Here is a 57,671-nt window from a genome sequence, read left to right on the forward strand (position 1 = left end):
GTTTCATCGGGGCTCAACCGTTCTGTTCGTGTGAGGTGCGTATTTCACCAGATCGGGAAGTCTTTTTCAGAGTTTCCTTAGGGGTGAGTAAAAACATAACGAATTACTTGGGCAAAGACATGCCCATCATGCGAAAATTTCCGGCTCATAGAAGTTACGATGTACTTCGCTGATCGTCATGGCCTTTAGCGGGGGATTAATCGGGTGTGTCAACGGTTGACAGCAGGCTCCCGCCCAAGGCCATATGAGGTCCGACAATTCAATTCAATAGATGCGTTGCACACACTTTATGAAACCATCCGTTTTTATTTTGATTCCTGACCTTACTTGGTTCAATTCGACCATTTTGGAAAGCTTTGTATTTTTAACTTTAAAATACGCAGTGAACTCTTAAAAAGAAAGAGACCCGTGGCTCCCATTAAAGTCCACGCCAAAATTATTGCTACCTTATGATCTTCCCCGAATATTGACATCGCCGCTGAAATCAGCAGACAGGCAAACGTAGTACCGTACAACTTTAACCGTGGTATTTTGCGCCATACAAGACAGGAAAATTCTGTACGACAAACAAAAAATATCCAGAATGAAAACGCTGTTGAAACTGCTGCACCTGCTGCACCATATGTAGGAGTTAGCAGGTAGTTTCCAGTGAAATTTACTGAGGCACCAATCAGGGCTGCCGTCATGGCGTAGCCACTTCTTCGAGTTATGCCAAGACCAACCACAGTTGTTTCGGACAAAGTATAGAATAATGGATAGGACATACAAGCAACTAGAATATATTGAACGCCCCCATATGTAACTGGAAGCAGATAAGTTACGAGCCAAGAGAACAGTCCTGCAAGAACAAATATAAATATAACTGCCGCTAAGATGTGCTCGGTGACCTGATCAATTTTTTTAACGTTGATACCTTCAGCTGCCCATTTGTACACAGTCGGAGCCCAGACGGTTGAAAAAACACTTTGGAAAATGGTAGCCGCCGCTGCGAAACTAGATGCTATTGAATAGATTCCGAGCTGTTCGAAAGTAGACATATTACGCAAGAAAATTTTATCCATTGCAGTCAAGCCCCAGAAAGCAGCTCCGCCCATGATCAATGGCGTGCCGAAGCGCAGCATAGCTCTAAGCTTGGGTAAATTTGCTCTATGTTTGAACGCAGCCAACCACACCTTTCGTGTATTCCAAGCGTAAACCAATGTTACAGCTACGATCGATAGGGTATGGGCTATTATCAGGTGGACAATATCAAAACCGAACGAAAAAATAACATAGGTACAGATGACGGCGAGAAACAGGAGCTTGGGTAAAACTTGGCTCATGGAAAAAGCCAATCCGTTTTCCTGCATACGCAAAATCAACGAGAGGAAGCGGGAAATAAACGCGAACAGAATGCATATGGCTACTAGCAAGCTTATCAATACACTGTCTATGGAAAACAGCACTTTAGAAATAAAGTCAGGCACCACGAAGCAGAGAAGTAAACCCGCAGCAAGTAGTAATAAGCCGGGGAGCAAGGCAATTTTAAGTAACGCAGGCTTGTTATCTGCTTCATGGTATTCACGTACATAAGCCTGGTCCAAGCCCAGGCAGAATAGCAGAATACAAAAACTGGATATAACTTGGAGCATGGCTATTCTGCCGATGTCTTCGGCAGAATAGAACCAGGTGATGATCGGTAGCGTGATGAAGCCTAATGCCGCACCACCAATGGGGCCCACGGCAAAAGCAGCTATTTTTTTTGCGTTCAAGCGTAGAACTCGATTACAGATTGAATGACGTGGTTCGCTTCAGATTTCTCCATGCCATACCAGACCGGAAGTCTTATCAGACGCTCACTCTCTTGTGTAGTAAATCGATCTTCTCCGTGAAAACGACTAAACTGAAGCCCTGCTACAGCTGAGTGAAGTGGGACATAATGAAAAACAGCTAATATACCCTTATCCTTCAAATACCCTAAGATTGCAGTTCGCTCTTCAAGATCGCGAACTTTGATGTATAACATGTGCGCGTTGTGTACGCACCCTTTAGGTAATGTGGGTAATATTATTTTTTCCGCGGTGACCAACGGTTGAAGTGACTCATGGTAAAACGACCAAGTCTGTAGCCGATTTTGATTGATCTCTTCGGCTTTCTCCAATTGCCCCCAGAGAAATGCAGCTTGGATATCGCAGGGCAGATAGCTGCTACCCACATCAACCCAACTGTATTTGTCGACCATTCCACGGAAGAATTGACTGCGATTGGTCCCTTTTTCCCGAATGATTTCAGCGCGATTGATAAAGCGAGCATCGTTGATTATCAGTAGGCCACCTTCACCGCCACTAGTGTAGTTCTTGGTTTCATGAAAGCTGTAAGCTGCCATGTGACCAATACTTCCTAAGGGACGTTCTTTGTAGGTGGACATCATTCCTTGCGCGGCATCTTCAATGACGAATAATCGATGGCGATTTGCGATATCCATGATGGTGTCCATTTCGCAGGCGATGCCTGCATAATGGACGGGTACGATGGCTTTGGTTTTCGGGGTAATGGCTGCTTCGATCAGACGCTCATCGATATTCATGGTATCAGGGCGAACATCTACGAAGACGATCTTGGCACCGCGCAAGACAAATGCATTGGCTGTGCTGACAAAGGTGTAGCTAGGCATGATGATTTCATCGCCTGGCTGGACGTCAATCAGCAGTGCTGCCATCTCCAATGCCTGTGTACATGAAGGGGTCAGCAAGGCTTTAGGGCAGGAAAGTTTTTCTTCGAACCAAACTTGGCAACGCTTGCTGAAGTCACCATCCCCAGAAATTTTTTGGCTACGCATGGCAGCTAAAACGTATTGATCTTCATTACCAGTGTACGGCGGCTTATTAAATGGGATCATGACCTGTCTCTTCCAAAAATTGCTTTTCCAGCGTAAGGAGATCTTTTTTCCTCTCCTTGACTCTGCGAGCGGGATTCCCTACATAAATCCCCCATGGCAGCGTGCTTTTGCTAACCAGAGTCATTGCACCGACAGAGCATCCTTCTGCCAATGTGACACCGGGAAATACAATGGATCCCGCCCCGATAATTACATGCCTACCAAGATGGACTTTCTTCTTAATTTCTGATTTGTATTTCGCCGGAACTGTTGGGTTGGTAAGCGTTTTTCCAGTGTAGTCGTCGGACTGGGTGAAAACCTGCACTTTGTATGCTAGTCCTGAAAAGTCATCCATAAAAATACCTTGTTCTCCTCCAGCCACAAGGCAAAATGGAGCTATATGAACAAACTTACCTATGGTTACCTTACCGGATATCACGCAAAAATCATCGATTCTAGAGTTGTCGCCAACTTCAACTTCATCAATATTGTAAATGCTGGCTTTGTCGCTAATCTTGACGTTTTTTCCAAGCTTTTTGAAACCCATCAAAAACAGCTGATCTTCTCTATAGTAAGACAATTTTTACTCCTCGAAGATTTGTTTTAACTGACTGAGCAGTTTTCTTTCCGAAAAAATTTTCTTGATAGCAGATTTGTTTCGCTCTCTTATTGCCGAATCTATCGGTGTCAGCGATATATTCGCGACATCATATGCAGAGACGCCATTCTTCTCAAGCATTGCCCATGGCGTTACGTCGCTACGCAGATAAACTTTTTTACCTAAACCGAGCAACGTAATTGTATTTCCCATCGCTTGTTGGCGTTTGTGATTGAAAATAGCTATATCGATTTTTCCAAGAAACGCGAGATACTCATCGAAGGGCATAAAATCAATCATTGGTTTGAATTTTTGGCCAAACATCTTCGTACCCGCTTCAATTATTTCCTTAGCGTATTCTTGATCCCCATAAGACAGCGGGACGAAAAGCGTGATTTCTCGATCGCGAAATAGAAGTAGTTGCTCAAATATTTCGAGATGATTATTACTCGGGTCGGCTGAATTCCCGACTTGAATATTGACGCTGCTATGCGCTTCCTGGGGAACGGAGTATTCGCGATAAACATTGCTTAGATACATAATGCATTCGTGGTATTGCCCTCTTGCCCCATACCATTTTCGAGCAAACTCAACATCACCCTCTATATAAGTCACCAAGTGACCAATATGTTTGATAACAGGGCGACGAAAGAATTCTTTAACTCTCCAACGCCAAGTACGCACCGCCAATTGATAGCTGTAAAGATCAGCACCCCAAATAACCCAGTAACACTTTTTTAGCAGCCATGGCTGAGTGAAAAGCACTGCTATAATTTTTGTATCCGATAACCCATGCAGGATGATCTTGTCTGCGGAACAACATTTCTTTAAAAGATCAATGCAGGCGATCAGTTTACTTGGGTAGCTTCTTGCCAAGGTGATGTTATGACTATGCTCTAAAGCATGCTTCTTCTCATCTCCCGTAAGAAAAAAAGTATGTCTGTCACCGTCCACTTGCTGTGCGACAAATTTAATGAAAGGCGGAATGAATTTTTCCAATCCAGCGACATGAAGTATTTTTGAATTTGTCAATTCAGGAGTTTTTGCAGGCATTAGTGATATCCATTTTACTGAGCCCGTCATTTTTGGAAGGCAGTTCTTTACAGATGCGCCACTTTTAGGCCTTGGCGTTTTACGATTATTTCGACTAAATTGCTGGCACCTCGCGGAATTTCGCAGGTGCTTGGATCCAGCAAGAATTTTACCTTGATGCTTCCAAGTGAAGCAATAAGCCTTAAGAAAAAAGACTCGGAAAGGTCTGGAGTACCAACCGATTTTCGATGCCCAATTCGGTCGAGTTCCGAAAAACGTTGCCGTGGTCACATCTGAACTTTCCGGATCTCAACTCATCTCGTCATCCTGAACGACACCTTTCAAGACCGCCCCCCGCATTTCGCCCCCCCACCCGAGTATCGGCCATTTTCACATCATCACAGTTTCGAAAGGGCAAATGGCGTGCCTATGGAGCAGTGCTTTTCACCAGTCGATGATGAGCGCATTTTCGCAATTCGCGTTAGGAATGAGCCGCCAGCCAGATAGATCCGTAGATACGGCATTGCCGCATAATGCGTGAAGCCAAGGAAACTGAATTTTCCCGATTTCTTTCGCCACGTTTTTTGCGATTCTTCGACCGCATGTCCAAGCGCAGCAACCATGTTTTCTCTGGGGATAAAGCCACGTCGAACTGGAGGAGTCGAGCTCCCATGCCTCGGCAAAAACTCCATGCGTCTTCATGCCATTCAAATCCAAGCATACCGGCCCCTACCTACAGGCAATCATTCCACCTAGTGCGGTGTGCCCACCCCATTAGTTGCCCCACGACTCCATCATACAGTGCAGGTAGGTACTGGGTAGCAAAAGAGATACCGGTAAGGATTTGTGGTGCACCATGCTTCACCAACATAATTTCAGGACCTGCCGTCTCACTTAAATTAAGGGTCGCGATATGCCAGCCGCCTGTTTCTGCAGCACCTCTGCTGTTAGCGCCCGCTAAGGCGCACGAGTCACCGGGGAAGTTTTTGGGATAACGCGCCGTCGGAGCGCGTATTTTGGCTTGAGAACCTAATCGATACCGACCACGGACTACATAACGACCTAGAAACCCAAAGGGACATAAGCCACGCCACTTTTGATGAATCAGAACAACCCGATTCGGCCCATCAATTTAACCGCGGGCGGGTGCCAGCTCAGACTTAGAAAAAATTCAACTTGATTTCCGGTATTAGTTGATCACTACACCTTGCATCTTCCCGTGCCCGACCAATTCAATCCTGACGGCTACAGGCCCAAGCTGACCAGAGAACTGACTGTGCCTTTTATCGACCCTGGCCAATTTCGTGTTCGGAGCTAAATTCGAAGCTTGATTAAGCGGTGTGACCATCGTGCCACCCGGCCTGGCAGCAGCCAGAGCTGAATGAACTGCTATCTTAAAAAGGCCTGCACTAGCAGCTGAAGCTTGCAATACAGGCACTTACTGCAATACCCTCATCCCTAACACCCCCTCAGGGACAATCCTTTCAAGGAGTATGAACATGAAAAAGCTACTGGTCTTGGCCCTCTTCACCTCCATCAGCCTGCCTTTGATGGCTGCTGAAACTGCTCCTACGGCCACCGCTAAGGTGCCTGGAGCCACCTCCGACCTCAGCTTGTCAACTCCAATCGCCGGCGGCGTAACGGTCGGCACAGGTCTGGCCATCGGCGCCGGTGTTATCGCCGTAGGTGTCGCCGCGTCCAACAGCGGCGGCGGTGGTGGCAACGACGGAACTCCGGGGACAACCGGTGGTGGCACCTCGGGTACTACTGGTACTACTGGCACCGCTCGGTAACAGCTCCCAAGCTTCTTAAAGTTCGATACGCGAACCTCCCAGCCTGCTGGGAGGTTTTGTTTTGCCTATTCCCTTCGAGCAATTTCGACAATGAATCGCGCTCTTCCCCTAGCCATGCTGGCTGGCCTGACCCTGCAAGGCTGCATTTTTTCCCCTGGCCAGCACATGGACACAGGCAATTTGGTACGTGAAGGTTCACCCGAAAGCAGTCGGATCGAGCTGGTGCCAATTACACCGAAATTGGTGGCCGTCGAGGCAGCCGCTGACCAGTCGAATTCTGTCGCACCTGAGCTGCTTAGCTATCAGCCAGTAGAATATCGCATTGGTGCTGGTGATCTGATCTACGTCACAGTCTGGGACCACCCAGAGTTAACCGCTCCGTCAGGAGGGCAGCAACCGATTGAAGCTAACGGGCGCATGGTTCGTCCCGACGGCAGCCTCTTCTACCCATATGTCGGAACAATCGAAGCTTCGGGAAAAACCATCGAAGATTTACGTTCGACCATTGCTTCGCGTCTGGCCAAGGTGATCGCCGAGCCCCAGGTGGATCTCAGCATTGTGCGCTTCGCCAGCCAAAAAATTATTCTCTCCGGCGCTTTCCTCAAGACCGGCCAGCTTCCTATCACCAATACACCCTTAAGGTTATTAGACGCCGTTGGCCAGGGTTCGGTACTGCCCGAATCTGCTGATATTTCCGGTTTGGTGCTCAAGCGCGACGGTCGTGAGTACCACATTGATCTCGATGCTCTCAATCGCAAGAACTCGAACCTGCACAATATTTACTTGAAGGATGGCGACCAACTGCACCTGCCCTACAACGACCAGAAAAAGGTCTATGTGCTGGGTGAGGTTACCGCATCGCGGGCAATTAACTTCAAGGGCAGCAATATGAACCTCACCGATGCCTTGGGCACTGTTGGCGGTCTGCGCCAGGAAACCTCCAGTGGCAAAGAGGTGTACGTAATACGCGGGGTTGAGAATCTGACCGACGAACCGGTAAAGGTCTTTCAAATTGACCTCAAATCTCCCTCGGCGTTTGCCCTTTCACAGCATTTCAAACTACAGCCGCAGGATGTGGTCTATGTCGGCCCGGCCGATGTAACTCGCTGGAACCGCTTTATTAGTCAGGTATTCCCGTCGGCCAATCTGCTTCGTACAGGTGTGGGCATTCAGGATGACTTGGGCAACAATTAAGAATTGGAATTCTTGTGAAATTTCTGCGACTGGCCACCCTATCGATGGCCTCCTTGCTGGTGAGCGCCTGCAACCCGTTGATGTCCGCGTCCATGGATACACTCAAAGCCGCTTTTGAAGGTCCTGAGCCCCTGGAACTCACCCGCCAACAGGTGGAGGCAACTCCGTACTACCAAATCACCATCGCGGCACCTACGGGTGAAGCCGTTATGGCGTTGGTGCGTCAGCAGGATGGTGTTGGCTTTTGGATGGCCTCGACTCGCCAGATCCTGATGCTCGAAGACGGTCTTGCCATTCGCAGCGTTGGTTTCAACAACAACCTCGATGGTACCCACTTTGAGGGTGAATCGCCTTTCAAAGCCGGCTTGCATCGCGTTGCCGACGGCCTGCAGACCCGCCGCCAAGTCGACTTGGTAGGTGGTTATCGCATGGGTGTCACGCTAACCAGCCGCTTTCAGAAAAAAGGGCTGGAAACCGTGCACATCCTCGACCGCGAAGTGGCGCTATTGCGCGTTGACGAGGAGATCACCATGGAAGGTCTGGACTTCACCGCGCGGAACCAATACTGGGTCGACCCTGCCGACGGCTTCATCATGGCCAGCGTGCAACACCTGACTCCCGAATTGCCCCTACGCATTGTTCAAGTGCGCCCGAATAAGCCGGTAGTTCAATGATCCCTCGCTCCTCCTGGCTGCTTTGTTGCAGCCTGCTCATGACGTTTGCCGTAAATGCTGACTCGCTGGTCACCGTGCAGGGCGATGCCGCCAAACCTGGACGCTATTCATTCCAGGAAGGGACTCGCTTGCATGATGTTTTGTTGCCGGCCCAAGTTAATCCAAAAGCGTATCTGCTTGGTGCGGCGTGGTTGCATACGCCGTTACGCAATGCACAGAAGCGATTGAAGCTGGGCGTGCTCTTCGATCTCTCGACTGTTAAGAGCAACGCACTGCAGGATGATGAAACCCAGTTGGCGGCACTCGCTGAGCGTTTGATCGACAAGGTGCAAGCAATGCCGATTACTGGCCGTCGAGTAGCTCAACTTGATCCGATTCGGGTTGAACTGAACCGCGGGGACAATCCCTACCTGAGCAATGGCGATGTGCTGCTCTACCCTCCCCGTCCGAACACTGTGAGGGTAGTGGGCGCAGTAACTGGTGAATGCGAGCTGGCGCACCAGCCTTTGCAGCCGGCAATAAGCTATCTGAAAAACTGCCTGCGTGATCCTGGTGCGGACAGAGACTTGCTGTTTGTCATCCAGCCAGATGGTCGCGTTTTCCAAGAAGGTATAGCACTTTGGAACCAAACCAAGTCTGTACCGCCGGCGCCAGGGGCAAGAATTTACGTGCCCATACACAGCACCGCAAAGGGTGATCCGACACCAGATCTGAATACTGAAATGGCCGCTTTTATCGCCACCCAGCCACTGCTGGAGGTGAAGCCATGAAGTACCGCTTCATACCTTGTTTGCTGCTCGGATGTAGTGCGTCGGCGGTTGCGGAACCGCGCTATACGCAAAGTGACTTTGGTGGTGTGGGTTTGTTGCAGACACCGACCGCGCGCATGGCGCCGGCTGGTGAGCTGTCTTTCACCGCCAACCGTACCGATCCTTATAGCCGCTACAGCGTGTCCTTCCAGCCCTTTGATTGGTTGGAAGGATCATTCAGATATACGACAATCACCAACCGCACTTATGGTTCAGAATCCCTAAGTGGCGACCAAAGTGCTAAAGACAAGGGCATCGATATTAAGGTGCGGCTCCTTGAAGAAAGCCACTGGCTACCGCAAATCGCACTCGGCACGCGAGATGTTGGTGGTACAGGCTTGTTTTCTAGTGAGTACTTCGTAGGTAGCAAACGTTTCGGAAATTTAGACCTTTCCCTTGGGTTAGCTTGGGGATACCTAGGTAATCGCGGAGATATCGATAATCCTTTTGGCTTACTCGACAGCAAATTCGACGATAGGCCTGCGCCAGACGCCAACGTTTCGAATGCGGGTAGTCTTAACGGCAATACTTACTTCCGTGGCTCTCCCTCGTTCTTTGGTGGCCTTACTTACCAGACACCTTGGGACCCGCTGTCCCTAAAAGTTGAATACGAAGGTAACGACTACAAGAACGAGCCACTGAGTAACAACCAGGTCCAAGACTCCCCTATAAACCTTGGCTTCGTCTTCAAAGCCACCGATTCGGTAGACCTCCACGCAGCCTGGGAACGCGGCAATACCGCCATGTTCGGCATCACCCTGCACACCAACTTCGCCACCCGCAAAGCACCAACGAAGAGCTTCGATCCAAAACCCGAACCCGTGCCGGACGTCAAACCGACTACCGCGCCAACGGACGTTCAGTGGGCCGGCGTCGCCAAGCGTCTGCAGAACAACGCCGGCTACACCGTTTCGAAAATCACCCAGCGTGACTCAGAACTGATCGTCTACGGCGAACAAGGCCGCTACTTCCATACCCCGAAAGCCGTGGGCCGTGCTTCGCGCATCCTCGACAACAGCGTTAACGATCAGATCGACTGGTTCACCATGGTCGACACCCGTTACAGCTTGCCGGTCCAGGAAGTCAGCCTGCCCCGGGACACTTTCCGCGAAGTGGTCCAGGAAGATCGTCCGCTGGAAGACCTGCGCCGGGTAACCGAGCAGAACGTTCCGGTGCCGCATCAGGAGAAAACCCTGTACGCGAAAACGCCGGACAAGTTCACCTACGGCCTGGGCCTCGGGTACAAACAGAACGTCGGCGGTCCTGACGGATTCCTGCTGTACCAATTCAGTGCCGATTTGAGTGCCGAGTACCGGTTCCAGCCTGATCTGTGGTGGAGCGGCCTGTTGAGCGCGAACCTGATCAACAACTTCGACAAGTTCAAGTACGACGCACCCAGCGGCCTACCGCGAGTGCGTACCGACTTGCGTCAGTACATGACCACTTCGGAAGTGACGATGCCGACCTTCCAGTTGAACAAGGTCAAGCAGCTGGACGAAGACCTCTACGGCATGGTGTACGGCGGTTATCTGGAATCGATGTTCGCCGGCGTCGGCGGTGAAGCACTGTACCGTCCGATGGGCGAGCGCTGGGCAGTTGGTGTGGACATGAACTGGGTCAAGCAGCGTGATTTCGATCAGGGCTTGGGGCTGCGTGATTACAGCACCATCACCGGTAACGCTACGCTTTACTATCGGAGCTCGTTCCAGGACATTCTGGGCGCACTCAGCGTCGGGCGTTATTTGGCCAAAGACTACGGCGCTACTTTGGACTTGTCCCGCGAGTTCTCCAACGGCGTACGGTTCGGTGGTTGGGTAACGATCACCAACGCCACGAAAGAGGAATACGGTGAGGGTAGTTTCGGCAAGGGTATCTATTTCTCGATACCATTCGACGAATTGATGGCCAGCTCGACCACTCGCCGAGCTAACCTTGCGTGGACTCCACTGACTCGAGACGGTGGCGCTTCCCTGGGTCGCAGTTACTCGCTGTACTCCCTGACAGAGCGTCGCAACATCGATCTGTTCCACAACAACTTCTACAAGGTCACCGAATGAAGCAGCGGATTCTGCGTGTCCTGCCCAAACTGGCGTTCTTCGTGATCCTGCTGGTGCTGTGTTTCGCCGGCATGCGCGGCGAGCCGGTGCCGGAGATGTTCGAGAATCAGGACAAGCTGCATCACTGGGCCGGCTTCGCCTGCTTGACGGTGAGCGCCTACCTGGCGTTCCCCGGTACGAGGCTCGGCTGGCTGCTATTTTGGCCGTTGGTGGGTTCGATGTTGATCGAACTGGAGCAGAGCTTGATGCCGCTACGTACAGCGTCCTGGGGAGATATGGTGGCTAACGCTACTGGGGTTCTGTGCGGGATGGTGGTTGTTCTGGTTCTGCGGGGATATTTGAGTTCGCGACTCAAAAAACTTGAATCGGATCCTGCGGCATAGCGTCTATCGGCTTTATCGTCACATGTTTGGACAGTGTGGCCACGCTTGATCAACGTGGCCAGACTGTTATTCCCACCTGATCAGCAAGCATCTTTACCCAGCAATTTCGCCAGACCAACACTCATAGGTGTTGTCTCAGCCAACTTGAATTTTTTCAGCAGGCGATCATTGTTCGCACGTGAATGGCGAATATCTCCCGCACGTGCCGGGCTGTGGCTAACGGGTGGAATCTCACCTAAAACCTCTGCCAAAACTCCGAGCATCTGCGTCAACGAGGTGGCTTGGTTCATACCAACGTTGATTGCTCCATCCTCAACGTGTGGTGCTTCCAATGCCTGCACCAACAATCCCACCAAATCCTCTACATAGAAAAAATCACGGGTCTGTTCGCCGTCACCGAAAATAGTGATTGGCAAGCCTTTCTGTGCGCGCTCACTAAAGATACTGATCACGCCGGAGTACGGCGATGACGGATCCTGGCGGGGGCCGAAGATATTGAAGAACCTGAATATGACCGGCTCCAGTGCATGCTGGCGGCGGTAGAAGTCGAAGTAGTACTCGCTTGCCAGCTTGTCTGAGGCATAGGGCGTCAACGGCGCTTTAGGCGTGTCTTCGTCGATAGCAAAGCCTTCACCATTATTGCCGTACACGGCAGCGCTGGAGGCAAAAACCACCCGCTTCACGTTGGCCTGGCGCATGGCCTCACAAACGTTAAGCGTACCGACGAAATTACTCTGATGCGTGCGTACCGGATCGTCGACGGAAGCCTGCACCGAAGCCACAGCTGCAAGGTGGGCGACTGACTGACAATTGACCATCGCGCGCGCAACTACGTCGGCATCGGCAACGTCGCCTACGATCAACTCAACCTGTGGGTTGTCCAGCGGGAGGTTGCTGCGTTTACCAGTCGAGAGGTCGTCGAGAATTCTGACCGAGTAACCCTTGGCGAGTAAGACGTCAGTGAGATGGGAGCCGATGAAGCCAGCGCCGCCGGTGATCAGAATAGGTCCATTAGACATCTTTAAAATCCATTGAAAAGTTCGGGAGGAATGGTTACCTCGGCTCGAAGATTTGCCTTGCTGGTTTGCCATTGCTTAGGAATGGGCACAAGGCATGTGAGCGGTGGATATTGCGGTTTGGCAATGGGTGATTATCCCACAAGTAGGGGATCGCTTTCGAGGCGAGTTGGCGTCTAGTTTCTCCAACCGGTAACTAGTCCATTTCTGATTTCTTTCCTGACTCGCCTCTCTCACAGTCGCCAACGTCTTCGTGCGGTGATTCGGAATTTTCGTACAAAGATTCCGGAAATTTCCTTCAAGCTGTGTCGACCGGCATGAACTGGTGCGAATTGGGCTGATTGGATATCCTTTCGTTGCCACTGTGGATGCAGTGGTAGGGCGTAGGAACCCTTACATGCTCATGACGCATTAGCGCTGTCGTTTGATTGCGGCACTTAAATAGTGTCCGTAAGATCGTTCGCGGCGGCTGTGCGTGGGACACGCTTCGGCGTGACCGAGGTTTCATGAGCACTCGGTTTCCTACATCCTGCGCACGGCTGCCACCCTAGCCCGTAGGAAGGCTGTTGGCAGTTCATATTCATGCTCATGAGATTGAACAAATGAAAAAACTGACTCCGGATCCACCCTACAAAAAACCACCCCCCTATCCCGAAAACCGCTTCAAGCCGCTCACCAACAACTGCGACGACATGCCTACATTGTTCGTCGACACCCAAGCCCCACTAGATGTATTGATCGGCGCTGCCAAGTACCGAATCGAGGCCGTCACCCAGGTGCTCGAAAACCTGGCCCTGCGCGGCACGATCGAATGCCAGTCGTTCATCCTCAGTGACTTCGCCCTGCTCTGCGCTATTTCGTTGCGCGATGGCTGTGATGTGCTGGAGGTGGTTGAGCGTCGATTGCGCCCGCAACCTCAGGCTGTTTTGGTGGCTTGATTAACCTTGGTAGTTGAGGCGTCTCAAGAGGCGCCTTCGCGGGCAAGCCTCACTCCTGCCGACACCTATGAAGGGTTGGGGTGCATCGGGTCGCCCGCGAACTTTACCGTACGCCAAGCGCGATCATGACCCGCATGATTGATCAGTCCGAGCCGCTATCCGGGACTTACTGAATACTCATTGTTGTACCGTCGCTGTTCAGCGAATCCTCGAAGTGGACACTAGTCCTTTTCTGATTTCTTTCCTGACTCACCTCTCTCACAGTCGCGAACGCTTTCGTGCGGCGATTCGGAATTTTCGTACAAAAACTTCGGAAATTTCCTTCGAGCTGTGTCGACGTGCATGAACTGGTGCGCATTGGGCTGCTCGGATATTCTTTCGCTGCCACTGTGGATGCAGTGGCAGGGCGTAGGAACCCTTGGAGATTCACCGCGCGTCAGTCGTTTGATTGCGGCACATAACCTGTGTCCGTAAAATCGTTCGCGGCGGCTGTGCGCGGGACACGCTTCGGCGTGGCTGAGTTTGGTGAATCCTCAGTTTCCTACTCCCGCGTACGGCTGCCACCCAAGCCCGTAGGAAAGGCCGGTGGTAGTTCAAATGAATTCACCAAGGGCAAGAAAATGAGAGCACTTCACCCCGACCCACCGTACAAAAAACCACCCCCCTACCCCGAAAACCGCTTCAAGCCGCTCACCAGCAACTGCGACGACATGCCTACATTGTTCGTCGACACCCAAGCCCCACTCGATGTATTGATCGGCGCGGCCAAGTACCGAATCGAGGCCGTCACCCAGGTGCTAGAAAACCTGGCCATGCGCGGCACGATCGAGTGTGAGTCGTTCATCCTCAGTGACTTCGCCCTGCTCTGCGCCATTTCGTTGCGCGATGGCTGTGATGTGCTGGAGGTGGTTGAGCGTCGATTGCGACCGCAACCTCAGGCTGTTTTGGTGGCGTGATTAACCCGGGTAGTTGAGGCGTCTCGACTGACGCCTTCGCGGGCAAGCCTAATTCCAGCAGACACATGTGGGCTCGGGATGCATGGACTTGTCCGCGAACTCTCGTCGCGGGTCGCGCCCTGACCTTTGCCAGGAATTCAGACAACCTTTTCAGCCAGCCTGATACCAGAGCTGGTTCACGATGCTTAGCCAGGACGGCTTCGCAAGCAGCCTGCGCTACAGCAACTGACGCTGCACCGCTTCTTCCAGCGTGCTGCGGGCAAGCGTTTGCACCACTTCACGAGTGTCTTGCTGGAAAGGCAGGGCAACGATCAACACCAACTGCATCCAGGTACGCACCGACTCGCTTTTGCGAATGCGCCCAAGTTCTTTACCGTCCTTGTCCTTGAACACCGTTTCCAGGGTAAACGTGTTCTTCGCCGTACTGGGAATGATGAACATGGTCAAACCGGTCACAACGGCGGAGGCAACGCTGAACTGTTCATTGTTGTACAGAGTGGCTTCGGCGTAGATGTCAGAGTCAACCTTGTCGGTAGTCACCCGCGAAAAGCGCCCCGACTCTCGGAACGCATCAACAATTGCCGATTCCCACAGAGCAGCTGGTGCGCCGGCAACCGTCCGCCCCTCCCCGCCGTTGGCCTGATAAAACGCGGTGGTGCGCACGAACGTCGTCGGCTTTTGCTGTGCAGCATCTGCTGTGAGTGGCCAGGCCTGTAAGGGCGGCAGTTCATGCATCGAGTACGATGCGCAACCTGACATCAGAATGACTGACAGGATGAAGGCGTGTTTGATGTATCCAACCATGTGGTTCTCCTTTTAGTTACTGTTTTGCCAAGCGCGCAGTCGCGGTATCAAGCAGCTTTGAGATCAGTTCGCTCAACTGTTTGGCACCCATGGTAGGTGCCCAGTATTCCCGTCCGTAAATGCCGACATTGCGCTCGAATTTGATCTGCTTCTTGGAAGTCGCCAGCGTTTTTCCGTCCCGGTCAACGATCTGCAGATCACCCGCCAAGTCGAAGCTGTCTACGTCGATGGGCCCATTGACCCAGATCCACAGCGTCAGTGTCAGCAAGGCGCCGGGGAAATAGGCGGGATGCGGAGCTCGACGACCTTTGAGCGAAGTCATATTGAAGTTGAGCACCACATCGTTCTCACCTAAACGGGTGGGGTATTCGGTGATTTGCTTGAAGTAGCCGCCTTTATCCACATACTGCTTGATCTGCGTCGTTAGCGAACGGCTGATGGAGGTACGTGTAGCAGCGTCCATGTCCGGGACCGAGACCGTTACGTCGGCGAGTTGTGCAGTACGCGGGCTGGTAATGTTGGCGGGTTGTGTGGGCTCCCCGATTGGGCCGGTGACATTGTAAGAGACACAACCGCTCATTGTTAGAATGGTGATTATGGCTGTGAGTTTTGAGATACTTCTAAACATGGGTACTCCTACAACTTTACGAAATTTTCGCTAAACGATTTTATTCTTAATTAAAATAAGCCGAAGATAATTATCGATGGATTACGGACGCAACCGTAACTACAGCAACCTCAAGAGATATGAGTTTGGGGAACTGGGCAGCGCCGCCGAATTCTAGTTGGGTCAACCCTTCAGACCATCCAGGTGTTTTTTGACACCTGGATTAAAGTCCATCATTTCAGGAGTATTGCTGCACCTTTTTCACCGATTCAAACGGTTATTTACTCTCTTTTGCTATAGTACCAAGCGCAGCATCCTTCACCAGATAACGACCTTCAACATCGTTCAATACTTTCAGGCTGTTCCGTGCCATCACCACACCCACCTCCACTTCCTGCTTCAGATAAATGACTTCACCAGCCTTGGCAGTTACCGTAACTTCCGCCCAATTTTCAGCTTTGGAGCTGATCACGTGCGTTCCGGGCGTTACATAAAAGTAAATGTACTGGTTGCCTCGGTTGTAACCCATTTCCGAATCTGCTTCCTGGTCGTCAAGGAAGACATTGAAGCGTACCATCATCCCGGCATTGCTCGGCCGGACTACATAGACCAAGCCCTTGTCCGCAACAGGTGCTTTAGGTAAAGAGTACTGGGCTACTTCCGCTTGCATCGCCTCCATTGATGGGGCAGAAGCACAGCCGTAGAGCAGTGCGATCGATACAACAGCTGTAGTTTTTTAGATTAACTTGATCATGTGAATCGTCCTTTTTAGTTAAACATTAAATGAAAGGCTCATCTGAGCAATTCAGGTATTTTTTACAAACAACTTCATTTCGACCAACGGAGGATACGCCCCCACGTGCCGGAATACCGCGAGTATTTAAACCATGCAAATCATAATTACAACCGCAGACGGAGAGCTGAACGAGCGCCATTAAGGGGCACATTTACCCCGGCACAATCTTTAATCCTTTAGCAAAAAGTCAAAATCACTCTTTTCGACGATAAACAACCCTGTCAGCTTCCGACAATCTAGGTAGAGCTTCGTGGCCGACCAAAATTTCTGATTTGCACTTTAAATCCGAATCCTGATATGCAGTATATTGACATATGATGTCTTCAATCTCACAAATATCGTCTTCTATATTTTTCTCAAGATAAAACCTTATTACCCAAATATCACCTTCACGAGACAACACCACCATCCTGAAGTTTGGAGTAACGGCCCCAAGCATCGCTTGAACAAGCATTAATACTTGGAAATTCCAAGCTTTCAATTTGGCTGCCATATTCATTTCTGAGTCCAATTAGGGTTAGCAGGTACAATACTTGGGCTTTTCGTACCTTTGATTATGAAAACATTGGTTGGCTGACCGGTTATACCAACGCCAGCGTTAACGTTAGTTCCGGTTACACCTTCGAACTTTACCACTGGAAACCCTTGAGCATTCTTACCTAAAATCTTAACCTGCCCTACGCGGTAAGCATCTAGTACTTTTTGAGCATCATCAATACTATTCAAGAAGCCTCCGCCTCCTCGAGCTTCAAGCTCAGGCCTTCCAGCAATATGCCGAAGCTGTTTCTGACTAATTTTGCCAGCTACCTCTGGAAAGTCTTTAGGTGTAAGACTGCCTTTTGCACCACCAATACCACCAGGCCTCATCCCCCCAAGCACGGTACCCAGCATTGCTCCAGCAAAAGCAGTAGAAAATCTGGAATCGTCACCATCTCTAGCGGCTGCGAGTTCGGTAGCGATTTCAGAACCAGCAGCAATATTACTGTTGGTGATGAGTACGCCTACGATGGCGGCCTGATTGTATTCGCCACGGGCTTTCAGATCGTTTGCCAGGGCCCTGAGCTTTGGATCATCCTTCAAAAGTTGCGTCGACAACGCGTCACAACCCGTCGGATCGCTTTGACAGAGCGAGGCCAACTCTTTGTTTCTGTTCTCATCAAGCTCGGCGTAATGCTCCCGAACCCTGTTCTTACCCTCTTCAGTCGACTGACCGTCGACCTCTCGCAGCATTTCTACGACTTCTTTGTGATTCAGGTAGTTGTACTGCGTAGAGTTCTGCGCCACCCACGCACCGGTTTGCAGGCTGTCGCCATCCGCGTCACGCTGCGTGGCCGCCGCCAGCACACCCACCAGTTGCGAGGTCATGCTCAGCAGGTTTTCGTTTCCACCTACCAAGCTATCGAGCTGCACGACCAAGGCTTCGTTGGCGCCTGCCGCGAGTGCGCCGGTCTTGAAGTCGCCGCCGCTGACTTGCGCCAACAGGCCACCGACCATCGCGTGGATCATGACCTTTTGCGGACTGCCGTCAGGAAAGAGGCCGTGTGTGGCATCTCCTGCCGCATTAAAGCTCGCAGCCGCCAAGGTGTTGAACAGCGTGCTCTGCAAAGCGCTGCCCAGATCTCCGCCCTGCCCCATGATCTTGTTCAGAGCCAGCGAGGTGCCGTTTTGCAGGCCCTGATTGGCGGCGAATCGGCCGACGTCTCCCCATGTCCCGAGATCGGTTGTGATCTTGCCGGTGACCGGATTCGTGGTGGTACCGGTCCATTCGCTGAAGTAGCCCGTGGTCATGCCGGCAGTGAGGCCGGCAATGGCGTAGCCCTTGAGGGCGTCGCTGGAGGTGACGTCTTTGAACACGGCGCCCAGGTTGCCGCCATTGTTGATGAAGCTGACGGTGGCGTTGGTTGCTGCGCTTGTGGCGATGGCTGCCCCACCTGCGGCCACTGCGCCAGTACCGCCCAGCGCCGACATGGCAGCAGGGCCGACAAAGGCAGCCATCAGGATGGCGATCGCCAGTTGTGCGCCAACGCCCAGTCCCGAGTTGCTGTACTGATAGGCGTCGTGGATTTCCTGGACCAAACGCCAATCCACATCCCCACGCTGCTCCGCATCCTTGAGCCAGGCCAGGTTCGGATCGGCCTGCACCATGGCATCAATGGTCTCGCCTACCGACTTCTGGTCGATGGCCTTGAGGTCGATGTTCAACCCGTTCGCGGCATTGATCGCCATCTGCCCTTGTGCGACCAATTGGCTCTGGCGCAGGGTTTCATCGGTGTTGCCTTTGCCTGAGGCGGAGTTCCAGGCCAGGTCGCCTTTGCTCTTTTCGTGGCTCTCCTGGTGCATGTCCTTGACGGCTTCGAAGGTGATGTTGCCGCCACTTTGCAGGGTCAGGTCGTTTCCGCTATCGAGCTTGGCGCCCTGGTACAACTGATCCCCGCCGCTGACCAGCGTGAGGTCGCCACCGGTGTTGATTTGGCTGCCGATGTTCTTGATGTCGGTGACTTCGTCACGCTGGGTTTCCTTGCTGCCCCAACCGCCCTTCTTTTCCTTGTCGTACAGCGAATAGTCGCTGTCTTGGGCGGCCAGCAGTTGCAGGTTGCCGCCGGCGACCAGGTAGGCTTCCTGGCCCGCGGTGACGGTGCTGGCGATGAGCGTGAGGTCCTGGCCGGCGCCGAGGGTGACGTTGCCGCCGGCGTTGAGGCTGGTACCGACCTGGCTGACGTGGTCTTCCTGGGCTTCGACTTTGTGGGTTTTGCTGTAGCTGTGGTCTTCGTTGGCGGCCGAAGCCAGGGTGAGGTTATTGCCGGCGTTCAGGGCGAGGTCGCGTTGGGCGTCCAGTTGGCTGGCGACGATGGCGAGGTCTTGGCCGGCGTTGATGGACAGGTCGCGGCCTGCTTCGAGGCTGGCGCTGTGTTGGGTGATGGCGAGGTCGCGGTTTTTGCTGCCGTGTTCGTTGCTGTTGAGTTGTGTGGCCGAGCCGAGGGTGACGTCGCGGCCGGCGCTGATGCTGGTATCGCGGCCGCTTTGCAGGACGCCGCCGAGGTTGTTGAAGTCGCGGCCTGCGGTGATGGTCAGGTCGTTGGCGGCTTCGATGCGTGCGGCGTTGTCGACGAAGTCGCGGTGCTGGGTGTTGAAGCCGTTGCTGCTGTCGTGGCCGGTGACGGTGCGTTCGTTGCTGATGTCGCCGGTGAGGCTGGTCAGGCTGACGTCGCGGCCCTTGATGATGCCGCCGGCCTGGTTGGTGAGGTCGTTGCCGGCGAGCAGGTCGAGGCGATTGCCGGCCTGCACCAGGCCGCTGTTGACCAGGTGGTTGCCGGCCATGGCGGCGAGGTTGCCGGTGGCCTTGAGGGTGCCGGCGTTGCTGAGGTTGTGCCCGGCGATCAGGCTGACGTCCTGGCCCTGGACCAGCGCGCCGTTGGCGGCCAGGCGGTTGTCGGACTGGGCCAGGTACAGCACCGGGACCATGACTTGCTGGCCGTCGACGATTGCGTTTTCCAGCCAGACGATGTCGTGGGTCAGGGCCGCCACTTGCTCGGCGGTGAGGCTGACGCCCAGCGACAGCATCAGCGAGTCCTTGCTGGCGATGGCGTTGTCCATCAGGTAGCGGAACATGTCTTCGTCGGAGGTCAAGCCGTCGAGATAGCGCTGGCCGGTGTGGGCGACCACGGCTTGCTGGATCAGCTGCTGCTCGTAGAAGCCGTCGCCCAGGCGCCTGGCGCTGTCGTCGGGGTTGTAGCCGAGTTGGCTGAGCAGGTAGTCCGAGCTCATGAATTGCTTGAGGTCGGTGAGTGCCGGGTTGGTTTCGATCAGGTACTTATGGGGCTGGGATTGCCCGGTGTTGCCGGGCAGGCCCTGGACCTTGGCCACATTGACCGCGCCGGCCATGCCCTGGTTGCCGGACGGGTCGGCGCTGATGTCGCGCCCCTGGGTGCCCGGTATGGCTTGTTGCCGCTCGGCCGCGCCGACGCTGGCCTCGCCGAGGTTCCAGCTGTGCGGGCCGGTGTCGCCCTGGGCACTGCCCTGGCCACTGAGGCGGAACAGGCCGTTCTGCCCGGTGGGCAATTCAAACCCTGGCAGCGCCAGGGGATTGATTTGCTGTTGTGCCAGGTCTGGGGGCAGTTGCTGGTTGAGGGTCACGCGGGTGGAAAATGCGTTGCCCGGGGCGCTGGTGTTGGTGCTCGGGCCACTGCCGACGTACTCGAAGCCGGCCCGCACCACGCTGTTGTCGAAGTCGTTCTGGGTGGTGATGTTGACGTTGCCGCCGGCCTGGATGATCGCGGCGTAGCGTTGGTCACCGGCGCTCAGTTGGATCACGCGACCAAACTCCGGCAGTTCGGCTTCGGTGGTGCCGATGAACTGGCTCATGGCCGCCGCCAGGCCGCCGAGGTTGCCGGCGTCGTAGCCGTTGCCGTGCAGCCAGTAACGGTCGGTGAACGCCTGGGCCATGTTGACCCAGCCGCTGCCATTGCTGGCGCGTTGGGTACGAAACACGCGCACGGTTTCGGTATCGGAGGTCTGCACGCCGGTGTTGGTCAGGTTGTTCAGCGTGGCGCTCAGGTTGCCGCTGGTGGCCAGGGTGCTGCTGTGGTTGAGCAGGTCGCCGCCGTTAAGAATCAGGTCGCCACCGGCGGTGATGCTCGACGCGGCACTGGCGGCGGTGACTTGTAGTTTTTCGCGCTGCACGATTTCCCAGACGCGGTTTTGCTTGCCGCCGCAGTCGCCGGCGTTGACGCCTTCGATGCAGGGGATTTGTTCGATTTTGGCGGTGTATATGCCGTCGTCAGAGACCGTCAGCAGCGCACGGATGTTTTTGATGGTGCTGGCGGCCAGGCTCATGCGGCCGTCGCTCTGCATCAGGCCGGAGCTGTTGACGATGCTGGAGGCCCAACCACCGTCGCCGTCACGGTCGATGTCCAGGTCGCCCAGGCTGTAGAGGCTGGCGTAGCTGTTGGTCAGCGACGCGACGCGCAGGCCCATGTCCCAGCCACTGAAGATCAGGCCGTGATCATTGAGCAACGCTGCCGTGGTGAGGGTGAGGTCCTGGCCGCTGCCCAGGGTGCCGTAGTTGTTCACGGCGCCTGCGTGCAGCATCAGGTCGGCGCTGGAGGTCAGGCGACCGTAGTTGTTCAGCACGCCGGCGACGCTGATCAGGCTGTCGCCGCCGCTGGCGATGCTCGCCACGTCAGGCAGGTTCAATTGCCCGGTGCCCAGGGTCAAGTCACCCCGGCTGCTCAGGCGACCCTTGCCGGTGTAGAGGCCGCTCAGGCCCAGGTCCAGGCTGCCATCGCTGGCGATCAGGCCGTCGTTGCGCCAGTTCACGCCGGTGCCGATCAGGCTGTTGGCGGCGAGCAACTGGCCGCTGGCGCTCTGGGTGAAGTCGTTGACGTTGACGCTCAGGCGCCCGGCCTGGATGACGCTGCTGTTGGTCCACTGGTCGGCCGTGAGGGTCAGGCCGCCCCGGGTGATGAGGTCGCCGCCGGCATTGATGACGTTGGCGGTGGCGATGTCGAAGGTGCCGTTGCCGACGTGCAGCACGGTGCCGCCGGTGTTGAGGAAACCGCCCAGGCCCAGGCTCAGGTCGGTGTTGGCGCTTTCCAGGGTGCCGTGGCGGTTGTCCAGCAGGCCCGCGATTTGGAAACGGCTGGCGCCTTGGGTGCCGAGGGCGCGCAGTTGACCGCCCTGGTTGTCCAGGTGGGCGGCGGCGATGTTGAGGGTGCTGTCGCTCTCGAGGATGCCTTGGGCATTACTCAGGGCACCGGCCAGGCTGAAGTCGATCTGTTGAGCGGCGATCTGCCCTGCGCGGTTGTCCAGGTCGGCGCCGTTGACGCTGATGCGGTGTGCGGCGTAAAGGCCGCCACTGCGGTTATCGAAGTGGCCCGTGTTGAGGAGCACATCGCCCGATTGAGCGGCAAGGCGCCCGCCCTGGTTGTCGATACTGGCCGTCGTCAGGTTCAGGCGCTCGGCCTGGGTGGTGCCGCCCTGGCCGCTGATCAGGTGGATGCCGTTTTGCAGCCAACCGCTGAGGGTGGCGGTCAGTGTGGCGTGCAGGCTGGCCAGGACGCCGCCGCGGTTATCGAGGTTGCCGGCGTTGAGGTTGAGGTCACCGTCCTGGGCGAGGATACGACCTTGCTGGTTGTCGATATCACCGGCAACGTCCAGGGTCAGCACGCCCTGGCTTTGCAGGGTGCCTTGGCCGTTGCTCAGGCGTGCGGCTTGCAGCTGCACATCGCCGTGCTGGCTGTAGATCAGGCCGTCGGCGTCGTTTTGCACCCCGCCCGTGGCGGTCAGCGTCAGCAGGTCGTTGGCGGCGACTGTGCCACGCTGGCGGTTGTCCAGGCCGCCCGTCAGGAGGGTGAACAGCCCTTGGCTGGCGAGTTGGCCGCCCTGGTTGTCTACCTGTGTGGCGCTCAGGCGTAAAGGCCCGGCGCTGGCGAGTTTGCCCTGGGTATTGGTCAGGGCGCCGAGCAGGTTGAGGGTGACGGCGTTGTTGCCGATCAGGCTGGCGCTGCTGTTATCCAGCGCGTCGGCGGTGATGCCCAGGGCCTGCGTGGCACTGATGACTCCACTGCGGTTGTTGAGGGTCGAAGCCTGGACGGTCAGGGCAGCACCGCTGTCGATCTGGCCGCCCTGGCTGTTGTTCAACTCAGCGTCGACGGTCAGTGCCTGAGCGGCGGCGCTGGAGAGGATTCCGCCGTTGCGGTTGTCGAGGCTGCCGGCTTTGACGGTCAGGTTGTGCTGACTGACCAAGGCGCCGGCATCGCTGTTGAGCAAGGCGTTTTTGACGGCTACGTCGAGGTTACCGTTGCGGCTGGAGAGTGTGCCGTGGTTGCGGTTGTCCAGGCTGCTGGCGTTGACGGCCAGCCCTTCCCAGCCGGAAATAAGGCCGTTCTGGTTGGTCACGCCAAGGCCGTCGAGCGTCAGGTACTGGCTGCTGATGAGCTTGCCGTCGTGGTTATCGAGGTGGCGGCCGACGAGTGCAAAGCTTTGCTCGCTGGAGATCTCGCCGCCTTGGTTGTTCAGGTCGCGCAGCTGGTGGATGCCCAGCGCACCGGCGGTGGTGATCAGGCCACCGGCGTTGTTCAGGTCGCCGCCCGCCGCGCCGAAATCCAGGGCGATGGCGCTGCCCAGCAGCGATCCGCCGTTCTGGTTGTTCAGCGCGGCGGTCTGGATATTGAGGCGCCGGGTGGCGTTGATCAGGCCGTGAGCCTGGTTGTCCAGCAGGCCGTCGACGCTCAGGTCGAGGGTGTCACGGCTGGTCAGGGTGCCGCCCTGGTTGTTGACGCTGGCGGCGCGCACGTCGAGGGCCGACGCGGCGATCAGGCCTTTGAGGTTACCCAGCGCCTGCTCCACGCGCACGGTCAGTGCCTGGTTGCTCACCAGTTTGCCGTCGCGGTTGTCCAGGCTGTTGGCGGCGAAGGTAAAGGCTTGGGCACTGGAGATTTCCCCGCCCTGGTTGTTCACTTCGTTGAGGTGGCCGAGCATCAGCAGCGGTGCGCTGATCAGGCCGTTCTGGTTGTTCAACTGGCCGTGATTGAGGTTCAGGTTCAGCGCGCTATTACTGAACAACAGGCCGCCTTGTTGGTCCAGGCCGGTGACGTTGACGTTCAACGCCTGGTCGCTGGCGATGCGGCCGGTGTCCTGGTTGGTCACCTGGGTGGCCGTCAGTTCAAGGGTGTCGCTGCTGCTCAGGCGCCCGCCGTGGCTGTTATCGAACGCGCCCGTGTCGAGGCGCACAGGGCCCTTGCCACTGATGTTGCCGCGCTGTCGGTTATCCAGGCTGGCGCTGTGCAGGCTGAGGCTGGCGTCGGCGACCAGCTGACCGCCCTGGTTGTCGACCACCCCGTGGCTGGTCAGGCTGAGTGGACCGGCACTGGACAGGCTGCCCTGGCGATTGTTCAGGCTGGCGGCGCTGACCGTCAGTGCGCCTTCGCTGTTGATCGAACCGCCGAGGTTGGTCAGGGCACCGTCGAGGCGGATATCCACTGCCGACAAGGCACTGACCGCCCCTCCGTCGTTGTCCAGGGTCTGGCCGGCCAATGAGACACGGCCCTTGGCCTGCAGCAAGCCCTGGTTCTGGTTGAGCAATTGCGCGACGCCAAGGCTCAGGTCGGTGCCGCCCAGCACCTTGCCGCCGTCACTGTTGTTCAGTTGCTGGCCACTCAGGTTCAGCGCTTCCGAGCTGGAAAGCTCCCCGCCTCGGTTGTCCACAGTGTCGACCTGGACGGTCAGCACGTTGGCCGCGCCGAGCAAGCCGTTGTGGCGGTTATCGAGCGTGGTGCCGCTCAGGTTCAGGTTACCCTGGGCGATCAGTTCACCGCCCTGGTTGTCCAGGTGCGTAACGCTGAGGTCAAGATCGCGGGTAGTGCTGACCCGTCCGTTCTGGCGGTTATCCAGGGTGCTACCGGAGAGGCTCAACGCCTGGTTTGCACCCAATTGACCGTTACGGTTATTGATCGCGCCGCTGGCGCTCAGGCGAAGGTCCTGCCCGGCCATGATCAGGCCGGCGACGTTGTCGAGGGATGCCAAATTAAGGACGGCCGCTGCAGCGCTGGAGAATTCACCCGCGCTGTTATCCAGGTGGCCCACCTGCGCCTGGAGCGGGCCGCGACTGTTGATCAGGCCTTGTTGGTTGAGCACTTGGTCCGCATGCAGGGCAAGGCTGTTGTGGCTGAGCACCCGCCCTTGCTCACGGTTGTCCAGCGCAGCGGCACTGACCTGCACGCCGTTTTGCGCAGTCAGCGTGCCGCCGCGGTTATCCAGGGTTTGGCTGACGCCTGCGTCGAGGTTGCGACTGGCCGTCACGCTACCGCTGTTGCGCAGGTGCTGCGTACGGAGTCTGATATCGCCGACGCTGTTGCGGCTGTTGTCGGCGTTGACGCCGGCCTCGATGATGCCGCTGTTGGTCAGCTGGCCACCGGCGCTCAGGCTGATGCGATCACGGGCAGCCAGGCTTTGCCGGTTGCTTGAGGCGCCGCTGGTTTTAACCTCCAGAGAGGTGCCGGCGTAGACCGGACCTTGCGCCTCCAGGCTCGCCGCCTTGACGCTGATGCCGTGGCTGGACGCCGCCTGGGCCAGGGTCAAATGACCATTGGCATCGATCTGGATATCGCCAGCGCTGGCGGCCAGGTTGCCGGCCAACCGCACCCCGACACCGGCTTCGGTGCCCACCAGTTTGATGGCGCCGGCGTACATGCCACCCAGCGCGGTGGAGTCAATGGCCAGCTGTGGCTTGACGCTGCCGTCGTCGGCACGCGCCGTGGCATTGAGGGTCTGTGCGTCAACGTCGTTGCGGCCCGCGATCAGGGTCAGGTTGCGGGCGTTGATCTGCGCATTGAGCCTGGCAGTGCGGGTGATGATCTCGAAGCTGTCGACGTTGCCGGCATTCAGCCCCGCACCCTCGATGCTCACGCTGCCGCCATCGACCTGAAAGTGATCGAGGCGTCCGTTGTTCAGGATCGGGGTGCCGGTGGTAAGGGTGGCACGTGGGGTGTTGATGAAGCCGCAGCCGTTGCAACTGATGCCATAAGGGTTGGCGACGATGACGCGCGCCGATGGCCCCGCGACTTCGGTGTACCCGCGCAGGTGGCTCGGGTTACCGCCGTTGACTTCATTAAGAATGGTGCTGGCCGCCGAGCCCTGCAGGTTCGGGTTGCCGAGAATGATCCCGCCCAGTTGCGTGGCCTGGGTGCGCGTCGTGGCGTTGTTGAGGATTACCCCGTTGGCGCCGACGTTGTAGTCGTTGAACTGATTGTGCGACAGGCCACTGGCATTGGGCGCGGCGATGTTGACGATGGGCACGCCATTGCCGGCCTGGCCCAGTGAGGTGCCGGGGCCGCTGACCACAATGCCATCGGCCTGCACCAGCAGCGGCTGCCAGAACAGCGCATTGGCCAGGATCAGCGCCAGGCCGCGCTTGGGCAGGCCGCAGAAGCGTTCAGGGCTTGCTGGGGCGGCAGATGGCTGGTGGTCACGGTGGGCAAAGGGGCGGGTCGGCATATCAATCTCGATGCAACAGGGCGTTGTCGGCAGTGGGGTTACAGGAAGAAGTCCAGGCGAAAGTAGATCGGCGCTTCACGCTCCGTCATCGCGGCCGGGCGTTTCAGGGAATGGGCGAAGGTCACGCCGGCAGACAGGTGCTGGCCGCGGGCAAACAGCTCCAGCGAATGGCTGGAGAGCCGCCCGTGCTGATCACCGTTGTAGCGCTCGTGGGTAATTACGCCCTGGTCGTAGCCCAGGCTGGCGCCGTATTCGGCCAAGGCCGGGCGCAACCAGGCAACGGTCAGCGGGCGTGCCCAGCGCAGGTCGTTGCGCCAGTAGGCACCGCTGTCACCGCTCAGCTGCTGGTCCTTGAAACCGCGCAGCGAGGACGCGCCACCGAGGCTGATGCGTTGCGCGCTGAACAACACATCGTCGGTGTGCTGGCCGGTGACCAGGCTGGTGAAACTCAGGGACTCGCCCGCCAGGGTGAAAGGCTGCAGGTAACTGGCGGTGGCGGTGTACTTGCGAAAGCGCGCCTCGGGTTCACCGGGGCCGGGATGACCTGCGCTTTGCGCGTCGAAGGCGCCGATGCCGTGTTGCAGGCCCAGGTCGAAGTTGATGAAGGCGCTGGCGACCCGGCGACCGTGGTTGATGCCCCACTGCAGCTCGCTCAGCCGATTGCTGCTCAGGTCCAGGCGGCTGTCCTCGATGTAGGCGTTGGTGCGCAGGTGCGCGACACCGAGGCTCATCGAGGTTTTGCTTAAAGCGTCGCGATGGATCACCCGTTCTGCGCGCAGCAGGTGGTGCTGGCTGTCGCCGGACTGCTTGAAGTTGAAACCATTGCCCTGGACCTGCGAGCGGTAATCGCTCTGGCTGTAGCTGTAGCTGAAGTTCCACCAACCCCAGGGCAGGCTGTAATAGAGCATGGCGTTTTGCGAGGTCTTGCGTCGGTCGCTGACGGCGTCGTGGCCACCGCGCAGCACCAGTTGATCGGCCAGGCCCAGGGGGCTGTCCCATTCCAGGGCGGTACCCCATTGCTGTTCGCCGGTGGATTTTTGCCCGTCGTTGTTGCGCGACACGCTGGCGCGCCAGGGTTTTTGCGCAGTGTTCTCCACCCTGACCCGGGTGCCGCCCACCTGCGCGCCCGGCGCCAGTTCCATGCGGGCCTGGTTCGATGGCAACCGGTTGAGCTGGTCGACCAGTTGCTCGATCTGACGCAGGTTCAACAGCTCGCCATCGGCGCCGGGAAACGCCATGGCCAGTTCAAGCGCCGACAGCCCGCTGCCCTCTGCGCGGTCCAGGCCTTCAAGCGTGCCTTCGACCACCAGCACTCTCAGGTGGCCGCTGGACAGGTCCTGTTGTGGCAAATAGGCGCGACTGGTGACCAGCCCGCTGGACAGGTAGTACTCGGTGATGACCTTGAGCAGCTCATTGAGCCGGGCCACGTCCAGGCATTGGCCGAAGTAGGGTTTGAGCAGGCGCGAACGCGCGCCGGCGGGCAGGTGCTGGGCGCCCTCGATGTTGATCGTGTCGATGGCAAAGCAACGGGAATCAGCAGGCATGGCCGGTGCGTCTGGCATGCTCGGGCTGCCGGGCAACGCCTTGAGCTCTTCCAGCCGCTGGCGCTGCTCTTGCAATAAGCGATTCTGGCGATCACGGATAATGTCCTGATCGCCGGGATTGGTGACGGGCGCGGCCATAGTGCTGCTGATAACGCTTATATAAATAAACGAAACGCACTTAAGGAATTGCGCCCTCGACAGTAATGAGGGCAACTTGGAGAACCGGGTAATAAACGAGGGGGACTAAAGTAACACTGTGATTGGCACTCGCTACCCCTTGAAACAATGCCGCTGGAGACAACAGGAACATTCCTACATACAGCGGTTAAGTTCTCCTACAGAACTTTCTGACACTTTGTTCTTTTGCAGCTTCCTCGCACAGGCAGTGCTTTGCGGGCTGTATTAAATGCTCAAGCTAAGCGTGAGGCTAAAACATTCAGCCAATAATTAAACTTGGTCTTCACTCTCAACTTTCTTATTGATCATGAAGTCAATGTAGGAGCTGCCGCAGGCTCGGGCCGCGATCGGACGATCTTTTGATCTTCGCCCTTGAAAATCAAGATCAAAAGATCGTCCGATCGCGGCCCGAGCCTTCGGCAGCTCCTACGGGGGCTCTGTTTCATTCGGCCGGATCTGGTTGGCTGTCAGGCCGTCTTTGCGGGCCATGGGCAATAAAAAAATTCAACAAATCCCTGGCGCCGCCGAAACCCTGTGAAAGCCTCACGGATTGAATATGCCATGCGTAATAACCAGCCCATCACTCAACGCGAGCGGACCTTCCCGGCTCAGCAGCGGTTGATTTCCACGACCGATGCCAAGGGCGTGATTACCTACTGTAACGACGACTTTGTCGAGATCAGCGGGTTTTCGCGTGAGGAACTGATCCGTGCGCCGCACAATCTGGTTCGTCATCCTGACGTGCCATCGGCGGTGTTCGCGCATATGTGGGGCACGCTCAAGCAGGGTCAGCCCTGGATGGGTATCGTCAAGAATCGCTGCAAGAGCGGTGATCACTATTGGGTTAACGCCTATGTGACGCCGATCTTCGAAGGCAATCAGGTGATCGGTTACGAGTCGGTGCGGGTCAAGCCGACTGCTGAGCAGATCCGTCGTGCCGAGGCGTTGTATCAGCGGCTTAACCAGGGCAAGTCGGCGGTTCCTGCCAGTGATAAGTGGCTGCCGGTTGTGCAGGATTGGTTGCCGTTTATTCTGGTGAGCCAGTTGAGTTTCATGATTGGCGCCACGCTGACTTCGCACTGGGGCTTTGCCCTTGCCGCCGGGCTTTCGGTGCCGTTGGGCCTGATGGGCTTGAGCTGGCAGCAGCGTGGGTTGAAGCGCTTGTTGCGTTTGGCCGAGCAGACCACGTCCGACCCGTTGATTGCGCAGATGTACACCGACAGCCGTGGCGCACAGGCGCGGTTGGAGATGTCGATTTTGAGTCAGGAAGCGCGCCTGAAGACCTGCCTGACCCGTTTGCAGGACACGGCCGAGCATCTGACCGATCAGGCCAGGCAGTCCGACACCCTGGCGCACAACAGTTCGACTGGCCTTGAGCGTCAGCGGGTTGAGACCGAGCAGGTGGCGACAGCGGTGAACCAGATGGCGGCGACGACCCAGGAAGTGGCGAGCCATGTGCAGCGTACGGCAGATGCCACCCAGGAAGCTAATCGCCTGACGGGGCGTGGTCGTACCATTGCCGGGGAAACCCGTGATGCCATTCAGCGCCTGTCGGTGGTGGTTGGGGAAACCGGGATGACGGTGACTCAGCTTGCCAAGGACAGTGATGAGATCGGTGGTGTGGTGGATGTGATCAAGGGCATCGCCGACCAGACCAACCTGCTGGCGTTGAACGCGGCCATCGAAGCGGCCCGTGCCGGTGAGATGGGTCGTGGGTTTGCGGTGGTGGCGGATGAGGTGCGGCAACTGGCGCAGCGGACCAGCGAGTCCACCGGGCAGATTCATGCGCTGATCGCCAAGCTGCAGCAGACGGCCAGTACTGCCGTGCAGACCATGGAAGCCGGGCATCGTCAGGCCGAGGAAGGTGTGGCGCGGGTGCTGGAGGCGGATCAGGCGTTGGTGGGGATCAGTGAGGCGGTGGCCAATATTACTGATATGACGACGCAGATTGCGGCGGCGACTGAGGAACAGAGTGCTGTGGCTGAGGAGATCAGTCGCAATATCAGCAATATTTCGCAGCTGGCGGATCAGACGTCGGAGCAGGCGCAGCATTCGGCGTTGTTGAGTGAAGAGCTGACGAAGACGGCGAGTACGCAGTATTCGTTGGTTGAGCGGTTTAATCGGTAGGGTTGAGGGTTAGATTCAGATCAAGATCAAAAGATCGCAGCCTTCGGCAGCTCCTACGGGGGCGTGTATGAGCAGAAACCCGGGTTGCTTCCGGGTTTTTTGTTGCTGCACAAAACCTGTGGGAGCGGGCTTGCCCGCGATGAGGCCCTGCAGCCACCGCAAATGTCACTGAAGGAAATCGGCAACCTTCTGCGCAGCAGCGGCCAGATGCTGTTCGTGGGTATGCCCCGAAGCCTTCAGCGGTTTGAGGTCATGATCCCCCGCCACCAGCCAGAACAACTCGATGCCCGGTGAAAACTTGTACCCTTCGACAGCCTTCCGATTGCCCAGCGCATCCCGCTCGCCCTGCACAATCAGCGTACGGGTCTTCAAGCCGGCCAGGTGTTCCACCCGCGGTTTCTCCGGTTTGCCCACTGCGTAGAATGGATACCCCAGGCACACCAGCGCATCCGCGCCCAGTTCATCCGCCAGCAAACTGGCCATCCGCCCGCCCATGGACTTGCCGCCAATGGCCAGTTTCCCGGCGACATGGCGTCGCACCACGGCATACACCTCCCGCCAGCATTCCAGCAGTTTCGGCGCCGGATTCGGTGGGCGTTTGCCGCCGTCGATACGCCGCTGCGCCATGTAGGGAAACTCGAAGCGCAGCACGTTGACCCCAAGTACAGCAAGGCGCGCAGCCATGTCGTTCATCCAGTCGCTGTCCATCGGCGCACCGGCGCCATGGGCGAGGATCAACGTCGCAGATGCCGGCCCTACAGCGGCATCCCATAACCATCCGTGATCCTGCACACACCGCGCCCATTGATCCCCGTCAATACTGGCCTTGTGCTCTTTGTCCATGCTTGCCTCGCTTTTAGTCTGCCTATAACTCCAGGCGAAGGACGCGCTGCCTTGTCGCACGCGTGCTCACTTCGGCTGAACCGTGGATGGGGAACCATGAACACTTCTATCAGTACCGCCTACAACTACAAGGTGGTCCGCCAATTCGCCATTATGACGGTGGTGTGGGGCATCGTCGGCATGGGGCTCGGGGTTTTTCTCGCGGCCCAATTGGTGTGGCCCGAGCTTAACTTCGATTTGCCGTGGACCAGCTTCGGGCGCCTGCGCCCTTTGCACACCAACGCGGTGATCTTCGCCTTCGGCGGTTGCGCCCTGTTCGCCAGTTCGTTTTATTCGGTGCAACGCACCTGCCAGACGCAGTTGTTTGCGCCAAAAATTGCCGCGTTCTGTTTCTGGGGCTGGCAAGTGGTGATCCTGCTGGCGGCGATCAGCCTGCCGCTGGGTTACACCAGTTCCAAGGAATACGCCGAGCTGGAATGGCCGATCGACATTCTGATCACCATCGTCTGGGTCGCCTACGCCGTGGTGTTCTTCGGCACGATCATGCAGCGCAAGACCAAGCACATCTACGTTGGCAACTGGTTCTTCGGTGCGTTCATCATCACCGTGGCGATTCTGCACATCGTCAACAACCTTGAGCTGCCGGTGAGTTTCACCAAGTCCTATTCGGTGTATGCCGGTGCGACCGATGCGATGGTGCAGTGGTGGTACGGCCACAACGCCGTGGGCTTTTTCCTCACGGCCGGCTTCCTCGGCATGATGTATTACTTCGTGCCCAAGCAGGCCGAGCGGCCGGTGTATTCCTATCGCCTGTCGATCGTGCACTTCTGGGCGCTGATCACCCTGTACATCTGGGCAGGTCCGCACCACTTGCACTACACCGCGCTGCCGGACTGGGCGCAGTCGCTGGGCATGGTGATGTCACTGATTCTGCTGGCTCCAAGCTGGGGCGGGATGATCAACGGCATGATGACCCTGTCGGGCGCCTGGCATAAGTTGCGCAGCGATCCGATCCTGCGCTTCCTGGTGGTCTCGCTGGCGTTCTACGGCATGTCGACCTTTGAAGGCCCGATGATGGCGATCAAGACCGTCAACGCCCTCTCCCACTACACCGACTGGACCATTGGCCACGTACACGCCGGTGCACTCGGCTGGGTGGCGATGATTTCCATCGGCGCGCTGTATCACATGATCCCGAAAATCTTCGGTCGTGCGCAGATGCACAGCATCGGCCTGATCAACGCGCACTTCTGGCTCGCGACCATCGGCACCGTGCTGTACATCGCCTCGATGTGGGTCAACGGCATTGCCCAGGGCCTGATGTGGCGCGCGATCAACGAAGACGGCACGCTGACCTACTCCTTCGTCGAAACCCTGGTGGCCAGCCACCCGGGCTTCGTCGTGCGCCTGGTAGGCGGCGCGATCTTCCTGAGCGGCATGTTCCTGATGGCCTACAACACCTGGCGCACCGTACGGGCCTCGCAGCCTGCCGACGTCGCCACTGCCGCGCAGATCGCCTGAGGAGTCCGCGATGAAACACGAAACAATCGAGAAAAACGTCGGCCTGCTCATGCTGTTGATGGTGCTGGCCGTGAGTATCGGCGGCCTGACCCAGATCGTGCCGCTGTTCTTCCAGGACGTGACCAACAAGCCGGTGGAAGGCATGAAGCCCTACACCGCGCTGCAGCTGGAAGGGCGCGACATCTACATTCGGGAAGGTTGCGTGGGTTGCCATTCGCAGATGATCCGGCCGTTCCGCGCCGAAACCGAACGCTACGGGCACTACTCGGTGGCCGGCGAGAGCGTGTGGGATCACCCGTTCCTGTGGGGTTCCAAGCGTACCGGACCGGACTTGGCCCGGGTCGGCGCCCGCTACTCGGATGACTGGCATCGCGCGCATTTGTACAACCCGCGCAACGTGGTGCCCGAGTCGAAGATGCCGGCCTACCCATGGCTGGTCACGCAGGCGGTGGACAGCAGCCATACCGAAACCAAGATCCGCACCATGCGCACCCTCGGCGTGCCGTACACCGATGACGACGTCAGCGGCGCGGTGGCCAGCCTCAAGGGCAAGACCGAGATGGACGCCCTGGTTTCTTACCTGCAAGTGCTCGGCACTGCCATCAAGAGCAAGAGGTGAGTGATGTTTGAGATGAGCACTGGAATGATCCGCGGCCTGGGCACGGTCGTGGTGTTCGTGGCCTTCGTCGGCCTGACGCTGTGGGTGTTCAACACCAAGCGCAATCCGGAATTCGCCGAAGCGCGCCTGCTGCCGTTCGCCGACGAGCCGCAACCTGACAGCCCCCCAGAACCTGCAACAACAAGGAGTACCCGGTCATGACCACTTTCTGGAGTACGTGGATCTGCGTACTGACCATCGGCAGCCTGATCGGCCTGACCTGGCTGCTGATCGGCACCCGCAAGGGCGAGACCAAGGGCAGCGTCGACCAGACCATGGGCCACAGCTTCGACGGCATCGAGGAGTACGACAACCCGTTGCCGCAGTGGTGGTTCATGCTGTTCGCCGGCACGTTGGTGTTTGCCGTCGGTTACCTGGTGCTGTACCCGGGCCTGGGCAACTGGAAAGGCATCCTGCCCGGCTATGAGGATGGCTGGACCGGCGTGCACGAGTGGGAAAAGGAGATGAACAAGGCTGACGCGAAGTTTGGGCCGATCTACGCCAAATTCGCATCGATGCCCGTGGAAGAAGTGGCCCAGGACCCGCAAGCGCTGAAGATGGGTGGCCGCCTGTTCGCCTCCAATTGCTCGGTGTGCCACGGCTCGGATGCCAAGGGCGCGTTCGGCTTCCCCAACCTCGCCGACAGCAACTGGCGCTGGGGCGGCGATGCCGAGATGATCAAGACCACGATCATGGGCGGTCGCATGGCGGCGATGCCGGCCTGGGGCGAAATCCTCGGTGAAGCCGGAGTGAAGAACGTGGCCGCCTACGTGCGTCACGACTTGGCAGGGCTGCCGTTGCCAGCGGATACCAAGGCCGACCTGCAAGCCGGCCAGCAAGCGTTCAGCACCACCTGCACGGCCTGTCACGGCGCGAATGGCCAGGGCACCGAGGCCATGGGCGCGCCGAACCTGACGCACCCGGCCGGCTTCATCTACGGCACCAGCCTGACGCAGCTCGAGCAAACGATTCGTCATGGTCGCCAGGGTCACATGCCGGCGCAGAATGAGCTGCTGGGCAACGATAAGGTGCAACTGTTGGCGGCTTATGTGTACAGCCTGTCCCACGGTTTGAATACCGATCGTTTGCAGGCTGAAGGCAAACGCGAATAACTCTCGACCGCTCTACTGCCGCATTCGCCTGCATGCGGCAGTTCCCTGCTCCTTTGCGACCAAGTGTCGCACCCTTCCTTAGTACTCCTTTCGGTTCCCCGAATTCGGGTCTAAGCTTGCCCAGATGCGGACTGGCATGAGCCGGTTCCAGGTCGACCCGACGCGATGCGTTCGACGAATGTGCTCGATGACAGGCCGCAAAGGCTGGTAGATACCGGCTGTCGCGCAAATCGCCTCCTGTCACCTGATCGTTGTGTTTGAACACACCCCGTTACATCTGACCTGACCCCCTCGGCTCTTTCGTCTGCTGCGACATTTTGTCCATGGGCAATTTTGTCCTTACGCGGCGCATGGAAAGGCCGCAGAATCAGCTTTTGAAAGCATTGACCCAGGTCATGGCGCGTTGCAATGACCCCCCGCTTTCTACATACTTGCGGCCGATTTTTACTCCTAATAAAACACCCAAACCGTGGAACCTTAGAATGAGCACAGCAATCAGTCCGACTGCTTATAACTATAAGGTAGTCCGCCAGTTCGCCATCATGACGGTGGTCTGGGGGATCCTTGGCATGGGGCTTGGTGTCTTCATCGCCTCGCAACTGGTATGGCCGGAATTAAACTTCGGTCTGCCATGGACGAGCTTTGGACGCCTTCGCCCGTTGCACACCAACCTGGTGATTTTCGCCTTCGGTGGTTGTGCACTGTTTGCCACTTCTTATTACGTCGTGCAGCGAACCTGCCAAACGCGACTGATTTCCGACAGCCTCGCCGCCTTCACCTTCTGGGGTTGGCAAGCGGTGATCGTCGGCGCCATCGTTACCTTGCCGCTGGGTTACACCACCACAAAGGAATACGCTGAGCTGGAATGGCCTTTGGCTATTCTGCTGGCCATCGTCTGGGTCACCTACGGTCTGGTGTTCTTCGGCACCATCACCAAGCGCAAGACCAAGCACATCTATGTGGGCAACTGGTTCTACGGTGCCTTCATCGTCGTGACGGCGATGCTGCACATCGTCAACCACGCTTCCCTGCCGGTCAGCTTCTTCAAGTCCTACTCGGCCTACGCCGGTGCAACGGATGCGATGATCCAGTGGTGGTACGGTCACAACGCGGTGGGCTTCTTCCTGACCACCGGCTTCCTGGGGATGATGTACTACTTCGTTCCGAAGCAGGCCGAGCGTCCGATCTACTCCTATCGCCTGTCCATCGTGCACTTCTGGGCGCTGATCACCCTGTACATCTGGGCCGGCCCGCACCACCTGCACTACACCGCACTGCCGGACTGGGCTCAGTCCCTGGGCATGGCGATGTCGATCATCCTGCTGGCTCCGAGCTGGGGCGGCATGATCAACGGCATGATGACCCTGTCGGGCGCCTGGCATAAGCTGCGCACCGACCCGATCCTGCGGTTCCTGGTGGTCTCCCTGGCGTTCTACGGCATGTCGACCTTCGAAGGCCCGATGATGGCCATCAAGACCGTGAACTCGCTGTCGCACTACACCGACTGGACCATCGGCCACGTACACGCCGGTGCATTGGGCTGGGTGGCGATGATTTCGATCGGCGCGATCTACCACATGATCCCGAAACTGTTCGGTCGTGTGCAGATGCACAGCATCGGCCTGATCAACGCGCACTTCTGGCTCGCGACCATCGGTACCGTGCTCTACATCGCTTCGATGTGGGTCAACGGCATCACCCAGGGCCTGATGTGGCGTGCAATCAACGACGACGGCACCCTCACCTATTCCTTCGTCGAAGCGCTGCAAGCCAGCCACCCGGGCTTCATCGTTCGCGCCCTGGGCGGTGCGTTCTTCGCCAGCGGCATGCTGTTCATGGCCTACAACGTATGGCGTACCGTACGTGCCTCGAACCCGGCTGAAGCCGAAGCTGCCGAACAGATTGCTGTAGTTGGAGCTCACTGATGAAGCATGAAGCAGTCGAGAAGAATATTGGCCTGCTGGCCTTCTTCATGGTTATCGCCGTCAGTATCGGCGGCTTGACCCAGATCGTTCCGCTGTTTTTCCAGGACGTCACCAACAAGCCGGTCGAAGGCATGAAGCCGCGTACCGCCCTTGAACTGGAAGGCCGCGACGTGTACATCGCCAACGGTTGTGTCGGCTGCCACTCGCAGATGATCCGCCCGTTCCGTGCTGAAACCGAACGCTACGGCCACTACTCGGTCGCCGGTGAAAGCGTCTGGGACCACCCGTTCCTGTGGGGTTCCAAGCGTACCGGCCCGGACCTGGCCCGTGTTGGCGGTCGTTACTCCGATGACTGGCAGCGTGCGCATTTGTACAACCCGCGCAACGTAGTGCCCGAGTCGAAAATGCCGGCGTACCCGTTCCTCGTGGAAAACAAGCTCGACGGCAAAGACACCGCCAAGAAAATGGAAGTCTTGCGCACGCTCGGCGTCCCTTACACCGACGAAGACATCGCCGGTGCCAAGGATGCTGTGAAGGGCAAAACCGAAATGGACGCGCTGGTGGCCTATCTGCAAGGCCTGGGCACCATCATCAAAAGCAAACGGTGATTTAGATGGATATCGGGATGATTCGTGGCCTGGGCACCGTTGTCGTGATGGTGGCCTTCATCGGTCTGGCGCTGTGGGTGTTCAGCCCCAAGCGCAAGTCGGAGTTTGAAGACGCTACCTTGCTGCCTTTCGCGGATGATCCCGAAGCCATCAAGCACGTCGAGCAAGCTTCTAGGAGTAACAAAGAATGACTACGTTCTGGAGTCTGTACGTCACAGTCCTCAGTCTGGGCACCATCTTCGCCCTGACCTGGCTGCTGCTGTCCACCCGCAAGGGCCAGCGCGCCGAGCAGACGGAAGAAACGGTTGGACACTCCTTCGACGGGATCGAGGAGTACGACAACCCGCTGCCGAAATGGTGGTTCATGCTGTTCGTGGGCACCATCATCTTCGCCCTCGGCTACCTGGTGCTCTACCCGGGCCTGGGCAACTGGAAAGGCCTGCTGCCAGGTTACAACTACCTGGATAACGAAAAGCAGACCGCGTTCGCCAACGGCCAGACCGGCTGGACCGGCGTGCACGAGTGGGAAAAGGAAATGGCCAAGTCGGACGCGCGTTTCGGCCCGATCTTCGCCAAGTTCGCTTCCATGCCAATCGAAGAAGTGGCCAAGGATCCGCAAGCACTGAAAATGGGTGGCCGTCTGTTCGCCTCCAACTGCTCGGTGTGCCACGGTTCCGACGCCAAGGGCGCCTACGGCTTCCCGAACCTGACCGACGCCGACTGGCGCTGGGGCGGCGAGCCCGAAACCATCAAGACCACCATCATGGGCGGTCGTCACGCGGTGATGCCGGCGTGGGCTGAAGTGATTGGCGAGCAAGGCGTGGCGGACGTGGCTGCCTACGTGCTGACCAACCTCGATGGCCGCAAGCTGCCGGAAGGCGCCAAGGCTGACCCGGCTGCCGGGCAGAAGTTGTTCGCGGCCAACTGCGTGGCGTGCCACGGTCCGGCCGGTAAAGGTACCCCGGCAATGGGTGCACCTGACCTGACCCACCCGGGCGCGTTCATCTACGGTTCGAGCTTCGCCCAACTGCAGCAGACCATCCGTTACGGCCGCCAGGGCCAGATGCCTGCCCAGGAACAGCTGCAAGGCAACGACAAGGTTCACCTGCTGGCCGCTTACGTCTACAGCTTGTCTCACGGTGAGAAAGCTCCGACGGAAGATGCTCAGTAACCTTTGATGTAACAAAAACGGCCCCGCCCATGTGAATTGGCGGGGCCGTTTTGTTTATGGCCTATGCTCGCTTAACGCTTCACCTGTAGGAGCTGCCGAAGGCTGCGATCTTTGGATCCGCTTAATGCCCTACTTGTAGGAGCTGCCGAAGGCTGCGATCTTTTGATCTGCGCTTTTATTTAACGGCAAGATCAAAAGATCGCAGCCTTCGGCAGCTCCTACGGGAGCGGCAAGATCAAAAGATCGTCCGATCGCGGCCCGAGCCTGCGGCAGCTCCTACGGGGATTGAATTTACGGTCATGGGAGGGCCCTGGCGCTGCGAAAACCGGCCATCATTCACAAGTCAATTGATTCAAGTCATTACACCATCGGATAAATTCTCCCAACGTGACCAAAGGTCGCACCCTCGGACTAGAGCTACAGGCGTATCATTGCGCCACTGCAACACCTCTTTTTGACCCCGGTCGGCATGTACTGACCGGGGCATTTTTCCACTGCCGTGGGATGCAATGATGAGCAACCAGATACCGGTACACGACGTCACGCCACCCACCAAGAACGCGAATAACAGCGTCGACCTCTACGCCTCTCGAGAAAAGATCTACACCCGGGCTTTCACCGGCCTGTTCCGCAACCTGCGGATGATGGGCGGCGCGCTGCTGTTCCTGCTGTACTTCGGCACGGTATGGCTCAACTGGGGCGGGCACCAGGCGGTCTGGTGGAACCTGCCGGAGCGTAAGTTCTTCATCTTCGGCGCCACGTTCTGGCCTCAGGATTTCATCCTGCTGTCCGGGATCCTGATCGTCAGCGCCTTCGGCCTGTTCTTCATCACCGTGTACGCCGGGCGAGTCTGGTGCGGCTATACCTGCCCGCAAAGCGTCTGGACCTGGATTTTCATGTGGTGCGAGAAGGTCACCGAAGGCGACCGCAACCAGCGCATCAAGCTCGACAAGGCGCCGATGAGCGCCAACAAGCTGCTGCGCAAGATCAGCAAGCACTCGCTGTGGCTGTTGATCGGTTTTGTCACCGGCATGACCTTTGTCGGGTATTTCTCGCCGATCCGCGAGCTGACCATCGACTTCTTCACCGGCCAGGCGGATGGCTGGTCGTATTTCTGGGTCGGGTTCTTCACCCTGGCCACCTACGGCAACGCCGGCTGGTTGCGCGAGCAGGTGTGCATCTACATGTGCCCGTATGCGCGTTTCCAGAGTGTGATGTTCGACAAGGACACGCTGATCGTCTCCTACGACCCGCGCCGGGGTGAAAGCCGTGGCCCGCGCAAGAAAGGCGTCGACTACAAGGCCCTGGGCCTGGGCGACTGCATCGACTGCACCATGTGCGTCCAGGTGTGCCCCACCGGCATCGACATTCGCGACGGCCTGCAGATCGAATGCATCGGCTGCGCCGCGTGCATCGATGCCTGCGACAGCATCATGGACAAGATGGACTACCCGCGCGGCCTGATCAGCTACACCACCGAGCACAACCTGTCCGGCCAGAAAACCAATAAGCTGCGCCCGCGCCTGATTGGCTATGCCGTGGTGCTGCTGGCGATGATCGGCTTGCTGATGGCGGCCTTCTTCATGCGTTCGCTGGTGGGTTTCGACGTCAGCAAGGACCGTGTGCTGTACCGCGAGAACGCCGAAGGGCGGATCGAAAACGTGTACAGCCTGAAGATCATGAACAAGGACCAGCGTGACCACACCTACCTGCTTGAAGCCACCGGCCTGCCGGACCTCAGGCTGCAAGGCAAGCGTGAGATCAAGGTCGCTGCCGGGGAAATTTTCAGCCAGCCGGTGGAACTGTCCAGCGCGCCGGAGCAATTGCCATCGAGTACCAACGAGGTGAAATTCATCCTCAAGGATGCCGATGACGACAGCGTCCACGTTGAAGCCAAGAGCCGATTCATCGGCCCACAAATTCGTTGAGAGAAGTGAACATGCCTGCAGCAAACACGACGAGCCCCTGGTACAAGCACCTCTGGCCGTGGATCATCATCGCCATCCTGGCCTGCTCGGTGACCCTGACCCTGTCGATGGTGACCATTGCGGTGAACAACCCGGACAACCTGGTCAACGACAACTACTACGAGGCCGGCAAGGGCATCAACCGTTCGCTTGATCGCGAGCTGCTGGCGCAGACCCTGAAACTGCGCGCCAGCGTGCACCTGGACGGGATGACGGGCGAAGTCGACCTGCACCTGACCGGCGACAGCCAGCCAAAAACCCTGGAACTGAACCTGATCTCGCCGACCCAGCCGGAAAAGGATCGCAAGATCACCCTGACCCACAGCGACACCGAGGCCGGCCGCTACATTGGCCAGGTGAACGACAAGGTTGAAGGGCGTCGGTTTGTCGAGCTGCTGGGCGTTGAAAACGACAAGACCTGGCGCATGTTCGAAGAAGAACAGGTCAGCCATGACAAGGACCTGCTGCTGGGCGACGAGCCGCTGCAGGGTGCGGAAGACCTGAAGAAATAAAGCCTGCGCAGGCTGCCTGTGGCGCTGCCGTGGGAACTGTCGTTGGAGCTGTCGTAGGAGCTGTCGTAGGAGCTGTCGAGTGAAACGAGGCTGCGATCTTTTGATGTTTTTTTTTCGAGCAAGATCAAAAGATCGCAGCCTCGTTTCACTCGGCAGCTCCTACAGGGTTCGACAAATTCAACAGGTTTAACAAGTGCAACAGGTTCAACAGTTTCAACTCACCGGCATCTGCTCAGCCCAGACGATTTAGACTCCCCCATGACCACACCAACCCCTTGCTACCACTGCGCCCTCCCCGTCCCGGGCGGCAGCCGCTTCACCGCCATTGTGCTCGGGCAAACCCGCGAGTTCTGCTGCCCGGGTTGCCAGGCCGTGGCCGAAGCCATTGTGGCCGGGGGTCTGGAAAGTTATTACCAGCATCGCAGCGAAGCATCGGCCAACCCCGAAGCCTTGCCGGTGCAACTGGTGGACGAACTGGCGCTCTACGACCGCGCTGACGTGCAGGCGCCGTTCGTGCGTCACGAGGGCGAGCTGGCCGAAACCACCCTGCTGATGGAAGGCATCAGCTGTGCGGCCTGTGGCTGGCTGATCGAAAAACACCTGCGCGCCCTGCCTGGCGTCGCCGAGGCCCGGCTCAATCTGTCGAACCATCGCCTGCATGTACGCTGGGCCGATGCGCAGTTGCCGCTGAGCCAGGTGCTCGGCGAATTGCGCCACATCGGCTACGCCGCACACCCCTATCAGGCCGATCGCGCCAGTGAACAACTGGCCAGCGAAAACCGCCTGGCCCTGCGCCAACTCGGCGTGGCCGGCCTGCTGTGGTTCCAGGCGATGATGGCGACCATGGCCACCTGGCCCGAATTCAACATCGACCTCAGCCCCGAGCTGCACACCATCCTGCGCTGGGTTGCGCTGTTTCTTACCACGCCGATCGTGTTCTACAGCTGTGCGCCATTCTTCAAAGGTGCCATGCGCGACCTGCGCACCCGTCACCTGACCATGGACGTCTCGGTCTCGCTGGCCATCGGCAGCGCCTACCTGGCCGGGATCTGGACATCGATCACTGGCGTCGGCGAACTGTATTTCGATGCGGTGGGCATGTTCGCCCTGTTCCTGCTGGCCGGACGCTACCTGGAACGCCGCGCCCGGGAGCGCACGGCCGCCGCCACCGCGCAACTGGTCAACCTGTTGCCTGCCTCGTGCCTGCGCCTGGGTGCGGACGGCCAGAGCGAGCGCATCCTGCTCAGCGAACTGCGGCTGGGCGATCAGGTGCTGGTGCATCCCGGCGCTATCCTGCCGGCCGATGGCAGGATTCTCGACGGCCAGTCCAGCGTCGACGAGTCCCTGCTCACCGGCGAGTACCTGCCGCAACCGCGCACCCTGGGCGATGCGGTCACCGCAGGAACACTGAACGTCGAGGGCGCGCTGACCGTTGAAGTCCTGGCGCTCGGCCAGGACACGCGCCTGTCGGCTATCGTCCGCCTGCTGGACCGCGCCCAGGCGGAGAAACCGCGCCTGGCGGAAATCGCCGACCGCGCCGCCCAGTGGTTTTTGCTGTTGTCGCTGATCGCTGCCGCCGTGATTGGGCTGGTGTGGTGGGAGCTGGACTCCTCGCGGGCCTTCTGGATCGTGCTGGCCATGCTCGTGGCGACCTGCCCGTGCGCCTTGTCCCTGGCGACGCCGACGGCGCTCACGGCGGCCACCGGCACCTTGCACAAGCTGGGCCTGCTGCTGACTCGCGGGCATGTGCTGGAAGGCCTGAATCAAATCGACACGGTGATTTTCGACAAGACCGGCACCCTCACCGAAGGGCGCCTGGCGCTGCGTTCGATCCGCCCCCTCGGTGCGCTCGACAGTGACCAGTGCCTGGGCCTGGCGGCGGCGCTGGAGAACCGTTCCGAACATCCAATTGCGCGGGCGTTTGGTCGCGCGCCGCTGGCCGCCGAGGAAGTGCACAGCACGCCGGGGCTGGGGCTTGAAGGCCTGGTCGGCGAGCAGCGTCTGCGCATTGGCCAGCCGGGTTTTGTCTGCGAACTGAGTGGCGCAGCAGTGCCGGCGATGCCCGATGAGCCTGGCCAGTGGTTACTGCTTGGCGACGCGCATGGCCCCCTGGCCTGGTTTGTCCTCGACGACCGCCTGCGCGCCGATGCGCCGGCGCTGTTGGCGGCGTGCAAAGCCCGGGGCTGGCGCACGCTGCTGCTGTCCGGCGACAGTTCACCCATGGTCGCCAGCGTTGCCGCCGAGCTGGGCATCGATGAAGCCCGGGGCGGCCTGCGCCCGGATGACAAACTGCAGGTGCTGCAACAGTTGCACCGCGAAGGGCGCAAGGTGTTGATGCTCGGCGACGGGGTCAACGACGTACCGGTGCTGGCCGCCGCCGACATCAGTGTCGCCATGGGTTCGGCCACTGACCTGGCGAAAACCAGCGCCGACGCCGTGCTGCTCTCCAACCGCCTGGACGCGCTGGTGCAGGCGTTCAGCCTGGCGCGGCGGACCCGACGGGTGATCATCGAGAATCTATTGTGGGCCGGGTTGTACAATGGCCTCATGTTGCCCTTCGCTGCCCTCGGCTGGATCACCCCGGTGTGGGCGGCGGTCGGCATGTCCATCAGTTCGTTGACCGTGGTGCTCAATGCCCTGCGCCTGACTCGCCTGCCGAGCGCGCCGGCCATCAGCGCCACGCCACAAACCCGCCCGCTGCCGGCCTGAGCCGCGCGGGCATGGAGTGAACCCATGCCAGCCTTATACGTGATGATCCCGGCCGCGCTGCTGATCGTGGGCATTGCGATCTACATTTTCTTCTGGGCCGTGGACAGCGGCCAGTACGACGACCTCGACGGCCCGGCCCACAGCATTCTGTTCGACGACCAGGACCCCAAGCACACGGCTGCAGTCGACGAGGCCAGCGGTCACGTGGACAAGCCTGAAGACAAGGCCCCGCCCCATGCTTGAATTGGCACCCCTGCTGGTGTCTGCGGTGATCCTGGGCCTGCTCGGTGGCGGTCATTGCCTGGGCATGTGCGGCGGCCTGATGGGCGCCCTGACCCTGGCGATCCCCAAGGAGCAACGCAGCCGGCGCTTTAGGCTGCTATTGGCGTACAACCTGGGGCGAATCCTCAGTTATGCGACCGCGGGACTGCTGATCGGCCTGGCGGGCTGGGCGGTGGCCAACAGCCCGGCGGCGATGTTCATGCGGGTGCTTGCCGGGTTGCTGCTGATCGCCATGGGCCTGTACCTGGCCGGCTGGTGGAGCGGCCTGACCCGCATTGAAAGCCTGGGTCGCGGCCTGTGGCGGCATATCCAGCCGGTTGCCAACAAACTCCTGCCGGTCTCCAGCCTGCCCCGGGCTTTGCTGCTGGGCGCCCTCTGGGGCTGGTTGCCGTGTGGCCTGGTCTACAGCACGTTGCTGTGGGCGGCGAGCCAGGGCAATGCGTTGGACAGTGCATTGCTGATGCTTGCGTTTGGGCTGGGGACCTGGCCGGTGCTGCTGGCCACCGGGCTGGCTGCCGAACGCGTTACCGCGTTATTGCGCAAGCGCAGCGTGCGCATGACCGGGGGGTTGCTGGTGATACTGTTCGGCCTGTGGACCTTGCCGGGGCCGCATCAGCATTGGTTGATGGGGCATTAAGATCAAAAGATCGCAGCCTGCGGCAGCTCCTACAATGGATTGGCGTATACCCTGTAGGAGCTGCCGAAGGCTCGGGCCGCGTTCGGACGATCATTTGATCTTAAATCCTCTTGATGCAAATCAAGATGCCCCATTGCCCCACCCCCTAGACTCGCCAACACTGCCAGCCTATCCGGGGGAATGCCCGCATGATGCTCGACGCCATTCGTTGGGACACCGATCTGATCCGCCGTTATGACCTGGCGGGACCGCGCTACACCTCCTATCCGACCGCCGTGCAATTCGACGCCACTATCGGCAGCTTCGACCTGTTCCATGCCCTGCGCGAAAGCCGCAAGGCGCTACGGCCGTTGTCGCTTTATGTGCACGTGCCGTTCTGCGCGAACATCTGCTATTACTGCGCCTGCAACAAGGTCATCACCAAGGACCGCGGCCGCGCGCACGCCTATTTGCAGCGCCTGGAACAGGAGATCCAGCTGATCGCCTGCCACCTCGACCCGACACAAAAGGTCGAGCAACTGCACTTCGGCGGCGGTACCCCGACGTTCCTCAGCCATGACGAGCTGCGCCAACTGATGGCGCAACTGCGCAAGCATTTCAATTTGCTCGACGACGACTCCGGCGACTACGGCATCGAGATCGACCCGCGTGAAGCCGACTGGTCAACCATGGGCCTGCTGCGCGAACTGGGGTTCAACCGCGTCAGCATCGGCCTGCAGGACCTGGACCCTGCCGTGCAGCGAGCGGTCAATCGCCTGCAGAGCCTGGAGGAGACCCGCGCAGTGATCGACGCCGCGCGCACCCTGCAGTTTCGCTCGATCAACATCGACCTGATCTACGGCCTGCCAAGACAAACGCCGGACAATTTTGCCCGCACCGTCGAGGAAGTCATCGCGCTGCAACCGGACCGGCTGTCGGTGTTCAACTACGCCCACCTGCCAGAACGCTTCATGCCCCAGCGGCGGATCAACAGCAACGAGTTGCCGACCCCGGCGCAGAAGCTGGAAATGCTGCAGCGCACCATCGAACAACTGACCGCCGCCGGTTACCGCTACATCGGCATGGACCACTTCGCCCTGCCCGACGACGAGCTGGCGATCGCCCAGGAAGAATCAACCCTGCAACGCAATTTCCAGGGCTACACCACCCACGGTCACTGCGATCTGATTGGCCTGGGCGTGTCTGCCATCAGCCAGATCGGCGATCTGTCCTGCCAGAACAGCAGCGACCTGAATCTCTACCAGAACGCTCTCGCCACTTCTCAACTGGCGACCAGCCGCGGCCTGCTGTGCAATGCCGATGATCGGGTGCGCCGTGCGGTGATCCAGCAGCTGATTTGTCGCTTCAGCCTGGAGTTCGCCGAGATCGAGCAGGCATTCAACATCGATTTTCGCGGCTACTTCGGCGAACTGTGGCCGCAATTGCAGACAATGGCCCAGGACGGCCTGATCGAGCTCGACAACGATCGCATCACCGTACTGCCCGCCGGGCGATTGCTGGTGCGCTCGGTGTGCATGGTGTTCGACCGTTATCTGGAACAACAAAATCGCGAGCGGTATTCCAAGGTGATCTAATGACCTGGGTCAAATCGCCGCGTGCTGGTCGGATAGTCCTCTGGTGGGTTACCCTTACGTCTTATGTGTGTTTTTCCCACAAGGATTGAAGAAATGTCCGAGCCAGTCAAACTGCGCGCTCATGGTCAGGCCCACTGCAAGGATTGCAGCCTGGCCCCGCTGTGCCTTCCACTTTCGCTGAATCTGGAAGACATGGATGCGCTGGACGACATCGTCAAACGTGGCCGCCCGCTGAAAAAGGGCGAGTTCCTGTTCCGCCAGGGCGACACATTCGATTCCGTTTATGCAGTACGCTCCGGCGCCCTGAAGACGTTCAGCCTCAGTGATGGTGGCGAAGAGCAGCTGACCGGCTTCCACCTGCCGAGCGAACTGGTCGGCCTGTCGGGCATGGACACTGAAAAACACCCGGTTTCCGCGCAAGCCATGGAAACCACCTCGGTGTGCGAGATTCCGTTCGAGCGCCTGGACGAACTGGCCGTGCAATTACCGCAATTGCGCCGCCAGCTGATGCGCGTGATGAGCCGCGAGATCCGCGACGACCAGCAGATGATGTTGCTGTTGTCGAAGAAGACCGCCGACGAGCGCATCGCCACGTTCCTGGTTAACCTTTCGGCCCGCTTCCGCGCCCGGGGCTTCTCGGCCAACCAGTTCCGCCTGAGCATGTCGCGCAATGAAATCGGCAACTACCTGGGCCTGGCGGTGGAAACCGTCTCCCGGGTGTTCACCCGCTTCCAGCAGAACGAACTGATTGCGGCTGAAGGCAAGGAAATCCATATCCTCGATCCGATTCAGCTGTGCGCCCTGGCTGGCGGCTCCCTGGAAGGTTGATCACGGCAAAGGCGGTTGAGCGCAACGGTTCAGCCGCCGTTATACTGTGACGTTTGCAGCCTGCCAGGACACCTCGACGATGGTCTTCGACTCCTTCGACATCAAATCCCTGATCCGCCCCGTGATCGACTTCCCAAAGCCGGGCGTGATCTTTCGCGACATCACCCCGTTGTTCCAATCGCCCACGGCCCTGCGCCTGGTGATGGACAGCTTTGCCCACCGTTATGTCGAAGCCGACTTCACGCACATCGGTGCGATGGACGCCCGCGGCTTCCTGATCGGCTCGGTGCTGGCCTATCAGTTGAACAAGCCGCTGGTGCTGTTTCGCAAGCAAGGCAAGTTGCCGGCTGATGTGCTGGCCGAGGGTTATGCCACCGAATATGGTGAGGCCTTCCTGGAAGTGCATGCCGACAGCCTGTGCGAGGGTGACTCGGTGGTGATGTTCGATGACCTGATTGCCACTGGCGGGACGTTGATTGCAGCGGCCAACCTGATCCGGCGCATGGGCGCGCGGGTGCATGAAGCGGCGGCGATTATTGATTTGCCGGAGCTGGGTGGGTCGCAGAAGCTGGAAGATATGGGGATACCGACTTTTTGCCTGACGCAGTTTGCGTTGACTGATAAGTAAGTCGCCCGTTCCGACGCCATCGCGGGCAAGCCCGCTCCCACAGGGTTCTCTGTCATGCACATGATTTGTGTACGGAGAGGATCTTTGTGGGAGCTGGCCTGCCAGCGATGGCGTCAGTAGCCATACCGCCAACCTCAAAGCCCCATCTGCTTGCTGATAATCTCGTTCATCACCTCCCGAGTCCCACCGCCGATCGAGAGGATCCGGTTATCCCGATACAGCCGCTCCACCAAACTCTCCCGCATATACCCCAGCCCGCCGAGAATCTGCACCGCGTCGGTCGTAATACGATCTGCCGTATCAGTGGCAAAATTCTTCGCCATGGAAATTTCCTTGATCACACTCTGCCCCGCCGCCATTTTCGCCGCCTGGCGATAAGTGAACTCCCGGGAGACTTCCAGTGCAGTGGCCATCTCGGCCAGGCGGTGCTTGAGCACCTGGAACTTGCCGATGGGCTTGCCGAACGCCTCGCGCTGACGTGCCCATTTCAGGCTTTCCTCCAACGCCAGCTGGGCGGTCATGTTGGCCATCAAGGCCAGGGCCAGGCGCTCGCTCTGGAAGTTACCCATGATGCAGGCGAACCCCATGTTTTCGCCGCCGATCAGATTGCCTGCAGGTACGCGGCAATCATCGAAGAACAGTTCGGCGGTGTCCGATGCCCACCAGCCCATTTTCTTCAACTGGCGGCCGACGGTAAAACCGGGGGTACCTTTCTCGATCAGCAGCAGGCTGAGGCCGCCGAAGCCGGGGTCACCGGTGCGCACGGCGACGGTGTAGAAGTCTGCGCGAATGCCACTGGTGATGTAGGTTTTGCTGCCGTTGACCCTATAGACATCGCCCTCGCGGACGGCGCGGGTTTGCAGGTTGGCGACGTCCGAGCCGCCGCTCGGTTCGGTCACCGCCAGGGCGCTGATCTTCTCGCCGCTGAGCACCTGGGGCACAACGCGATCGCGGACTTCTGGCCTGGCCCATTTCAGAATCGGCGGCAGGCCGATGTCCAGGGAACCCAGACCGGCAACCAGCCCACCGGAGCCGCAGCGCATCAGCTCTTCACTGGCGGCGACCTTGGCGAACAGATCACCTTCGTGTGAGCCGCCGAAAGCTCCGGGGTAACCGATGCCCAGAATCCCGGCCTGGCCTGCCTTCAGATAGAGCTCACGGGGAAAGCTTTCGGCTTCTTCCCATTGGTCGATGTCCGGCAGGATTTCACGCTCGACAAATCGTCTGACGCTGTCGCGGACCAATTGGTGGCTGGGATCGAAGTATTCCTGGAAGGCAGGCATCGGCGAACTCCACTGAAGGTCCAGTGAAGTTAACCGAGCGCTTGCTTGGTTTTCAACCAAAACATGTAGGAGCGAGCTCGCTCGCGATGGTCGTTAACGAAGACGCGGGAAATCTGATACCCCGCGGCGCCCTCGGGTTCATCGCGAGCAAGCTCGCTCCTACAGATATTCGGCGTCATGGGCGATGTGGGAGATATTCGGCGCCGTTTGCGGTGTGGGAGATATTCGGTGCCGTGCGCGGTGTGGGAGCAAGGCTTGCCGGCGATGGCGTCATCACGGAGGTTACAGAGCGATCGGCTTGCGCCCCGCGAAGGAATGCGCCAGCGTCCCGCCATCCACCAACTCAAGCTCGCCGCCCAAGGGCACGCCATGGGCGATGCGCGAGGCGATCAGGCCTTTGTTGTTGAGCAGCTGGGCGATGTAGTGCGCCGTGGCTTCACCTTCCACCGTCGGGTTGGTCGCCAGGATCACCTCGGTAAAGGTGCCCGCCTCTTCAATCCGTGCCAGCAGTTGCGGAATGCCAATGGCCTCAGGCCCCAGGCCGTCCAGGGGCGACAGATGGCCCTTGAGCACGAAGTAACGCCCGCGAAACCCGGTCTGCTCTACGGCGTAGACATCCATCGGGCCTTCCACCACGCACAGCAAGGTGTCATCGCGGCGAGTGTCGGCGCACTGCGGGCACAGGTCGTCCTCGGTCAGCGTGCGGCACAACCGGCAGTGACCGACGCCTTCCATGGCCTGGCTCAGCGCCGATGCCAGGCGCGAGCCACCGCTGCGATCACGCTCGAGCAACTGCAACGCCATGCGCTGTGCGGTTTTCTGGCCAACACCCGGCAAGGTTCGCAGGGCATCGATCAGTTGGCGAATCAAAGGGCTGAAGCTCATGGGCAAACGTCCGACAAATCAACGAGACGCGGTTTATACCCGCGCCTCTCTTTAGCGTCAATTGCTCAGTCCTGAGCGACCCGCACCACCAGTTTGCCGAAGTTGCGCCCTTCGAGCAGGCCGATGAAAGCTTCAGGGGCATTCTCCAGGCCGTCGACCACGTCCTCGCGGAACTTCACCTTGCCATCGCGCACCCACGGCGCCATGGCGCTGATGAACTCCGGTTGGCGATCACCGTAGTCATCGAACACGATAAAGCCCTGGATGCGCACGCGCTTGGTCAGCAGGGTGCGCTGCAGTTGCGGCAGGCGATCGGGACCAGTCGGTGCTTCGTGGGCGTTGTAGCCGGCGATCAGGCCGCACAGAGGGATGCGCGCCTTGGCGTTGAGCAGCGGCAACACCGCATCGAAGACTTTGCCGCCGACGTTTTCGTAGTAGATGTCCACACCTTGGGGGCACGCCAATGCCAGATCCTCGGCGAAACTCGGGCTCTTGTGATCGATGCAGGCGTCAAAACCCAGTTCCTCGACCACGTACCGGCACTTGTCTGCGCCGCCTGCCACACCCACCACCCGCAGGCCCTTGATCTTCGCCACCTGGCCGACCACCGAGCCCACTGCGCCCGATGCAGCAGCGACCACCAGGGTTTCGCCGGCATGTGGCTGGCCAATGTCCATCAAGCCCATGTAGGCGGTCATGCCCGGCATGCCGAGCACGCCCAGGGCCATCGACGGGCTTGGGAGGCCGGAGGGCACCGGGATGACGTTGCGCCCGTCGCTGATGCTATGGCTCTGCCAGCCCGTTGCGCCGACCACCAGATCGCCTTCCTGGAATTTCGGATTAAGCGAACGCACCACTCGACTCACAGCGCCACCGGTCATGACCTCGTCGATTTCGACCGGAGCTGCGTAGGAAGGTGCGTCACTCATGCGCCCGCGCATGTAGGGGTCCAGCGACAGGTAGAGGGTCTGCAGCAGGATCTGACCGTCGGCCAGGTCGGGCAATGCCTCGCGCTCCAGGCGAAAATTCTCTGGGGTCGGCGCGCCTACAGGGCGAGAGGCCAGGACGATACGTTGGTTGAGGGTCAATGCATCTGGCATGTGAGCTTCTCCTTGATCGTTAAATGGGGGGTATAGGGAGCAGACCTTTTTGGTGGTGGGGCGTTCGATGTTTCGTCAGGTAGACCGAGTTGACTGCTTCGCGGGCAAGCACGCTCCCACAGGACTACCTCTATCCTGTGGGAGCAAGGCTTGCCCGCTATGAACGGGAGCACGCCTCAATCCCTGTGGGAGCGGGCTTGCCCGCGAAGGCGGCGGGCCGGTCGCGCATGAGCAACCGGCAGAAACAAAAATGCCAAGCTCAACGCCTGGCATTTTTTTGTAGCTCATCCGACGCGCTTTGGCGAATCAGAATGGCAGTTTCATACCCGGTGGCAATTGCATGCCAGCGGTCATGCCGGACATCTTGTCCTGGCTGTTGGCTTCGATCTTGCGCACGGCGTCGTTGACGGCGGCGGCGAATACGGCTTCGAGCATCTCGCGATCATCTTCGCTCAGGCCTTCAACCATGCTTGGGTCGATGCTCACGCGCTTGACGTCGTGACGACCGGTCATCACCACGGTGACCATATCGCCGCCGGCCTTACCGGTGACTTCGGCGTTGGCCAGTTCTTCCTGCATCTTGGCCATTTTTTCTTGCATCTGCTGTGCCTGCTTCATCAGGCCGGCCATGCCACCTTTCATCATGGGAATCACCTCAAAGTACTTGGATTAAAACGGCGCCCGGCACCTGTGGCCGAACGCCTTCAGTTATTAGCCCTGACTGGCCAGGGCTTCGACAGGTTCAATAGTATCGTTACGGATCACCGCACCGAACTGCTGCATCATTTGCTGGATGAACGGATCACCATGGATCGACTCCTCCGCCTCGCGCTGACGGTTCACCCGACGCCGGGACGCGGCCTGGGCCGGAGTTTCCTGTTCTGGCTTGATCAGCTCCATGCTCAGGGTCAGCGTGCGCCCGTGGTACTGGTTCAGCGCGTCGTTGAGGCGACGCTGCTGGGTGGCGTTGAACAGGGCGCTGTGGGCCGGGTCCAGGTGCATCAACCAGTTGTCGCCTTCAACGGAAATCAGCGTGCAGTTGGCAGCGATGCTCCCGGTCATGCCGGAGATCGGCAGTTTCGGGAACAGCTCCAGCCATTGCAAGGCCAGGCCGGTGGCGGGCATGGCGGCCGGCTCGGGTTCTGGCTCGGGCGCAGGCTCGGCAGCGTGTTCGCTGGCCAGTTCATCCAGGTAGCTGTAGGCCGAGTCGATGTCCGGCTCGATGTAATCCTCGTCCAGCGGCGGCTCGTCGTCCAGGTCAGTGCCCGGGGTGGCGGCATCGACTTCTGCCACGGACGGCTCCGGAATAGGCGCGGCGGCCCACTCCGGCGCATCCGGCACCACGCTGTCTGGCGTGGGCAGCGGCATCGGTGGCAATTCGGGCTGCTCGCCAGCGGTCTCGAGCATCGGCTCGACGGCGGGCTGCAGCACGGCCTCGGGCTCGACCGGGTCGTTCCATGGCAGGTCGACCACCTCCTCGATGGCGACCGCCTCCACCACTGGCTCTGGCGGCGCAACCGGCGCAACCGGCGCAACTGGCTCAGGCGCTGGAACGGGTGCTGGAGCAACAACGGGTGCAGCAACAACAGGCGCAGCTGCCGTAGCGACTACCGGCGCAACAACCGGCGCGGCAGCCACTGAGTTTGCGGAATCAACTGTGGCCTGGCTGATCCCCACTGGCTTTAGCGGCTGCCTCGGGGCGTCCGCCGTATCGGCCGGCCTGAACGCAAGCATGCGCAACAGAACCATTTCGAACCCGCCTCGCGGGTCCGGTGCCAGCGGCAGGTCACGGCGCCCGATCAGGCCCATCTGGTAATAGAACTGCACGTCTTCGGCCGGCAGCGCCTGGGCCAGGGCCAGCACCCGATCGCGGTCGCCATGGCCATTGTCGACACCCTCAGGCAGCGCCTGGGCGATGGCGACACGGTGCAATACGTTGAGAATTTCCGAGAGCACGCCATTCCAGTCCGGGCCTTGCTCCGCCAGGTGACGCACGCCTTCGAGCAGCGCCCTGGCATCGCCTTCGATCAGCGCATGCAGCACGTCGTAGACCTGGCCGTGATCGAGTGTGCCGAGCATCGCTCGCACGTCGGCGGCCATCACCTTGCCCTCACCGAAGGCAATGGCCTGGTCGGTGAGGCTCATGGCATCGCGCATCGAACCGTCGGCGGCGCGACCCAGCAACCACAGGGCATCGTCTTCGAACGGCACGTTCTCGACACCCAGTACATGGGTCAGGTGCTCGACCACGCGCTCGGGCGTCATGTTCTTCAGGGAGAACTGCAGGCACCGCGAAAGAATCGTTGCAGGGAGTTTCTGCGGATCAGTGGTGGCCAGGATGAACTTGACGTAGGGCGGCGGTTCTTCGAGGGTTTTGAGCAGCGCATTAAAGGAATGGCTGGAGAGCATGTGCACTTCGTCGATCAGGTAGACCTTGAAGCGCCCACGGCTCGGGGCGTATTGCACATTGTCGAGCAGTTCGCGGGTGTCCTCGACCTTGGTCCGGCTCGCGGCGTCGATCTCGATCAGGTCGACGAAGCGCCCCTCATCGATCTCCCGGCACACCGAACACTCGCCGCAGGGCGTGGAGGTGATGCCCGTTTCACAGTTCAGGCACTTGGCAATGATCCGCGCGATGGTGGTTTTGCCGACCCCGCGCGTGCCGGTGAACAGGTAGGCGTGATGCAGCCGCTGGCTGTCCAAGGCATTGATCAGAGCCTTGAGCACATGGGTCTGGCCGACCATTTCGCGGAACGAGCGCGGACGCCATTTACGTGCAAGAACCTGATAACTCATCGAAAACCGTCGCCACGAAGGAACACAAGCGGCTAATGCTAGCGGAGCAAGGCCAAAATTGCATCCGATGCCTCGTCTAATCTGGCTAAGATGCACAGCGGGGGCTTTCAACGGCTCAGGTTTCAGACGTACCGGAGCTTTTATGCGGTTGGCCTTGGGGGCATTGTTGTTCGTGAGCTTGACCGGCGCGGCTGCAGACGCGCCGTTGCGCTTCGTGGTGCCCGACAGCTGGACCATGCCGATGGTGCAGTTTGAGCGCGGTCGCCCGACACAGGGCATCCTGTATGACGTGATGCTCAGCCTGGCGACCCAGGTGGGCGTGCCTGCGGAATTTCACGTACTGCCCCGGGCGCGGGTGCAGAGCGCCATGGAGCATGGCGAAATCGACGTGCGCTGTTATGCCGCGCAGTCCTGGCTGCCCAATCAGTCCGGCGACTACATCTGGAGCATTCCGCTGTGGGTTCAGCCCGATGTGCTGCTGAGCCGCCCTGACCCGCTGACCTCCGCCGACCCGGCCCACCTGCCGCGCCAGTCGATCGGCACGGTGCGCGGCTACACCTACCCGACCCTGCAACCGCTGTTCGACGCCGACAAGCTCGACCGCGAAGACGCGCGCAACCAGGAACAGGTACTGGAAAAACTGCTGGCAGGACGCTATCGCTACGCAGTGAGCAACCAGTGGACGATGGACTGGTTCAACCAGCGCTTGCTGCCCGAGCAACAATTGCAAAGTGTTGCTGTGCTTCAGGAGCAGCGGGTGGGGTGTTATGTACGTAATGACCCCAAGGTGCCAGTGCAACGCATCCTGCGCACCTTGCTGCGGATGAAAATGTCCGGGGAGATCGATGACATCATTCGGCTGTATATCGGCAAGCCCTAGGGCGCGATATTTTCAGATCGGCTTGAACTCATCCTTCAGCAAGTCTGCAAACGCGTCGCACGCGCGATGCGCCGTTGAGTGCCTGTTCCATATGAAATAATTCCGGACCGGCATCAGGTCGGCAAAGGTGTGCCCTTCCAGGTCTCCGATCATCCTGAACTGCTCAAAAACACCGCGTGGCACAAGGGAAACGCCTGCTCCAGAGCTCACACAACCGAGGATAGTGCCGTAGCTCGCTATGCTGGTAATGGCAGCAGGTACTCGATGCTCACCTAGCCAGCTCGTCAGCGCTGTTCGGTAAGGACATCCTTCGGGCCACATGAATACGGCCTTGCCCCTCAAATCCTGCGGGGTGTGGATTTTTCCGAGGCGGGGTGAAGCGATTAACACCAGCTCCTCTTTATAGATTTCCATGTGATCTATATCCGGATGCTGATTTTTGACCGCAATCACCGCACCGTCCAGTTTATGAGCGAGGACGTCATTCACTAACTGCGACCATACCCCTGTGCTGAATTGCATCTGCACAGCGGGATGATGCTGATGAAACCTGGATAACAGTTTGGGCAACCTGCCGGTGGCGGCAGACTCTATTGCACCAATGTTCAATACGCCTGACGGCTCAGCCCCAGGATCCAGCGCTCCGCGAGCCTCCTGGCACAACGAAAGGATTTTATTTGCGTAGCCAAGAAACAACTTCCCGGAGGGGCTGATCACAAGCCCCCTGCCCTGCCTGATAAAAAGCGATACGCCCAGCTCTTGTTCCAACAACTTTATTCTGTTCGTTATGTTTGAAGGAACACAATGTAACAATTCTGACGCCCGAACGATACTGCCTTGCTCAGCGACCACCTTGAACATGTTCAGCTGCGACAGCTCCATTTAAATATCGCTCATTTTAAGTGAATGCTTGAATCACTATAAAGCACTTGTTGCGCACTCCTCAAGTAATTAGTGTGCGGGCCTGGCATGCTTCTAATGCTCTTCCATTTAATAGAAGCCCATGGCCGCATTAATCACTGGATACCTGATGGACGTCGAGCAAGTTCTAATCGCGCTAGGTTTTTTTGCTTTTTGTGGCGGCTTGATTGACGCTGCGGTTGGCGGAGGTGGACTGGTCCAGGTGCCAGCACTGATACACGCGCTACCTGGCCATAGTCTGGCTACGGTGTTCGGAACCAACAAACTGGCTGTCCTGGCCGGCAACCTCTGCTCCATATCCACTTACGTGAGGAGAGTTAGAATTGTATGGAAGCTCATGCTTCCAACCACGGTTTCAGCATTTATATTCGCTTACCTTGGCGCCCTATCGGTTTCTCTCATCCCCAAAAGGTTTATGGAATATGCAGTTTTTATTATCTTGGTGGCAATGGCGATCTACACCTTTATCAAAAAAGACTTAGGCCGATTCAGCACTGACATACAATGCGGCAGAAGAGAACTCCTGCTTGGCGTATTTTTCGGAGGTTTAATCGGCTTTTATGATGGCGTCTTCGGGCCGGGCAGCGGCAGCCTGCTTCTTTTTGTTTTTGTGAAGTTTTTCGGGTTTGATTTTTTAAATGCTTCAGCTTCTGCAAAACTGGTTAACCTGGGGACATTCAGCGCCGCACTGCTGTTTTTTATTCCGTCGGGCAACATTTTATGGGCTGTCGGCGGAGTCGTTGGTCTGTGCAATATCGCAGGCTCGCTCACCGGGGCATTTCTAGCCCTGCGGTATGGCAGCGGATTTATTCGAGTATTTTTTCTGATTCTACTGCTGTTCCTCATCGCGAGGATGGGAATGTCGATATCAGGTTAATCGCTATTTTCGAAGCGCAGAGATTTACAAAAATCACTGCAAGCACGCTTGCCCGTCAGAGTTCACCGCTGAGGTGATCTGGACGCTGGCGCATTTTGAGGTTTTTGACTGGAGCATCGTTGCAGGCGCAACGACTTGGAGATAGGTGGTAACCCCATCAGCCACACCCCGGCACACAATGTTCCCGCTGTGGCTGCTTCCTTCCGGATCTGACCAGGTTCACGGGTAATCGTTGCGGGGGGACCGATGGGGTCACCATAACGACACTCACCTGTCGGCGAGCCGCGCCATTGTACCTATCTGAGACGAAGTTACAACCGTTCGACAGGATAAAAAAATATGAGGCCGGTCAATGACATGCGTTGGCCCCTTAAAGATCGTCCGAACGCGGCCCGAGCCTTCGGCAGCGCCTGCCGGAATTATGCTTGCGCCAATACCTCATCCGCCCTGCCACCCTCCTCCTGGATCACCAGGTGGATGAAGTGCAGCTTGGCGATCACCGCTGGTGGCAGGACGAAGGGGTAGAAATCCGGCTGGCCCATGCTGCGTGACAGTTCGTTGAGCATGCCGGCGAGTTCGATCCAGGCATTGACGAAGGACAGGAACGCCGGGCCACCGGGATGCTGGGGGTCGTAGAGGGTTTCGAGCGGGAATGGCTGGTAGTCGAAATCCATCTCCCGGGCGCTCATGCCAAACCCCAATGCGGTGTCCACGGCGTCCATCATGTGCAGGTAGTGCGCCCAGGTTTCGGCCCAGTCTTCCCAGGGGTGCATGGTGGCGTAGGCGCTGACGCAGTGTTGCTGCCAGTCCAGGGGGGCGCCCTGCTGGTAATGGCGATCGAGCGCCTCGGCGTAGCTGGCGCGATCGTCGCCGAACAGATTGCGAAACGGCTCCAGCCAGTGGCTGTTGGCGATCAGGCGGTCCCAGTAGTAATGACCGACCTCGTGGCGGAAGTGGCCGAGCAGCGTGCGATAAGGTTCGTGCATCTGCACCCGGATTTTTTCCCGATGGGCGTCGTCGGCTTCCTTGATGTCCAGGGTGATCAGGCCGTTGGCGTGCCCGGTGGTGGGCGCCTGCCCTTCGAGATCGACGCCGATGAAATCGAAGGCCAGACCGGTTTCTTCGTCAACCGTCTTGGGAATCACCTGCAACCCCAGGCTGACCAATTGCGCCACCAGGCGGCGTTTGGCCGTCTCGACCTTGCGCCAGCGTTCGTGATTCTCGGTAATGGTCAGGTCAGGGATGGTGTGGTTGAGGCTGCAGGCGATGCACAGCGCGTTGTGGTCATCGGCCGGCAGCAGCCAGTTGCAGGCGGCTGGGGAGTCGAGGTTGGCGCAACGACGGAACAGCCCCGCCTCGGGCTCGGCGTCGAGCAGCCAGGTGTCGGGCTGCGGGCCGGGTTGCAGGGAGGACAGGCGGCTTTTTTCCGGCTGATAGCCCAGCATTGCGGAGCAGGCCAGGCACTGGCTGTTGCTGAAGAACAGCGACTGCCCGCAGCGGCACTGCCAGACCTTGCTGTTGCGGGACGTCTCGCTGATAAAAGGTGCGGCGATGCGGGAACTGAGCTGTTCGAAGAAGCGGTACATTGCGATCTCTCCC

At 58.5% G+C, this 57,671-nt stretch carries 47 protein-coding genes and 1 other RNA gene; 27 read left to right on the top strand and 21 right to left on the bottom strand.

The genetic code is table 11. From position 1 onward, the window contains the following. Positions 1 to 332: 332 nt before the first annotated feature. The 5 genes from AAEZ09_RS25120 to AAEZ09_RS25140 form a co-directional block, all read right to left on the bottom strand. Entirely contained in the window at positions 333 to 1,751 is a 1,419-nt protein-coding gene (locus AAEZ09_RS25120; RefSeq protein WP_350601209.1) for a lipopolysaccharide biosynthesis protein, read from the bottom strand. Beyond that, complete coding sequence (rffA, locus tag AAEZ09_RS25125; RefSeq protein WP_350601211.1) at positions 1,748 to 2,878, bottom strand: dTDP-4-amino-4,6-dideoxygalactose transaminase; 1,131 nt, start codon at positions 2,876 to 2,878, stop codon at positions 1,748 to 1,750. Before rffA ends, AAEZ09_RS25120 begins: the two co-directional genes overlap by 4 nt. Beyond that, positions 2,865 to 3,437 carry an acyltransferase gene (locus AAEZ09_RS25130; RefSeq protein ID WP_350601213.1) on the bottom strand — a complete coding sequence of 191 codons (573 nt, stop codon included), beginning with the start codon at positions 3,435 to 3,437 and terminating at the stop codon, positions 2,865 to 2,867. The genes rffA and AAEZ09_RS25130 overlap by 14 nt, the downstream gene beginning before the upstream one ends. Before the next feature lie 3 nt (positions 3,438 to 3,440). Continuing rightward, positions 3,441 to 4,508 carry a TDP-N-acetylfucosamine:lipid II N-acetylfucosaminyltransferase gene (locus tag AAEZ09_RS25135; RefSeq protein ID WP_350601214.1) on the bottom strand — a complete coding sequence of 356 codons (1,068 nt, stop codon included), beginning with the start codon at positions 4,506 to 4,508 and terminating at the stop codon, positions 3,441 to 3,443. A gap of 377 nt (positions 4,509 to 4,885) precedes the next feature. Next, positions 4,886 to 5,110 carry a hypothetical protein gene (locus AAEZ09_RS25140; RefSeq protein ID WP_350601215.1) on the bottom strand — a complete coding sequence of 75 codons (225 nt, stop codon included), beginning with the start codon at positions 5,108 to 5,110 and terminating at the stop codon, positions 4,886 to 4,888. 876 nt (positions 5,111 to 5,986) lie between these two features. Here AAEZ09_RS25140 and AAEZ09_RS25145 point away from each other — a divergent pair. From AAEZ09_RS25145 to AAEZ09_RS25170, 6 genes are all read left to right on the top strand, one after another. Continuing rightward, entirely contained in the window at positions 5,987 to 6,280 is a 294-nt protein-coding gene (locus tag AAEZ09_RS25145) for a hypothetical protein (protein ID WP_350601216.1), read from the top strand. 90 nt (positions 6,281 to 6,370) lie between these two features. Further along, on the top strand, positions 6,371 to 7,474 hold the full coding sequence (locus tag AAEZ09_RS25150; protein ID WP_350601217.1) for a polysaccharide biosynthesis/export family protein: 1,104 nt from the start codon (positions 6,371 to 6,373) through the stop codon (positions 7,472 to 7,474). 14 nt (positions 7,475 to 7,488) lie between these two features. Then, the gene (locus AAEZ09_RS25155) at positions 7,489 to 8,148 is read left to right on the top strand and encodes a YjbF family lipoprotein (RefSeq protein WP_350601218.1); all 660 of its coding nucleotides are present in this window, start codon (positions 7,489 to 7,491) and stop codon (positions 8,146 to 8,148) included. Between the two features lie 38 nt (positions 8,149 to 8,186). Then, on the top strand, positions 8,187 to 8,918 hold the full coding sequence (locus AAEZ09_RS25160) for a capsule biosynthesis GfcC family protein (RefSeq protein WP_350601219.1): 732 nt from the start codon (positions 8,187 to 8,189) through the stop codon (positions 8,916 to 8,918). Beyond that, a complete protein-coding gene (locus AAEZ09_RS25165; RefSeq protein WP_350601220.1) occupies positions 8,915 to 11,014 on the top strand; it encodes a YjbH domain-containing protein in 2,100 nt (699 codons plus the stop codon). Before AAEZ09_RS25160 ends, AAEZ09_RS25165 begins: the two co-directional genes overlap by 4 nt. Next, positions 11,011 to 11,397, top strand: coding sequence for a VanZ family protein (locus AAEZ09_RS25170; RefSeq protein ID WP_350601221.1), 387 nt, complete (start codon positions 11,011 to 11,013; stop codon positions 11,395 to 11,397). Before AAEZ09_RS25165 ends, AAEZ09_RS25170 begins: the two co-directional genes overlap by 4 nt. 80 nt (positions 11,398 to 11,477) lie before the next feature. Here the strand turns inward: AAEZ09_RS25170 and AAEZ09_RS25175 are convergent, their stop codons facing one another. Then, the gene (locus AAEZ09_RS25175; RefSeq protein WP_350601222.1) at positions 11,478 to 12,416 is read right to left on the bottom strand and encodes an NAD-dependent epimerase/dehydratase family protein; all 939 of its coding nucleotides are present in this window, start codon (positions 12,414 to 12,416) and stop codon (positions 11,478 to 11,480) included. A gap of 599 nt (positions 12,417 to 13,015) precedes the next feature. Here AAEZ09_RS25175 and AAEZ09_RS25180 point away from each other — a divergent pair. Both AAEZ09_RS25180 and AAEZ09_RS25185 read left to right on the top strand, forming a co-directional pair. Continuing rightward, positions 13,016 to 13,351 carry a hypothetical protein gene (locus AAEZ09_RS25180; protein ID WP_350601223.1) on the top strand — a complete coding sequence of 112 codons (336 nt, stop codon included), beginning with the start codon at positions 13,016 to 13,018 and terminating at the stop codon, positions 13,349 to 13,351. Between the two features lie 620 nt (positions 13,352 to 13,971). After that, positions 13,972 to 14,307 carry a hypothetical protein gene (locus AAEZ09_RS25185; protein ID WP_194690466.1) on the top strand — a complete coding sequence of 112 codons (336 nt, stop codon included), beginning with the start codon at positions 13,972 to 13,974 and terminating at the stop codon, positions 14,305 to 14,307. 216 nt (positions 14,308 to 14,523) lie between these two features. Here AAEZ09_RS25185 and AAEZ09_RS25190 read toward each other — a convergent pair whose 3' ends face one another. The 6 genes from AAEZ09_RS25190 to AAEZ09_RS25215 form a co-directional block, all read right to left on the bottom strand. Further along, positions 14,524 to 15,111 (bottom strand): hypothetical protein, encoded by a 588-nt coding sequence (locus AAEZ09_RS25190; protein WP_045062883.1) that lies wholly within the window; start codon positions 15,109 to 15,111, stop codon positions 14,524 to 14,526. Positions 15,112 to 15,127: 16 nt separating this feature from the next. Further along, on the bottom strand, positions 15,128 to 15,739 hold the full coding sequence (locus AAEZ09_RS25195; protein WP_350601224.1) for a hypothetical protein: 612 nt from the start codon (positions 15,737 to 15,739) through the stop codon (positions 15,128 to 15,130). 256 nt (positions 15,740 to 15,995) lie between these two features. Next, the gene (locus AAEZ09_RS25200; RefSeq protein ID WP_205896113.1) at positions 15,996 to 16,388 is read right to left on the bottom strand and encodes a DUF2846 domain-containing protein; all 393 of its coding nucleotides are present in this window, start codon (positions 16,386 to 16,388) and stop codon (positions 15,996 to 15,998) included. A 319-nt stretch (positions 16,389 to 16,707) separates the two neighbouring features. Further along, positions 16,708 to 17,013, bottom strand: a complete 306-nt coding sequence (locus AAEZ09_RS25205; RefSeq protein ID WP_350601225.1) for a MafI2 family immunity protein — start codon at positions 17,011 to 17,013, stop codon at positions 16,708 to 16,710. Further along, positions 17,010 to 26,507 carry a two-partner secretion domain-containing protein gene (locus AAEZ09_RS25210; RefSeq protein WP_350601226.1) on the bottom strand — a complete coding sequence of 3,166 codons (9,498 nt, stop codon included), beginning with the start codon at positions 26,505 to 26,507 and terminating at the stop codon, positions 17,010 to 17,012. Before AAEZ09_RS25210 ends, AAEZ09_RS25205 begins: the two co-directional genes overlap by 4 nt. Positions 26,508 to 26,545: 38 nt before the next feature. Beyond that, on the bottom strand, positions 26,546 to 28,189 hold the full coding sequence (locus AAEZ09_RS25215; RefSeq protein WP_350601227.1) for a ShlB/FhaC/HecB family hemolysin secretion/activation protein: 1,644 nt from the start codon (positions 28,187 to 28,189) through the stop codon (positions 26,546 to 26,548). A gap of 600 nt (positions 28,190 to 28,789) precedes the next feature. Here AAEZ09_RS25215 and AAEZ09_RS25220 point away from each other — a divergent pair. Continuing rightward, positions 28,790 to 30,355: a methyl-accepting chemotaxis protein gene (locus AAEZ09_RS25220; RefSeq protein ID WP_194690481.1), complete on the top strand. Its 1,566-nt coding sequence runs from the start codon at positions 28,790 to 28,792 to the stop codon at positions 30,353 to 30,355. A 165-nt stretch (positions 30,356 to 30,520) separates the two neighbouring features. Here the strand turns inward: AAEZ09_RS25220 and AAEZ09_RS25225 are convergent, their stop codons facing one another. Beyond that, positions 30,521 to 31,198, bottom strand: coding sequence for an alpha/beta family hydrolase (locus AAEZ09_RS25225; RefSeq protein ID WP_350601228.1), 678 nt, complete (start codon positions 31,196 to 31,198; stop codon positions 30,521 to 30,523). Positions 31,199 to 31,294: 96 nt separating this feature from the next. Between AAEZ09_RS25225 and ccoN (AAEZ09_RS25230) the strand changes: the two genes are divergently transcribed. From ccoN (AAEZ09_RS25230) to AAEZ09_RS25305, 16 genes are all read left to right on the top strand, one after another. Continuing rightward, positions 31,295 to 32,719 carry a cytochrome-c oxidase, cbb3-type subunit I gene (ccoN, locus tag AAEZ09_RS25230; RefSeq protein ID WP_045057426.1) on the top strand — a complete coding sequence of 475 codons (1,425 nt, stop codon included), beginning with the start codon at positions 31,295 to 31,297 and terminating at the stop codon, positions 32,717 to 32,719. 10 nt (positions 32,720 to 32,729) lie between these two features. After that, positions 32,730 to 33,338, top strand: coding sequence for a cytochrome-c oxidase, cbb3-type subunit II (gene ccoO / locus AAEZ09_RS25235; protein ID WP_045057425.1), 609 nt, complete (start codon positions 32,730 to 32,732; stop codon positions 33,336 to 33,338). Beyond that, the gene (locus AAEZ09_RS25240) at positions 33,339 to 33,539 is read left to right on the top strand and encodes a cbb3-type cytochrome oxidase subunit 3 (protein WP_045057424.1); all 201 of its coding nucleotides are present in this window, start codon (positions 33,339 to 33,341) and stop codon (positions 33,537 to 33,539) included. Continuing rightward, the gene (gene ccoP / locus AAEZ09_RS25245; RefSeq protein ID WP_350601229.1) at positions 33,536 to 34,489 is read left to right on the top strand and encodes a cytochrome-c oxidase, cbb3-type subunit III; all 954 of its coding nucleotides are present in this window, start codon (positions 33,536 to 33,538) and stop codon (positions 34,487 to 34,489) included. Before AAEZ09_RS25240 ends, ccoP (AAEZ09_RS25245) begins: the two co-directional genes overlap by 4 nt. A 482-nt stretch (positions 34,490 to 34,971) precedes the next feature. Next, a complete protein-coding gene (gene ccoN, locus AAEZ09_RS25250) occupies positions 34,972 to 36,414 on the top strand; it encodes a cytochrome-c oxidase, cbb3-type subunit I (RefSeq protein WP_045057422.1) in 1,443 nt (480 codons plus the stop codon). Continuing rightward, positions 36,414 to 37,022, top strand: a complete 609-nt coding sequence (gene ccoO, locus AAEZ09_RS25255) for a cytochrome-c oxidase, cbb3-type subunit II (protein WP_009042961.1) — start codon at positions 36,414 to 36,416, stop codon at positions 37,020 to 37,022. Before ccoN (AAEZ09_RS25250) ends, ccoO (AAEZ09_RS25255) begins: the two co-directional genes overlap by 1 nt. A 5-nt stretch (positions 37,023 to 37,027) precedes the next feature. Then, positions 37,028 to 37,213, top strand: coding sequence for a CcoQ/FixQ family Cbb3-type cytochrome c oxidase assembly chaperone (locus AAEZ09_RS25260; RefSeq protein ID WP_003175465.1), 186 nt, complete (start codon positions 37,028 to 37,030; stop codon positions 37,211 to 37,213). Further along, the gene (ccoP, locus tag AAEZ09_RS25265) at positions 37,210 to 38,193 is read left to right on the top strand and encodes a cytochrome-c oxidase, cbb3-type subunit III (protein ID WP_350601230.1); all 984 of its coding nucleotides are present in this window, start codon (positions 37,210 to 37,212) and stop codon (positions 38,191 to 38,193) included. Before AAEZ09_RS25260 ends, ccoP (AAEZ09_RS25265) begins: the two co-directional genes overlap by 4 nt. A 512-nt stretch (positions 38,194 to 38,705) precedes the next feature. Next, complete coding sequence (ccoG, locus tag AAEZ09_RS25270) at positions 38,706 to 40,121, top strand: cytochrome c oxidase accessory protein CcoG (RefSeq protein ID WP_350601231.1); 1,416 nt, start codon at positions 38,706 to 38,708, stop codon at positions 40,119 to 40,121. Positions 40,122 to 40,132: 11 nt separating this feature from the next. After that, complete coding sequence (locus AAEZ09_RS25275; RefSeq protein WP_045060275.1) at positions 40,133 to 40,672, top strand: FixH family protein; 540 nt, start codon at positions 40,133 to 40,135, stop codon at positions 40,670 to 40,672. Between the two features lie 258 nt (positions 40,673 to 40,930). After that, positions 40,931 to 43,381 carry a heavy metal translocating P-type ATPase gene (locus AAEZ09_RS25280; protein WP_205893299.1) on the top strand — a complete coding sequence of 817 codons (2,451 nt, stop codon included), beginning with the start codon at positions 40,931 to 40,933 and terminating at the stop codon, positions 43,379 to 43,381. A 24-nt stretch (positions 43,382 to 43,405) separates the two neighbouring features. After that, a complete protein-coding gene (gene ccoS / locus AAEZ09_RS25285; protein WP_045060277.1) occupies positions 43,406 to 43,624 on the top strand; it encodes a cbb3-type cytochrome oxidase assembly protein CcoS in 219 nt (72 codons plus the stop codon). Beyond that, positions 43,617 to 44,300, top strand: coding sequence for a sulfite exporter TauE/SafE family protein (locus AAEZ09_RS25290; RefSeq protein ID WP_350601232.1), 684 nt, complete (start codon positions 43,617 to 43,619; stop codon positions 44,298 to 44,300). The genes ccoS and AAEZ09_RS25290 overlap by 8 nt, the downstream gene beginning before the upstream one ends. A 191-nt stretch (positions 44,301 to 44,491) precedes the next feature. Next, entirely contained in the window at positions 44,492 to 45,874 is a 1,383-nt protein-coding gene (gene hemN, locus AAEZ09_RS25295; protein WP_350601248.1) for an oxygen-independent coproporphyrinogen III oxidase, read from the top strand. 93 nt (positions 45,875 to 45,967) lie between these two features. Further along, positions 45,968 to 46,702, top strand: a complete 735-nt coding sequence (gene fnr / locus AAEZ09_RS25300; protein ID WP_045060279.1) for a fumarate/nitrate reduction transcriptional regulator Fnr — start codon at positions 45,968 to 45,970, stop codon at positions 46,700 to 46,702. 79 nt (positions 46,703 to 46,781) lie between these two features. Beyond that, complete coding sequence (locus AAEZ09_RS25305; protein WP_045060280.1) at positions 46,782 to 47,330, top strand: adenine phosphoribosyltransferase; 549 nt, start codon at positions 46,782 to 46,784, stop codon at positions 47,328 to 47,330. Between the two features lie 134 nt (positions 47,331 to 47,464). Here the strand turns inward: AAEZ09_RS25305 and AAEZ09_RS25310 are convergent, their stop codons facing one another. The 5 genes from AAEZ09_RS25310 to dnaX form a co-directional block, all read right to left on the bottom strand. Continuing rightward, a complete protein-coding gene (locus AAEZ09_RS25310) occupies positions 47,465 to 48,613 on the bottom strand; it encodes an acyl-CoA dehydrogenase family protein (RefSeq protein WP_350601233.1) in 1,149 nt (382 codons plus the stop codon). A 282-nt stretch (positions 48,614 to 48,895) separates the two neighbouring features. After that, positions 48,896 to 49,498: a recombination mediator RecR gene (gene recR, locus AAEZ09_RS25315; protein WP_045060282.1), complete on the bottom strand. Its 603-nt coding sequence runs from the start codon at positions 49,496 to 49,498 to the stop codon at positions 48,896 to 48,898. Between the two features lie 65 nt (positions 49,499 to 49,563). Further along, positions 49,564 to 50,598 (bottom strand): NADPH-dependent curcumin/dihydrocurcumin reductase, encoded by a 1,035-nt coding sequence (gene curA / locus AAEZ09_RS25320; RefSeq protein ID WP_350601234.1) that lies wholly within the window; start codon positions 50,596 to 50,598, stop codon positions 49,564 to 49,566. A 306-nt stretch (positions 50,599 to 50,904) separates the two neighbouring features. Further along, complete coding sequence (locus tag AAEZ09_RS25325) at positions 50,905 to 51,243, bottom strand: YbaB/EbfC family nucleoid-associated protein (RefSeq protein WP_028621409.1); 339 nt, start codon at positions 51,241 to 51,243, stop codon at positions 50,905 to 50,907. Positions 51,244 to 51,309: 66 nt separating this feature from the next. Beyond that, positions 51,310 to 53,394, bottom strand: coding sequence for a DNA polymerase III subunit gamma/tau (gene dnaX, locus AAEZ09_RS25330; protein ID WP_350601236.1), 2,085 nt, complete (start codon positions 53,392 to 53,394; stop codon positions 51,310 to 51,312). 142 nt (positions 53,395 to 53,536) lie between these two features. Here dnaX and AAEZ09_RS25335 point away from each other — a divergent pair, with 142 nt between their 5' ends. Further along, complete coding sequence (locus AAEZ09_RS25335; protein WP_045060285.1) at positions 53,537 to 54,274, top strand: substrate-binding periplasmic protein; 738 nt, start codon at positions 53,537 to 53,539, stop codon at positions 54,272 to 54,274. Between the two features lie 12 nt (positions 54,275 to 54,286). On the opposite strand, the gene AAEZ09_RS25340 is transcribed toward AAEZ09_RS25335, so the two are convergent. Then, the gene (locus AAEZ09_RS25340) at positions 54,287 to 55,156 is read right to left on the bottom strand and encodes a LysR family transcriptional regulator (RefSeq protein ID WP_350601237.1); all 870 of its coding nucleotides are present in this window, start codon (positions 55,154 to 55,156) and stop codon (positions 54,287 to 54,289) included. A 148-nt stretch (positions 55,157 to 55,304) separates the two neighbouring features. On the opposite strand from AAEZ09_RS25340, the gene AAEZ09_RS25345 reads away from it, so the two are divergent. Continuing rightward, positions 55,305 to 56,072 carry a sulfite exporter TauE/SafE family protein gene (locus AAEZ09_RS25345; RefSeq protein WP_350601250.1) on the top strand — a complete coding sequence of 256 codons (768 nt, stop codon included), beginning with the start codon at positions 55,305 to 55,307 and terminating at the stop codon, positions 56,070 to 56,072. A gap of 152 nt (positions 56,073 to 56,224) precedes the next feature. Here the strand turns inward: AAEZ09_RS25345 and ffs are convergent. Together ffs and AAEZ09_RS25355 are read right to left on the bottom strand one after the other, a co-directional pair. Continuing rightward, positions 56,225 to 56,321, bottom strand: an RNA gene (gene ffs / locus AAEZ09_RS25350) — signal recognition particle sRNA small type. A 170-nt stretch (positions 56,322 to 56,491) separates the two neighbouring features. Continuing rightward, complete coding sequence (locus AAEZ09_RS25355; RefSeq protein WP_350601239.1) at positions 56,492 to 57,658, bottom strand: zinc-binding metallopeptidase family protein; 1,167 nt, start codon at positions 57,656 to 57,658, stop codon at positions 56,492 to 56,494. Positions 57,659 to 57,671 lie beyond the last annotated feature (13 nt).

The organism is Pseudomonas sp. 65/3-MNA-CIBAN-0223, from assembly GCF_040310425.1.
Lineage (GTDB): Bacteria > Pseudomonadota > Gammaproteobacteria > Pseudomonadales > Pseudomonadaceae > Aquipseudomonas > Aquipseudomonas gregormendelii.

Bases quoted from the DNA above. Each gene is read 5' to 3' on its own strand.
- AAEZ09_RS25215 (WP_350601227.1), bottom strand. From the start codon at position 28,189: ATGGCCGCGCCCGTCACCAATCCCGGCGATCAGGACATTATCCGTGAT.
- curA (WP_350601234.1), bottom strand. From the start codon at position 50,598: ATGCCAGATGCATTGACCCTCAACCAACGTATCGTCCTGGCCTCTCGC.
- AAEZ09_RS25280 (WP_205893299.1), top strand. From the start codon at position 40,931: ATGACCACACCAACCCCTTGCTACCACTGCGCCCTCCCCGTCCCGGGC.
- ccoO (WP_045057425.1), top strand. From the start codon at position 32,730: ATGAAACACGAAACAATCGAGAAAAACGTCGGCCTGCTCATGCTGTTG.
- AAEZ09_RS25165 (WP_350601220.1), top strand. From the start codon at position 8,915: ATGAAGTACCGCTTCATACCTTGTTTGCTGCTCGGATGTAGTGCGTCG.
- rffA (WP_350601211.1), bottom strand. From the start codon at position 2,878: ATGATCCCATTTAATAAGCCGCCGTACACTGGTAATGAAGATCAATAC.
- AAEZ09_RS25325 (WP_028621409.1), bottom strand. From the start codon at position 51,243: ATGATGAAAGGTGGCATGGCCGGCCTGATGAAGCAGGCACAGCAGATG.
- AAEZ09_RS25195 (WP_350601224.1), bottom strand. From the start codon at position 15,739: ATGTTTAGAAGTATCTCAAAACTCACAGCCATAATCACCATTCTAACA.
- AAEZ09_RS25150 (WP_350601217.1), top strand. From the start codon at position 6,371: ATGAATCGCGCTCTTCCCCTAGCCATGCTGGCTGGCCTGACCCTGCAA.
- AAEZ09_RS25305 (WP_045060280.1), top strand. From the start codon at position 46,782: ATGGTCTTCGACTCCTTCGACATCAAATCCCTGATCCGCCCCGTGATC.
- AAEZ09_RS25185 (WP_194690466.1), top strand. From the start codon at position 13,972: ATGAGAGCACTTCACCCCGACCCACCGTACAAAAAACCACCCCCCTAC.
- AAEZ09_RS25160 (WP_350601219.1), top strand. From the start codon at position 8,187: ATGACGTTTGCCGTAAATGCTGACTCGCTGGTCACCGTGCAGGGCGAT.
- AAEZ09_RS25335 (WP_045060285.1), top strand. From the start codon at position 53,537: ATGCGGTTGGCCTTGGGGGCATTGTTGTTCGTGAGCTTGACCGGCGCG.
- AAEZ09_RS25135 (WP_350601214.1), bottom strand. From the start codon at position 4,508: ATGCCTGCAAAAACTCCTGAATTGACAAATTCAAAAATACTTCATGTC.
- AAEZ09_RS25145 (WP_350601216.1), top strand. From the start codon at position 5,987: ATGAAAAAGCTACTGGTCTTGGCCCTCTTCACCTCCATCAGCCTGCCT.
- AAEZ09_RS25355 (WP_350601239.1), bottom strand. From the start codon at position 57,658: ATGTACCGCTTCTTCGAACAGCTCAGTTCCCGCATCGCCGCACCTTTT.
- AAEZ09_RS25190 (WP_045062883.1), bottom strand. From the start codon at position 15,111: ATGGTTGGATACATCAAACACGCCTTCATCCTGTCAGTCATTCTGATG.
- AAEZ09_RS25345 (WP_350601250.1), top strand. From the start codon at position 55,305: ATGGACGTCGAGCAAGTTCTAATCGCGCTAGGTTTTTTTGCTTTTTGT.
- AAEZ09_RS25340 (WP_350601237.1), bottom strand. From the start codon at position 55,156: ATGGAGCTGTCGCAGCTGAACATGTTCAAGGTGGTCGCTGAGCAAGGC.
- ccoG (WP_350601231.1), top strand. From the start codon at position 38,706: ATGAGCAACCAGATACCGGTACACGACGTCACGCCACCCACCAAGAAC.
- ccoP (WP_350601229.1), top strand. From the start codon at position 33,536: ATGACCACTTTCTGGAGTACGTGGATCTGCGTACTGACCATCGGCAGC.
- ccoP (WP_350601230.1), top strand. From the start codon at position 37,210: ATGACTACGTTCTGGAGTCTGTACGTCACAGTCCTCAGTCTGGGCACC.
- AAEZ09_RS25200 (WP_205896113.1), bottom strand. From the start codon at position 16,388: ATGCAAGCGGAAGTAGCCCAGTACTCTTTACCTAAAGCACCTGTTGCG.
- AAEZ09_RS25210 (WP_350601226.1), bottom strand. From the start codon at position 26,507: ATGCCGACCCGCCCCTTTGCCCACCGTGACCACCAGCCATCTGCCGCC.
- ccoN (WP_045057422.1), top strand. From the start codon at position 34,972: ATGAGCACAGCAATCAGTCCGACTGCTTATAACTATAAGGTAGTCCGC.
- AAEZ09_RS25175 (WP_350601222.1), bottom strand. From the start codon at position 12,416: ATGTCTAATGGACCTATTCTGATCACCGGCGGCGCTGGCTTCATCGGC.
- AAEZ09_RS25220 (WP_194690481.1), top strand. From the start codon at position 28,790: ATGCGTAATAACCAGCCCATCACTCAACGCGAGCGGACCTTCCCGGCT.
- AAEZ09_RS25275 (WP_045060275.1), top strand. From the start codon at position 40,133: ATGCCTGCAGCAAACACGACGAGCCCCTGGTACAAGCACCTCTGGCCG.
- hemN (WP_350601248.1), top strand. From the start codon at position 44,492: ATGCTCGACGCCATTCGTTGGGACACCGATCTGATCCGCCGTTATGAC.
- ccoN (WP_045057426.1), top strand. From the start codon at position 31,295: ATGAACACTTCTATCAGTACCGCCTACAACTACAAGGTGGTCCGCCAA.
- recR (WP_045060282.1), bottom strand. From the start codon at position 49,498: ATGAGCTTCAGCCCTTTGATTCGCCAACTGATCGATGCCCTGCGAACC.
- AAEZ09_RS25310 (WP_350601233.1), bottom strand. From the start codon at position 48,613: ATGCCTGCCTTCCAGGAATACTTCGATCCCAGCCACCAATTGGTCCGC.
- AAEZ09_RS25170 (WP_350601221.1), top strand. From the start codon at position 11,011: ATGAAGCAGCGGATTCTGCGTGTCCTGCCCAAACTGGCGTTCTTCGTG.
- AAEZ09_RS25180 (WP_350601223.1), top strand. From the start codon at position 13,016: ATGAAAAAACTGACTCCGGATCCACCCTACAAAAAACCACCCCCCTAT.
- AAEZ09_RS25290 (WP_350601232.1), top strand. From the start codon at position 43,617: ATGCTTGAATTGGCACCCCTGCTGGTGTCTGCGGTGATCCTGGGCCTG.
- AAEZ09_RS25225 (WP_350601228.1), bottom strand. From the start codon at position 31,198: ATGGACAAAGAGCACAAGGCCAGTATTGACGGGGATCAATGGGCGCGG.
- fnr (WP_045060279.1), top strand. From the start codon at position 45,968: ATGTCCGAGCCAGTCAAACTGCGCGCTCATGGTCAGGCCCACTGCAAG.
- dnaX (WP_350601236.1), bottom strand. From the start codon at position 53,394: ATGAGTTATCAGGTTCTTGCACGTAAATGGCGTCCGCGCTCGTTCCGC.
- AAEZ09_RS25205 (WP_350601225.1), bottom strand. From the start codon at position 17,013: ATGAATATGGCAGCCAAATTGAAAGCTTGGAATTTCCAAGTATTAATG.
- AAEZ09_RS25140 (WP_350601215.1), bottom strand. From the start codon at position 5,110: ATGGTTGCTGCGCTTGGACATGCGGTCGAAGAATCGCAAAAAACGTGG.
- ccoS (WP_045060277.1), top strand. From the start codon at position 43,406: ATGCCAGCCTTATACGTGATGATCCCGGCCGCGCTGCTGATCGTGGGC.
- ccoO (WP_009042961.1), top strand. From the start codon at position 36,414: ATGAAGCATGAAGCAGTCGAGAAGAATATTGGCCTGCTGGCCTTCTTC.
- AAEZ09_RS25260 (WP_003175465.1), top strand. From the start codon at position 37,028: ATGGATATCGGGATGATTCGTGGCCTGGGCACCGTTGTCGTGATGGTG.